We start from the raw sequence: 57326 nt of genomic DNA, 5'->3' as shown, positions 1-57326 counted from the left end.
CAGCGAACCAGCCGCCGTACTCCGCGTCGCGCAGCAGCGTGCGCAGCGCCGTGACGCCGTGGTCGACGAGGGCGGCGGCGTCCGGTTCGCCGTTGCGGTGGGCGAGCGCGGCCACGTGGGTCATCCGGCAGGTGATCCAGGTGTACAGCGGTTCGGCACGATCGGGTGTGCGGTCGTCGGTCAGCCACCAGAAGCCGCCCTCGGGCCGGAGGGCGCGGCGGGCGGTGTCGAGCAGGGTGCGGGACTGGTCGGCGAGGAACTCGTCCAGGTCGGGCAGGTCGGGTGACCCTGCCGGGACGGGGGCAGGTTCGGCTGCGGATCGGGGCACGTCGGTCATCTCAGCTGGTCACCGCCGGGTAGGGAAGGGACATACGGCCAGGATCGGCGGACGAACCGGGTCCGCGCCGGAAAACCGCAAACGGTACGCCGCGAACCGACCTGTCGGGTCGGGTACGCGAGGAGGAAAGCACCATCACCCTTCCTCCTCTTTTGTCCGTTGACATCGTTGTCACTGCTCAACCCTGCTCCGGCAGTCGCCGACTGTCAATTCCGCCTACGGTCCGGCCCGTCACACCGGTCCGGACGAACTCGTGACGGGCTGCCGCAGGATCGTGCGCTGCCGTTCGGGGGCGACTCTACGGAAGTCGCTCAGGTAGATCTCGTGGTGATCGCCGGCCATCTGCAACCCCTCGCCGGGGATGAACTCGTGGTGCATCCGGGCGAGCACATCCGCCTCGTCGTCGAAGGAACCCACGTGCAGCGTCTGCACGCACCGCCCCTCGGACAGCGTCTCCAGGCGTACGTCGGCGAGGCGCGCCGGCCGGCTCTTGACAGTGACCTGCTCGACGGCGGCGGTGAACATGGTCCTGTCGATCCAGTCCGGAACCATGAGCAGCAACGTCCAACTCCACAGCGACTTGTCCCGCGCCGCCGTGAAGGACGCCATGTCCTCGGCCCACCACAGGCCCTCCAGCGGAGGAACGACATAGTCGCGCCCCAGGCCAGTCTTGCTTGCGAACTTCAGCTTGTACGCCACCGGATAGAGCGCTTCGACAGCGGCTGTGAAGGCGGGCGACGTGTTGGGGTCGCCCTGCCCGTCGATCATGAGGTACCGCATGTCGGGCACGTCGACGATCCGGAACCGGCCCCGATTCGCCTGGTAGGTGTCGAGGGTCTTCTTGAAGTCGACCTTGCTCGTCATCGGGCACCCGTCACGACGGCCATGATACGAGCGTCGGTGGTCGCTCGCCTCGTCGCGGAGTTCGACGCTGACCGATAATCCAGCCATGCGGGTGACGATGGCAACCGATGCCGGCCACGCCGGGCGTACCAATGAGGATTTCGCCGGCGCCGTCGCGTCGGGCATGGTCCTTGTCGACGGCGCAGGTGGCATCACCGGTGTCGAGAAGGTCTGCCGCCACGGCGTGACCTGGTACGCCACCCGCCTGGGCGGCGCCCTCCTGGGCGGTCTGTCCGGGGACCGGAGCCTGCGCGACGTGCTGGCCGAGAGCATCGAGCGGGTCACCGACCAGCACCGTGACACGTGCGACGTCACCCACCCGATCAGTCCGTTCGCCGCCGTGGCCATGCTCCGGTTCTCCGACGGGCTCGTCGAACACCTGGTCCTCGGTGACGCCGTGGTGCTCGTCGGCCGGGCCGGGGCCGCGCCTTTCGTCGCCCACGATCCGCGCGAGGTGGTGATCGCCAGGTCCTTCGAGGCGCGTCTGAAGGGCGTTGCCGAGGGCAGCGACGAGTACCGGCGGCTGCTGCTGGAGTTGCGGGGCCGGCGAAACAGCCCTGGCGGCTTCTGGGTGGCGAAGGACGACCCGCACGTGGTGGACGAGGCGGTCTGCGGCAGTTGCCCAGCGGACGAGGTGACCACGGCTGCCCTGCTCAGCAACGGTGCGAGCCGCCTCGTGGACACCTTCGGGCGTACGGACTGGGCCGGGCTGCTGCACCTGCTCGAAACCGGCGGCCCCGACGAGGTCATCCGCCGGGTCCGGGAGATCGAGGCCCGCGACGGCGTCGCCACCGATGACGCGACGATCGTCTTCCGGAGCTGAACACTGATGACACGGAGCCGGGCCGGCACGCGGTCCAGGGGTTGCTGTCGTAGGGCAGCGATAGCCTGCCGACCATGACGAGCGCCGAGCTGGACGAGCTGATCGTCGCGGACGCCGACGGTTTGCGCGCCTGGTTGTCGGTAAACCACGCCACATCGCCCGGCGTCTGGCTCGCCCTTACCAGGAAGGGCGGCACCGTCACCACGCTGACCTGGCAGGATGCGGTCGACGAGGGCCTGTGCTTCGGCTGGATCGACGGGCAGGCACGCAAACGGGACGCCGAGACCTCCTGGATCCGGTTCACGCCGCGCCGCTCCCGCAGTTCCTGGTCGCAGATCAACGTCGCCCACGTGGCCCGGTTGGAGGCGCAGGGCCGGATGCAGCCCTCGGGCCGCGCCGCGGTGGAGGCCGCCAAGGCCGACGGGCGGTGGGCCGCCGCCTACGCACCACCGTCGAGGGCCGAGGTCCCGGCCGACCTGCTCGCCGCCATCGCCGCCAATCCCTCCGCCCAGGCCATGTTCGACGTGCTCACCAAGTCCAACAGGTTCGCTCTCATCCACCGGCTCAACGCCGTGAAACGGGCGGAGACCCGCGAGCGCAAGATCGTCGAGTTCGTCGCCATGCTGGCCCGCCACGAGACGTTCTACCCGCAGAAGGCAAAGCCTCCGACTACACCGTGACAGCCCCTCAGGTGGCGAGCTGGTCGCGGCTGCGGGTGAGGTACGCGTGTTCCGCGGGGTTGCTGGCAAGCCCGATGGCCCGGTCGTAGGCCGCCCGGGACTCGCCGCAGCGCCCGAGCCGCCGCAGCAGGTCGGCGCGGGCTGCGTGGAAGGCGTGGTAGCCGTCCAGGACCTCGGCGAGCCTGTCGATCTCGGCGAGCCCGGCGTCCGGTCCGTCCACTTCGGCCACCGCGACAGCCCGGTTGAGTCGCACGATCGGCGAGGGGTCGAGCAGCACCAGGCGACCGTAGAGGGCGACGATGGCCGACCAGTTGGTGTCCCGGGACGACGGCGCTTCCGTGTGGACCGCGCTGATCGCCGCTTGCAACTGGTAGCGCCCGGGTGGCTCGCCGCCGGCCGCCACCGTCCTGATCCGCTCGCGTACCAGGGCGGCGCCCTCGGCGATGAGGGCGCGGTCCCAGGCGGCGCGGTCCTGCGCGTCGAGGGTCACCAACTCCCCGGTACGGGACACCCGCGCGTGGCGCCGCGCGTCGGTGAACAGCATCAGGGCAAGCAGGCCGGCCACCTCACCGTCGTCCGGAAGCAGCGCCCGGAGCAGGCGACCAAGTCGGATCGCCTCGTCGGTGAGGTCGACGCGCACCGGGTCGTCCCCCTCGCTGGCGAGGTAGCCCTCGTTGAAGACGAGATAAACGACAGCGAGTACGCCGGGGAGCCGCTGACGGATGTCGTCGGCCGAGGGCACCAGGTAGGGAATGTTCGCCGCGCTGATCTTCGCCTTGGCGCGGGTGATGCGTCGCGCCATCGTCGTTTCCTGCACCAGGAAGGCGCGGGCGATCTCGGCGACGGTGAGACCACCGAGCAGGCGCAGGGTGAGCGCCACCCGGGCCTCCACCGCGAGCGCTGGATGGCAGCAGGTGAAGACCAGCCGGAGCCTGTCGTCCTCGACGGGGCCGGTCGGCTCGGGAGGGCTGTCGTCGTACATGATCTGGGCCGCCTGATGCTTGGCGTCGCGCTGCGCATCACGACGGAGCCGATCGATCGCCTTGCGGGCGGCGGTGGTGGCGAGCCACCCGCCGGGATTCGGGGGTACGCCCTCGCGCGGCCACCGCTCCGCAGCCCTCAGGAACGCCTCGGCGGTCGCTTCCTCGGCGACGTCAAGGTCGCCGAAGCGGCGCGCGAGGCCGGCAACCACCCGCGCCCATTCCTCGTGGTGGGCGCGGGTGATCGCCTGCTCGAACGCGGAACCGGTCACGAGCTCATTTCATCGCGAAGCCGCTCCGCCTGCCGTCCCGGGACCCCGGAACCGGTGCACTTCCTGCGGCCAGTCGAGCACGACAGCGAGTCGGCCCGCCCAGTACCGCGCCGCCTCGTCGTCGGGCACGTCCACGACGGCGAAGCCGCCGAGGTGCTCCTTGGTCTCGACGTACGGGCCGTCGGTGAAGACCGGCTTGCCGTCGACACTTTCGACGCTGCACACCGCAGTGGACCTGTCGAGGGCACCGTTGGAGAAGATCAGGACACCTTCGGCCAGCATCTCCGCCATCACGGCGTGGCTGGCAACTGACTTCGCGCGTATCTCCTCCGGCGTGTGCTCGGGCACCCACTCGTCGTTGAAGGTGATCAGGTACTCCGGCATGATCGTTTCCTCTCACTCCCCGGACGAGGGGCCTCTCCCCGACCTCTCGCCTGCGGCGGCCCGGTCGGCCGCCGCACACTGGTTCCACGAGCGGCTACGCCCTGATACGACACCATCCCGGAATCTCTTCGTCGATGCAGCCCACCGCACCGACCGGGCAATGGTCCAGGATGGCCGGATGGATCTGCCCAAGGGACTTGACTGGGTACGCCGATCACCCGCCGGTCGGGCCTGGCTTGCCACACTTCCGACCTGGCTGGCCGAGTGCGCCGAGCGGTGGTCACTACGGCTCGGAAACCCCTTCGAGTACGCCTACGCCTCCTTCGCGGTCCCCGCCGACCTGCCGGACGGCACTGCTGCCGTGCTGAAACTCCAGTACCCGGACGACGACAGCCGGCACGAAGCCGACGCACTTGCCCACTGGGACGGCGACGGTGCGATCCGGCTGCTCGCCCACGACCCGCAACGACGCGCCCTCCTTGTGGAGCGCTGCCGGCCCGGCACCGCCCTGCACCACCTACCGATGGACCAGGCGCTGGACGTGATGGTCGGCCTGCTCCCTCGGCTCTGGCTGCCGGCCGGCGAACCGTTCACCCCGCTGGCCGAGGAGGCCGCCGGCTGGATCGACCGGATGCCCCGCAACTGGGAACGGGCCGGCCGGCCGTACCAGCGGCGAATCCTCGACGCCGCCCTCGACCTGCTCGCCGGACTGGCGTCGAGCCAGGGCGAGCAGGTGCTCATCAATCAGGACCTGCACGCCGGCAACGTCCTCGCCGCCGACCGCGAACCGTGGCTGGTCATCGACCCGAAACCGCTCACCGGCGAACGGGAGTTCTCGGTGGTGCCGATGGTGCGCGGGCAGGAACTGGGCCATTCACCGACGGCCGTACGACACCGGCTCGACCGGCTCAGCGGCGAGTTGGGGCTGGACCGGGAACGGGTCCGCGGCTGGACGATCGGCCAGACGCTGGCGTGGAGCATCGCCGACGACATCGTCCTTCCGCAGCAGGTCGAGGTGGTGCGCTGGCTGCTCGACGAGGATTGACCCCCGCATGTCAGGCGGTCGAGCACCGGGCGCGCGGGTGCGGCGCGGCGCCAGACTCAGCTGGGCTGGCAGGTGCGGCACCAGTAGAGGTTGCGGCCGGCCAACTCGCCCCGACTGACCTCGGTGCCGCAGATGTGGCAGGGCGCTCCGGGGCGGCGGTAGACGTACACCTCGCCGCCGTGCCGGTCCACCCGCGCCGGCCGCCCCATCGCCTCCGGCAGGTGCGCGTCGCGCACGGTGTCGATCCTGCCGTGCTCGACCGCGAGCCGCATCAGCCCGACCAGGTCGGCCCACAGCGTGTCCCAGGCGGCGCGGGTCAGTTGCCGGCCCGGCATCGTCGGCGGCAGCCCGGCCCGGAACAGCGCCTCGGTCACGAAGATCAACCCCGTGCCGGCCACCACCGACTGGTCCAGCAGCAAGGCGGCCAGTGGCGTCGAGCTTCGGGAGATCCGGGCGTACGCCCGCTCGGGGTCGGCCTCCGCCCGCAGCGGATCCGGTCCGAGGCGGGTTCGCAGCGCGGCGACCTCGGGCGGGGTGAACAGTTCGCAGGCGGTAGGCCCACGCAGGTCCAGCCAGTGCCGGTCGCTGACCAGTCGCAGCCGTAGCTGACCGACCGGCTCCGGTGGCTCCCCCGACCCGTCGGTGAACTTTCCGTACAGCCCGAGGTGCACGTGCAGCGTCAACTCGCCGGCGTAGTGGTGCAGAAGATGCTTGCCGTACGCCTCGGTGCCCTCCAGGACGGTGCCGGAGAGCCGCGCCGCCCCCTCGGCGAAGCGGCCCTGCGGGCTGGCGGCGTGCAGCTTGTCCCCTGCGAACAGCTCGGCATGCCGGGCCGCCAGGCGATGAATGGTGTGTCCCTCTGGCACGGGTGCCAAGGATAGCCAGACCCCCAGGGGCGGAAGCCCGAGCCGCGTAGGCCCCGAGGCGCTGCCAGCGGTCAGGGGCGCGGCGTCGTCAGCCCCGGTTGCTCGCCCTGCAACCCGGCCAGGAAGGCAGCCCAGGCGGCCGGGGCGAAGGCGAGCGCCGGGCCGGTCGGGGCCTTGCTGTCCCGTACGCCGACGACACCGGGAAGGTTGTCGGTCACCTCGACGCAGTTGCCGCCGCTCCCCCCGCTGCGGGTGCTCTTGCGCCAGATGGCACCGGCAAGGTCAGTCATGATGCTCCTCGATGATCGAAGTGATCATTTTCTCTGATTCTGCCTCACTCGACGCGAGCGCTTCCAGGTCAGACCAGACGTGTTCGAAGGCAGCCACCTCGGTTGGCTTGTCGAGGTAGAGCGCCCCGGTGATGTTCTCCAGATAGACGGTGGTGGGCTCGCTCGACGCCCGCCCGAGCGCCTGCGCGAAGCCCAGCAGGACGAACGTGCCCGTCTCGCTTGCCAGCGGCGGACCGGCGGCGAGCGGCAGCACGCGCAGGCTCACGTTCGGCAGGGCTGCCACGTCGAGCAGGTGACGCAACTGCCCCACCATGGCCCGGCGATCGGGGATCGCTCGGCGGAGCACTGCTTCGCTCAGGACGACCCGCAGGGTAGGCGCGGCGGGAAGCCGACGAACGAGAATGCCCTGTCGTTGCAGCCGCACCTCCACCAGCTTTTCCCGGTCTTCCCCGCTCATGCTGGGGTTCTTCCGGCGGAACAGTTCGGTGGCGTACTCGCGGGTCTGCAGAAGCCCAGGAATTAGCTCCGCGTCGTATTGACGCAGCGCGGTCACGGATGATTCCAGACCGACGTACAGCGAGAACCACGACGGAACGACATCGCCGTACGAATGCCACCACCCCTTGGCGCGAGTTTCCTTCGCAAGCGCCGCGACGATCTCCTTCATATCTTCGGGTACGCGATAAAGGGCGCACATGGCACGCGCGTCCACCACGCGCACCGGAACCAGCCCTTTCTCGATGCGCCACACCTTCTGCCGCGAGCAGTCCAGCGCTGCCGCAGCGGCGTCAAGCGTCACGGAGGCGTCCTCACGAAGCTGGGTGAGCAGCCGCCCGAGCTGCCGCCGAGGCACCGTGGACCCGCTTGTTTCATCCGTCATGCAACATCGCCGCACCCTTCCTGCAACACCAGGTGTTGCGCCCCGCACCCAATTGTCTTCCATTCATCGTGCGTCAATACGGGCTCAGGCTAGAGCGGCCCGGAGTGTTGCACAAGGTGGCCAGCATGGAACACGCTGTCACACGCCGGAGCCTCCCGTGCAGCGTGAGCAGAAATAGCGTCGGCAATAGTCAACTGTCGCGACTCACCGCGTTTGCGGATTGGCCAGCGACGCCATTCCTTTGCGGAAGGACGACGCAGTGCGTGTGTCGTACAACGAATACCTGTTGGTCACCGCGCTGACCTTCGCCCGACGACATCGACCCGTCTGGAGTTGGGAACGCTGGCGCGAGGTGTGCCGCTGCGGCGCGGAGCTGCCCTGCCGAGCCCGCCATCGGATCCCGATCAGCCGTGGTCACTGGCCGACGTGACGGACGCGACGGGCAGGGCCGAGGAGCTGAAGCCCGGCAGCCTGCTGCTCATCGGCGAGGAGTGCTCGGTCCAGTTCGCCGGCGAGCGGGCGCTACGTCTGCGGTTGGTGAGTGTGGACGCTCGCCCGACGTACCCCGGCTGGGTCTGGTTGACCGGCTATGCCCTCGACGGCAACGGCTTGGCCGTCGACCGCCGAGAGGTGTACGTGCAGCTGTCCGGAGTGCGGGTGCTCAACGCGGACCCGTGATCTCGGATTCATGGAAATCGCGGTGTCCCGAGCGCGTGGATACCCCGCTTTCCAGGAACCCGAGTCGATCAACGGAAACCCCGCGGCAAAGGCGGCGCTGAGCTAGCGCCGAGCGCCGCGTACCCCGGTTTGGTGTCAGGAAACGCCCGTCGGGGTATTTCAGGGCGGTACCGCGTGGGTGCCACCCGATCCTGTCGGCCACCACGCATTCAACAGGAGGTGTGTAGTGGTCAAGATTCCTTCGCTGTCCCGCCGGTCCGAGCCGGCGCCGACGCAGGACGAGAACGTCGACGGTCGCGATACCCCGGTCGGCGATCGCGCGAACACTGTGATGACCGGGGGCCGGTCGAACGACGGCCCCGCCAGCCCGGTGGTCACGGACCGGGACGCCGACCAGACGACGTACCGCAGCGGCGCCGCGCCCACCGAGCAGGCCGGCACCGCGGAGCGGCCCTCCGAGCAGGCCGCCGAGCGGCGGGCCGCCGAGCGGGCCGCCGTGGCCCGGGCCGCCACTGCCCGGCCGATGGAGGGCGACGCCCGCTCCACCACCGCGCCGTCGGCGGAGCGCATCGAAGCCGCGGACACCGACACCCGCACGGCCGCCCGGTCGGCAGACACCGACACGCGCACGGCCGGCCTGCCGGCGGACACCGACACCAGGCCCGGCATCGCTCCGACCCGGGGGCGCACCGACGAGCGGGACACCGACCTCGACCCCACCGCCCGGCGGTCCGCCACGACGGACGGGGCGGTGACCGACCGTCCGGTCGACCCGACCCCGGACCGGGCTGACTCCGAGCCTGCTGTGGTACGCGGCCCGAAGCCCCGCGCCAGCTTCCTCGCCACCCTCGGCCTGATCGTCGCGGTCGCCGGTGCGCTGTTCGTGCTGACCGGCACCTTGGCGGGGTACGGCATCGGGCTCGGCGCGTTCGGCGCGGTGCTCTCGGTGCTCGGCCTGATGGCCACCCGCCGTCGGCACGTCGCGGGCAAGACCGACGCGCTCTTCGGCATTCTGATCGGGCTCTCCGCCGTGGTGATCGGCGTGCTGGCGATGACCGGTCAGTTCGTGTGGCCTACCACCGATGGCGACTGGGTGCAGCGCTTCCGGGAGTGGCTTGACTCACAGTTTGTCGATCGTTTCTAGGGGGCACTGTTCGGCTCGCCGGTGGTGCACCGGCAAGGCCGGCGGTTCGCCGGTAGCCCGAATCTTCGGTGGTTCACCGGCCGGGCAACACTCGTCGAGGGGCGGCGGTTCGCCGCCCCTCAAGTGTGTCCAGGGTCCGGCAGCGGCCGCGCGCCCAGCGACCAGGGACCAGGGACCAGCGACCTACGGCCAGCGGCCCGACACGCCAACCCTGTGGCCCGAAACTCGAATCGCGCTCACCGACCATCGCTACGCAACAAATCGCAGCCGAACCCCGCCTAGACGCAACGAATGTTCGGTCTGCGCAACTCTCGACGGTGGATCCTGTCGCTGACGCCGCATAGCGTTGAGCAACGGCGCCAGCCCGTGGGCCACGGTGGCCGGGGCGCGCCCGACCCGTGGGAGCAGGACCATGACGATGGACGCCACAAGCCAGCGCCTTTTGATGTGCCGGCCGACGTACTTCGCCGTCGACTACGCGATCAACCCCTGGATGGACCCGAGCGCACCTGTCGACACGGCTCTGGCCGTCCGGCAGTGGGAGCAGCTGCGCCAGATCTACAGCGACCTGGGCCACTCCGTCGAGGAGATCACCCCGGTGCCCGGCCTGCCCGACATGGTCTTCGCCGCCAACGGCGGCACCGTGATCGACGGCAAGGCGATGGCCGTGCAGTTCCGCGACCCGCAGCGCGCCGACGAGGCGCCCGCCTACCGGGCCTGGTTCGAGGCCGCCGGCTTCGAGGTGTCCGACCCCAAGCACGTCAACGAGGGCGAAGGCGACATCCTGCTGGCCGGTGACCACCTGCTGGCCGGTACCGGCTTCCGCACCGCGCACGCCGCGCACGCCCAGTTGCAGGAGGTCTTCGGCTACCCCGTGGTCACCCTGCAACTGGTCGACCCGCGCTTCTATCACCTGGACACCGCGCTGACAGTGCTCGACGAGCGGACGGTCGCGTACCTGCCCGAGGCGTTCTCCCCCGGCAGCCAGGCCGTGCTGCGGCGGCTCTTCCCCGACGCGGTGCACGCCACGATGGCCGACGCCGAGGTGCTGGGGCTCAACGCGGTCAGCGACGGCCGGCATGTGGTGCTGCCCGTCCAGGCCACCGACCTGGCCGCCGCACTGCGCGACCGGGGCTACGAAACCATCGGCGTCGACCTTTCCGAGCTGCGTAAGGCCGGCGGCGGACCGAAGTGCTGCACGCTGCGACTCCGTCAGGGAAAGGCAAGCAAGTGATCGTGGATGACATCCTGCGTACGCCGGGAGCGGTCCGGGACGCCGAGCGCTGGACAGCGCACAACTACCACCCGCTGCCGGTGGTGATCTCGTCAGCGGAGGGCGCCTGGCTCACCGACGTGGACGGCCGCCGCTACCTGGACTGCCTGGCCGGCTACTCGGCGCTCAACTTCGGCCACCGGCACCCGCAGCTGATCGCCGCCGCGCACGCCCAACTGGACCGGCTGACGCTGACCAGCCGCGCGTTCATCCACGACCAGTTCGCCGACTTCTGCCGTGAGCTGGCCGAACTGTGTGGCAAGGATCTGGTGCTGCCCATGAACACCGGCGCCGAGGCGGTGGAGACCGGCATCAAGGTCGCCCGCAAGTGGGGTTACCAGGTCAAGGGCGTGCCCGCCGGGCAAGCCAACATCGTGGTCGCCGAGGGCAACTTCCACGGCCGGACCACCACCATCGTCAGCTTTTCCACCGACGAGGACGCCCGCGCGGACTTCGGGCCGTACACCCCGGGGTTCACTGTCGTGCCCTACGGCGACCTGGCCGCCCTGACCGCCGCCATCGACGAGAACACGGTGGCCGTGCTGCTGGAGCCGATCCAGGGCGAGCAGGGTGTGGTGGTGCCGCCAGCCGGCTACCTGCCGGGCGTACGCCAGGTCTGCACCGAGCGGAACGTGCTCTTCATCGCCGACGAGATCCAGTCCGGCCTGGGGCGTACCGGCGCGACCTTCGCCTGTGACCACGAGGGCGTCGTGCCGGACATGTACCTGCTGGGCAAGGCGCTCGGCGGCGGCATCGTGCCGGTGTCGGCGGTGGCCGCGAACGCCGACGTGCTCGGTGTCCTCAAGCCCGGCCAGCACGGCTCCACCTTCGGCGGCAACCCCCTCGCGTGCGCGGTGGCGATCGAGGTGGTCCGGCTGCTGGCCACCGGCGAGTTCCAGCGCCGCTCGGCCGAGCTGGGCGAACGGCTGCGCGCCGGCCTGGAAGCCCTGGTCGGCAAGGGCCTGGTCGGCGTACGCGTGCGCGGCCTGTGGGCCGGTCTGGACATCGACCCGGCGCTGATGAGCGGCCGGGAGGCGTGCGAGCGGCTCGCCGAGCGCGGTGTGCTCGCCAAGGACACACACGGCTCCACCATCCGGCTCGCCCCGCCGCTGGTGATCACCGAGGAGGAGATCGACCTCGCGGTGGCCCAGCTCGCCACAGTGCTGGCCAGCTGACCGACCACGCTGAACGCACTACAGGGAAAGTGCTGCCTCGACACCATCCGAAGCAGCACTTTCCCTGTTCTTGTGCGGATCTTGGCGGGCCGCACCGCACCGGGCGGGGCAGGGCACGTCAGGGACGGGGCAGTCGCATCGCCATCGTCGGGGCCTCCGCCATCACCGACGTGGGGGTGAACGGGGCACCGGTGGGCAGTTCCTCGGCCCTACCGATCTGCACCCCCGGGTAGAGCTCGACCATGTCGGCCTCACCCAGCACCCTCGACTGCTGGGGGGCCAGCGGAATCCGGTCCGACTCGGCCATCGAGCCGGAGGGCCGGATGCCGGAGCCGTTGGTGCTGATGTCGGTCACGATGACCTCGCCGACCCGCAGCTCGAAATGGACGTGACCGCGGCTGATCCACCGCCGCGCCTCGTCGTTGAGCCACTGCCCGAGCATGATCCCGCCGTCCTGCTCGGGGGCACGCCCAGCCACCACAGGCTGGTCCTCGGTGAGCACGAACCGCCGCCGGACCAGGCCACCGACGCGCACCGCGAGCACCTCGCTGCGCGGCCGCGGGCCGCCGTCACCGAGCCGTACGCCGTGCCGGGGGCAGGTGGGCACACCGTTGCGCAGAGCGGGCGGTGGCTGCGCCGCCGGGCTGCGGTCCGCCCCACCGGTCAGGTCGGCGAACGCGCCGCCCCCACCGCCACCGCCGAACAGCGCGCAACCCGACTCCGAGCACCGCCACTGGCGGGCCAGCAGCTTCACGCCGGTCGGCGAGCGCTTGCCGGCAACGGGTGTGTGCCCGCCGCCGACGTGCGCGATGAACACCGGCCCACCAGCGCCGGGCACCGGGGCCACCACTCGACCGGGCTGCTCGACAAGCCAGGGGAACCGGCCACGCAGGCCGTCGAAGCGGACCCGGCTGAGCACCGGCAGCCCCAGCAGGTCGGCGACCTCGAGCATCCGGTCACCGGGGTTGTCGAGCACCTCGACGAGGCCGTCGTCGGCCCAGCGGCGGACGACCATCCGCTCGTTGGAGGTGAGGTCCGCGTCGGAGAGCAGAGCCCGGTGCACCACGGCGTACACCTGGACGCTGTCCTCCTCCAACTCGCGGGAGAGCGCGTCGATGACCATGCCGAGGCGCAGCAGGCTTGCCGGCCGACCGCCGTCGATGTCCTGGTAGCGGATCACCTCGGCCAGGTCGAGCACGGCACGGGCCAGCGACGGGTCCGTGCAGACCCGACCCTCGATGGCATCGAGCACCTTGCTGATCTCGAACCTCATGAGGCACTCCGCATGATCTCGTTCGAGTCATCTCGTACCGCGTGTGCGGTGAGCAGGTCTGCCATGCGCCGACCCTACCGGTGCCGGCCGCCGGCATCGACCAGCGGCCGGGACCACTCGAACCGCGCAGCGGCCGACCCGCTCAGCCGCGCAGCGGCCGGCCCACTCAGCCGCGCAGCGGCCGGCCCACCTCGTGCAGGTGACCGAGCGCCTGCCGGTACGACTCGATCAGCCCGGTCTCGGCGTACGAGATGCCCTGCTCCGCACAGTAGGCGCGGACGATCGGCTGTGCCCGGCGCAGGTTGGCCCGCGGCATGTTCGGGAACAGGTGGTGCTCGATCTGGTAGTTGAGCCCGCCCAGCGCGGTGTCCACCACGCGGCTGCCCCGTACGTTGCGCGAGGTCAGCACCTGCTTACGCAGGAAGTCCAGCTCGTCCTCGGCGGTCGGCATAGGCATGCCCTTGTGGTTCGGCGCGAACGCGCAGCCCATGTACAGGCCCCACAGCCCCTGGTGCACGACGGCGAAGAGCAGCGCCTTGCCCGGTGACATGACCGCCAACAGCAGTGCCACGTATCCGGCGGTGTGCGCGACGAGCAGGCCCGCCTCCACAGCGCGGTGCCGCATCGGCGTGGCGTACCGGCCGTCGGGGTTGCGGCCGACGATCGCCCGGATGCTCGCCACGTGCAGGTTCAGGCCCTCCAGCAGCAGCATCGGGAAGAAGAAGTACGCCTGCCGCCGCGCCATCCACCGGCCGACCCCGCGGGTCTGCATGGCCTGCTCAGGCGTCCACACCAGGGCGCCGGCGCCGACGTCCGGGTCCTCGTCCTCGTGGTTCGGGTTGGCGTGGTGCCGGTTGTGCTTGTCGACCCACCAGCCGTAGCTGAGCCCGACCGCCAGGTTGCCGGCCACCAGCCCCACCAACTCGCTGGGACCGCGCCGACGGAACATCTGCCGGTGCCCGGCGTCGTGACCGAGGAACGCGACCTGGGTGGTGGCCACCGCCAGCAGAGCCGCGAGTGGCAGCTGCCACCAGGAGTCGCCGACCAGGACGACGGCCACCCAGCCGGCCACGAAGGCACCGAGGGTGAGCACGATCCGGGCGACGTACGAGGCGGGACGCCGCTCCAGCAAGCCGGCCTGGCTGATCCGTCGGGACAACTGTGCGTAATCACTGCCTCGCCGTTGTACCGGCGGTTCCGCCACCGCTCCGAGCGACATCGTTGCTCCCTGTTCCCGGTTCACCCGCACCGGGTGGCCCGGGGTTCACTGTCGAGTCTCCGGCAATCAGTTGCGCTGAGTAACCCAGGCAACCCCCGGGTGGGGGGTAGGGCTCGCCCTACCCCCGCGCTCAGCCCAGCCGGCCCACCGCGTCGCGCAGCCGCGTCAGATCGCGACGCCGCCGCTCGTAGGTGGCGGCGAGCCCGATCAGCGCCAGCCCACCCACGCCCAGGTAGAGCCACCGGGGCAACAGGTCCCAACTACGGGCCACCTCGTGCAGCGCCACGACCGCCAGCACCGCGCCGCCGAGCACCACCGGAGCCTGCCAGCGACGGCTGGCACCGCCCAGCACCGTGCCCAGCGCCGCCGCACCGAGAAGCAGCCGCCGCCAGGGCTGCGGGTCCGGCCCCGCCAGCACCGACACCAGGCTCGGCAGCAGCGCCGCGGCCAGCCCCGGACCGAGCGCCAGCCAGCTCGTCAGGTCGGGCCGGGTGCGCAGGGCCAGCAGACCCGCGCCGAGGGCGAGCACCGCGGCAGGCACCGTGTACGCCTCCAGCACCGTCACCCCGCCGGACTCCAGCAGCACCCACACTCCGATCAACTCGCTCACTGCGGCGATGCCGCCGAAGGCCCACCGTCGGCCGGCCGGCTCGCCCCGGCGCAGCAGCCGCAGCGCAACTGCCACACCCCACAGCACACAGATGGTCGGGAAGTGCCGCGTCGACCCGACGGTCAGCAGCGCCGCCACCACAGCCACCGCCTGCGCGGAGGCGTCCAACACCCGACCGATCTGGGCGCGAGCGGCGGTCGCCGCTGGCCGCGGCCGTGCGGTCAGCGCACCGAGGGCCAGGACCAGCGCGGCCACCGCCAGCAACGGGTACGCCGCCGCGCGCAGCGGCTGCCCGCCAGCAAGCGGGGCGGTCACCGCAAGCGCACACGCGGCCCCGATCGCCGCGAGGCAACCGGTGACACGCACCCCGGTAGCCCGTGCCGCGACGGCGACGACCACAGACGCCACGAGCAGGACTCCCTCTGCGGCGAGCGTGCCCGCACGGTTGGCCACGAGCCCTGCCACCCCGACCGCGACAAGCACCGCCCCCACCGGTACGGCGATCGGCGCGAGCGCCGGCCGGGGTGCGGCCAGGGCGGCGTACACCAGAGCGACCACCCCGGTGAGCAGCATCGCGGCCGGCAGCACGGGCCAGGGTGCGCCCGCCGCCACGAGCAGCACCGGCAGCGCGGCCGCGGCGAACGGCAGCGCGGGCAGCCACGGCGGGCGCACCTCTCGACCGAGCAGTACGGCGACAAGTGCCACTGCCACAAGCGCCAGCCCGGCGGGGAACCGCTCCGGTTCGGCGACGACTGTCGGCACACCGGACCAGACCTTCCCCCACCCGTCGTACGGCGCCACGAGTGCGCTCAGCACCGTCGGCAGCGCCGCCAGCACGGCGACCCCGGCCAGCACCACACCCGCCGCGCTCAGCGCCCCCGGCAGACCGACCGCCGACGGCCCCCCGACCGCCGACGGCCCCGGGACCGCCGGCGGCCCCCCGATTGCCGACGGCCCCCCTGTCGCCGACACTCCCCCGATTGCCTGCGGCCCTCCGGTCGCCGACGGTGTCCCGGTCGCCGGCTGAGTGCCCGACGGCTCGCCGGCTACCGGCCGCTCTCCCGACCCGGCCGGCTCGGCACCTGTCGTCGACAGGTCCCACCGGGCGACGAACGCGACGCCAAGCGCCGCCAGCGCGGCGTACAGCGTCACGGGCTCGTCGCGTGCCACGACAAGTGGCGCGAGCCCGGATACGGCCGCCACGAGGATCGCGCCGCCAACCGCGTACCCGGTCAGGTTCTCCCGGTGGCGACGCACCGCGAGCACCCCGGCCAGCGCCAGCCCGGCGGTGGCCAGCGCGGCGCGGGCCTGCCACCAGGGCGGTGCGCCCGCCGCGAACAACGCCACCACGGCGATGCCGGGCAGCGCGACCTGCGCGACGGCCAGACCGACACCCGCGACCCACCGGTACGGCCCGACGGCCCGGCGCACCGCCAGCGCCACACCGAGCACCGCGACGGTGCCGAGCACCACCAGGAACCCGACGGGGGCGGCCAGTGCCACCAGCAGCGCGTGGGCGAGCAGGACAGCACCACCGAGAGCCCAGCTCAGCAGGATGGCCGGTCGGGTCGACGGGCGGACCAGCGCGGCGAGCAGCAGCGCGACCCCGCCCGCCAGGTCGACGGCGACCACGGCCGGCCACGCCGCTGTCCAGGCGATGGGTACGGCGAGCAGCACCGCCACCCCGCCGGCCGACGCGAGCACCCCCCACACGCTGCGAGGTAGCAGCAGCGCCGACGCGCCGAACGTCAACGCCACGGCGGGAGCGACCTGCCAGCCCCAGCCCAGGTCCGGTCCCAGACCGGCCCCATCCCACGGCGGCAGCGACCGGCCAGCGGTGGTGAACGCCAACGCGATGGTGATCACCAGCGCGACCTGCGCCGCACCCACCGCGACAAGGAGCGCCCCTACGCGCGGGCCGGTCCGCCAACCGGCCGGCAGCAGCCGCACCGCACCGGCCAGGCCGAGCGCCACCGTCGCCGCCGCGAGCAGCAGCAGCGAGGGCCACAGTTTGCCCACCGGGCTCACCAGTGCAGCCGCAAAAACCGGCACCAGCAGCGCCGCGGCCACGGTCCGCAGCGCCGGGCCACCGAAAAGCCAGGACGCTCCGAACGCGGTCAGCGCGACCAACAGCAGCGGCGCACCGGCCAGCAGCGGCGAGTCGAACGCCTCCCCGTACAGCAGCGGCACCAGGGCGCAGGCTGCGGCGCCCACCAGCGCGAGGATCTGGCCGGCGCCCGCGACGATCTGGCCAGCGAACCGGGCCGAGCCGGTCCCGTCACGCAGCGCGTACAGAACCGCCAGGTTCAGCAGCGCCACCCCGAGCAGGACAAGCGTCCAGCCTGTCGCACCGAAATCGGTCTCCACGGCGAGCAACGGCAGCACCGGTTGGGCGGCCACCAGGGCGGCGAACCACGGCCCGGTTAACCCGCTCAACCGGGCGTACCCCACAGCGATCGCCGCGCTGGCCCCCCCGACCAGCGCGGCGTACCGGGTGCCCGGCCAGTCGGTCACCCCGCCCAGGTTCACCGACCAGGCCGCGTACCCGTCGAGCAGTACCAGGAGCAACCCCACCGCGGCGAACGTCTCCGCAGTGCCCCGCAGCCCTCGACGGACCGCAAGCAGCGGAACGGCCAGGGTGAGTGCGGTGACCGCGGCGAGGATCAACGCCCGGCCAGCGACCCCCACCGACGCCCAGGCCACGGCCGTGAAGACCACCGCTGCCGTACCGAGCAGGAGTCCGCCCAGGACGAACAGCAGACCCTGCACAGTCCGGGTCGAGGTCTCCGCCGCGCGCGGCCCCGAACCCGTCGCGACCACCGGCGCCGGCGCGTAGGGGCGCCCCGGGGCGACGTACTGCCCCGGCGCGACCTGCGGCGCTTGAACCACATGCGGCCCTTGAACGACCTGCGGGGCCTGAACGACCTGCGGGGCCGGTCGCACCGCGCGGACCATCGCCGCCAGCTCGGCCCGCCGCCGCGAGGCCGCCGTCAGCTGCCCAGCCAACTCGGTGTACGTCCGGCGAGCCCGCTCCACCTCCGGCCCCAGCCGGGCGACCTCCCGCCCCAGTCGGACCACCTCGGCCGCAAGCGGGTCGGGTGGGCGGCGGCAGCCGGTGCACCCGACCTTCAGATCAGCCGAGGCACCGCAGGCGGGGCAGGGGTAGCGGGTATCGTCCACCCGGCCATCATCCAGGCAAGATCGAAGACTGCCCAGAGTGCGCGTACCTAGGTGAGCGTTTCCGGACTGATCAGTGGGCAGCCCTGGACGTTCATGTACCGCGGGGCGGCCTGGCGGCTGAAACCCCCGATGTCAGGGCCGTGTGTGCTCGTGCACCCACGTGGCGTAACCGGGGTGTCCGCTCTCCACTCTGGACACCAGGATCTCCGGCACCTCGTACGGGTGGCTGACGCGGATCTGGTCCACGAGTGCGGCGAGCCGGTCCGGCGCGGTCTTGAACTGCACGGACCACTCGGTGCTGGTGTCCACACCGGAACGCCACCAGTAGGTGCTGTCCACCTGACCGCCGACCTGGGCGCAGGCGGCGAGCCGTCCCGCGACGGCCGCGGCCGCCAGCACGTCGGCGACCGAACGCGCATCCACCACCGTCGTCACCACGCAGATATGGTCCACTAGCGCACCCTACGCGGCGCCGTCCCGATTGGCCGCGATCCAGGTGTCAATCTGCGCCCACCAGTCATAGAGCCAGTCGATGCGCTGCTGGCGGCCGGTGGGCACCTCCTCGGGCGGCACCGACCAGAACCGCATGACGATCCGCTTGTCCATGGGCAGTTCCCGCCACACGTCGGCGACGGTGAGCATCCGGTCCAGGCCGGTGTGGGCGACGAAGATGACCCCGGCGTCCGGGGCGGCGTCCAGCGCCGCGAGCATCCCTCCGGGCTGCGGGGCGAGCACGTGGCGCATCCGTTCGGCGCGCTGCGCCATCCGCTCCAGGCCGAGGGAGCGCAGCCGGGCGATGGCGCGCAGCCGCCGCTTCGGTGTGAAGTTGCCACCCTCCGGGAAGATCACGAAGGCGTCGTCGTCGTCGAGGCCGGCGGCCAGGTGCCCGACCTGGCGTACGGTCTCCTCGCCCCGCTCCGGCGTGGGCGCGATGAACCGGCTGGGCAGGCGGTTGAGCAGCACGTCGATCGCTGGATCCCACTGGAGGCTGTCCTTGAGCACGATCCGCGGCTCCCGGGCGAACCAGTTGACCAGAGCGTGGATCAGGATGAACGAGTCGCCCGGCCCGGCGTGCCGGCACAGCACCAGCTCGGGCCGGCCGGGCAGCGCGGTGTCGGGATCGGTGCCGACCACGTCGATGCTGAGCCGCAACGCCCAGCGGGCCTGCCAGAACAGCACCCGCAGGAACCAACCGGCAAGCACGTAGTGCGCGCGCTGGAAGGCCGGCGAGCGGGTGCGCCAGCCGCACCCGGAGACGACCCACAGGAGAAAGAGCGCGAGCAGCGCGGCGGCGTCCCAGACGAGGTAGACACAGCCGATCCAGAGCAGCCGCAGCGGGCGTAGCCGACCGGGGACCAGCGGGGACGCGGCAATGGCGAGCAGCGCCCAGACCGGCAGCGTGGTCACCACGGTTATAGCGAGCAGAACGACAGCGGGGGCGATCAACAACCGGCGCAGCCACCTGGGGGGCAGCGGCATCACCGCTCCACGTTGGCGGCGAGATACCGGCGTGACGCGGTGTAAGCCCGGCTGATCCGCCGCCCCACCGCCGCCATGTCCCGGTACGCCCACGGTGTGTCGTCACGTGGGTCGAGACCACCGGTCGGCAGGACGTGCACCTCGACCCCCTCGGGCAGCGCGGCCATCTCCCGGAAGAAACGGTGCCTGCGGGAGATCTCGAACGCGACCTGCGCGATCTCCCAGGGCCGCCGGGGCGGCGTCAGGTCCCGCTCGATCCGCCCCACCTGGAGGACGAAGATCTGGCTCGCGCCAACGGCCACCGCCTCGCCGATGGGGATGGAGTTGACGATGCCACCGTCCACGTAGTGCGCACCGTCGATCTCGGTGGGTGGGAGCAGACCTGGCACCGAGGCGGACGCCAGGACGGCCGGCACCACCGGGCCGGTGGTGAACCAGTGCTCGGCGGCCCGCTCGATGTGGGCGGCACAGCAGCGGAACGGCACCCGCAGGTCGGCGAATGTGGTGTCGGCGCCCAACTCGGACTCCAGCAGCCGGCGCAGCGGCCGGGGCGAGTGCAGGTGGGTGCGGGCGGCGAAGCGGCGCAGTTGCCTGGCGACCGAGTCGCCGTACACCTCGCTGGCCTCGGGGGACGCCCAGAGCCGGACCAGCCGGTCGGTCACCCCCTCCGACGGGTCGGCGGCGACCAGCGCGCCGTTTACCGCGCCGATCGAGGTGCCGAGGACGATGTCGGGTTGGATGCCGGCCCGGAACAGGGCACGCAGCATGCCCACCTCGACCGCGCCGAGGACTCCGCCGCCGCCGAGGACGAACGCCACTGGTCCCCCTGCCATGTCTCTCATCCTGGCACGGGCCCGCCGCCCACCGATGGGGCACCGTCGCACGGTGGTCGGCGCGGGGCGGGCTCCACCACCGACGGTTGGCGTGATCGGCGTTGACAGGCACGACACATTCGCGCAACCTGATACCGCTCCCACCCCCGAGGGCAGGTGCGATCCGTGAACGCAGCACTTCAGCCGGGCCGATTGCTGGCCCGCAGGTACCGGCTCATCGACCAGATCGGTGCCGGCGGCATGTCGGTCATCTGGCGCGCCCGGGACGAGGTGCTCGACCGGGTCGTGGCGCTCAAGGTGCTCGCGCCGTCACTGGCGGCGGACGCGCGGTTCCGGGACATGGTGCGGGAGGAAGCCCGGGCGGCCGCCCAGTTGGTGCACCCGCACGTGACCTCGGTGCACGACTACGGCGAGACTGTGGACCCGGACGGGTCGATCACCTCGTTCGTGGTGATGGAGCTGCTCAGCGGCGAGGAACTGAAGCTGCGGCTCACCGAAGGCCCGCTGCCGTGGCCCGAGGCGGTCCAGGCCGGCGCACAGGTCGCCGACGCGCTGGCCGCCGCACACCGGCTCGGCATCGTGCACCGGGACATCACACCGGCAAACGTCATGATGACCGGGATGGGCGTCAAGGTGCTCGACTTCGGCATCGCGACCCGCATCGGCGCGCCGGACGAGGACGAGGACGGCGGCACCTTCGGCACCCCGGCGTACGTGGCCCCGGAGCGGCTGGACGGCGCTCCCGCCCAGCCGGCCACCGACGTCTACTCGCTCGGCGTCCTGCTGCACGAGGCGCTCACCGGCCGGGTGCCGTACCCGGCGGACACCTGGGAGCAGCTCAGCGACGCGCTGGCCAGCGGCCCGCCACCAACGTTTGCCGAGTTGCCGGAGCTGCCCGAGCCGGTGGCCCGGATCTGCCTGCGTAGCCTCTCGCTGGACCCGGCCGACCGGCCGACGGCCCGGCAGGTGGCCACCGTGCTGCGCGGTCACCTGCTGCCTGCCGATCCACCGACAGCGACCATCCGGGTGCCCGCGCCCGCCCCGCCACCGCCCACCCCGGCCCTGCCGGCGACCGAACCGGCGTTCGGGCAGGTCGGGCAGGCGGCCCCTGCGACGTTCGGCCAAGCCGGGCCGGCGACCGAACCGACCGTCGGGCAGACGACCTGGCAGCCCGCGCAGACTGCGGTGATCGAGGCCGGGCCGACGGCCGGCGACGCGGCTTCGGCCGGCGAGCGGCCCCTGCGGTCACGCAGCCGCGTGGCGCTGCTGCTGGTCCTGGTGGTCGCTCTGGCACTTGTCGGCGCGGCCCTGCTGCCCGATCGACAGCCGGACCGTCAGGCCCAGCCCTCGACCGGCCCTGTGGCGCCCACGCCCACCGATCCGCCGATCGACCCGGCTACCGATCCGCCGGTCGCCGAGCCGTCACCGCCGAGCGTGTCACCGTCGGCGCCGCCGCCTACCGGGGCTCCCACGTCGACGCCGGGCACCCTCAGCCAGGCCGCCAACCGGGTCGAGGGTCTCATCGAGGCCGGGCTCAGCGACGGGGAGATCCGCGCCGACGTCGGCCTCGACCTGCGCAACGAGCTGCGCAACCTGACCGCCGCTGTCGGCTCCGGCCGTGACGAACTGGCCCCGCCGGTGGCCCGGCTGCGCGAGAAGGTCGCGGTCCGTCTCGGCGAGGGCGGGATCAGTCCGGCGTACGCGCAGCGGCTCGACGCCGCCATCGTCGAGCTGGGCGCGGCCCGGGTCTGATCCCCGCGCCCGCTCCAACGGGCCGCTTGCAGCGACCGGGCTGGTCAGCGGGCCGCGACCGGGGTCGTCTCGCGGACCTCGGGCCGGCCGAGGGCGAAGCGTCGGTAGATGTCCTCGTAGCCGTACGCCATCCGCTCGACCGAGAAGTTCTCCGCGACGTGCGCCACGCAGTCCGCCGGGTTCAACTCGACCGACGCCCGCAGCGCGGCGGGTAGTTCGTCCGGCCGCTGGCACACCAGCCCGGTCAGACCGGGCCGCACCAGCTCGGGCACCGCGCCGCGGTCGAGGGCCACCACCGGCGTACCGGTCGCCATGGCCTCCAGCATCACCATGCCGAACGGCTCGTCCCACTGGATCGGCATGATGAGACAGCGGGCGTCGACGAGCATCCGCAGTGTCTCGGCCCGGTTGGCGTTGAGCACCACAGTCACGTCCTCGTCGATGAGCGGCGCGACGACCTGCTCGTAGTAGCGACGCTCGGCCGGCTCGTTGCACTTGCCGGCCAGCAAGAGCGGTAGGCCGGCCTCCCGGCAGGCGCGGATGGCCACGTCCGGGCCCTTGTCCGGGCTGAACCGGGCCAGCCACAGCACCGGCCCGGGGCCGGGCTCGGTCTTTCGCGGAAAACCGCGCAGGTCCAGCGCGTTGTGCACGGTGCCGGCCCAGGGCAGCGTCGAGTTGAGCCGGCGTTGGGCGTGCGAGATGGCCACCAGCGCCACGCCCTCGTCGACGTCGCCGAGCACGTCGCCGTACTCCCCCACCGGGTTGCCGTGCACCGTCGCCACGGTAGGTACGGCGCGGCGGCCGGCCACCAGCGGGCCGATTGTCGTGTGGTCGTGGATCACGTCGAAATCGGCGGGGGTGATCATGCGTTTGAGCCGGGCCAGGTGGGCCAGCTCGGGCAGCGACTCGCCGAGCCGCTCGTACTGGACCTCGGCAACTGTGGAGACGAAGCCATTGGCGTCGGTGCCGTGCTGCTCACCGGCACCGAACAGGGTCACCGCGTGCCCGTGCGCGGCCAAGGCGTCCACAAGGCCGGCGACGACCTGTTCCAGGCCCCCGTAGCCGGGTGGCGGCACGGACAGCCACGGTGGAACCACCATCGCGATGCGCAACGACCGCTGCGGCGAGCGGCGGTCGGCAGGCGGGTGGTTCACGACCACGAGTCCTCCCCCGTTGATCCCCCGGTTCGGGTGTCACGCCACCACCGTGGGGTGCGCGTGGGCGGCGGTTTCCCCTTGGCGCCACCGGTAAACCGGACAAGACGGACGCTCACCCGCCCACCAGGAGTTGGTCGTGGACGACCCGCACTCCCGGCGCGGACCAGGCCACCCGCTCGACCTGGTCCCGCTCCCACCAGGAGCGGACCACCCCGGAGAGGACCAGCGTCTCGCCGTCCACGTCCACGTCCACGTCCACCGTCACCCGCTCGGCGCCGAGCGTCCGCGCCAGCGCCCGCTGGACGTCCTGGCGCAACCGCTCACCGTCCGTCGGCGTGGACGGTCGTACCTCGATGAGGTTCGTGATGCCGCGTACGCCGTCCAGACGGCGTACCTCACCCTCGGCGGCACGACGCTGCCACCCGAACTCGACCTCGCCGCGCAGCATCAGCCAACCGTTCGCCACTGTCACGTCGAGCCGTTCAGCGGGCACGAAGCTGTCCCACTCCAGCGCCCGCGAGGCCGCGAGGGCCAGGTCGGCGTCGGTACGCCCAGGGGTCCCCGGCAGGCGTACCTCGATGGTGTCGGCCACCGCCCGGACACCGCGTACGCGCCGCGCGCTGCGGACCGCGGCCCACCCCCGCGCGACGCCGTCCACGTATCCGCTCAGGGTCACGACGCCCTGGTCGACGGCCACGCCTATCTCGTTCGGCTGCAACTGCGGATCCCAGGCCAGCTCGGCCAGGACATCGCGCTGGATCCGCTCGTCGTCGCGGACAACCACCACCGCGCTCACGTCCCACCCCCGTACGGTCGCCGGTTCGCTTGCCGAACGTGCCGGGCCAACGGGTGACGGCGGTTCACCCGATCCGGGTGAACCGCCGCGCACCGCAGAAAAAAGCGGCGGGTGACGGAGCCAACCCCCTTGGCTCCGCCACCCGCCGCCGGAGGGAGGCAGGTTGGGTTTATCGGTTAGGACGTCTCGGCGAGCGTCACGGTTGCCGACTTCTCGGTGCCGTTCCGCTTGAACTGCACCTCGACCCGGTCTCCGACCTTGCCGGCCTGCACCGCGCCGACCAGGTCGTCGGAGTCGTTCACCGGCTTGTCGCCGAAGCGGGTGACGACGTCGCCGCGCTGGAGGCCGGCCTTCTCGGCCGGGCTGCCCGGGGTGACCGACGCGATGAGCGCGCCGCCGCCCTCGGCCTGGTTGACACCCACCCCGAGGGACGGGTGGCTGACCTTCTCGCCGCGCTGGAGCTTGCCCGCGACGTCCTTGGCCTTGTTGCTCGGGATGGCGAAGCCGACGCCGATGTTGCCGGTGCTCTGGCCGGAGGTGGCGATGGCGGTGTTGACGCCGATCACCTCGCCCCGGGTGTTGACGAGCGCGCCACCGGAGTTGCCGGGGTTGATCGGGGCGTCGGTCTGCAGCAGGCCGGAGATCGAGCTGGCCCCCTGGCTCTGCTGGTTCGGGTCCTGGGGCTGATTGTTGTCGCCGGCCCGGATGGTGCGGTCCCGGGCGCTGACGATGCCCGCGGTCACCGAGCCCTGCAACCCGAGCGGGCTTCCGAGGGCGAGCACCTGGTCGCCGACCTGCATGGCGTCACTGTCGCCGAAGGTGGCCGGCTTGAGGTCGCTCACGCCGCTGGCCTTCACCACGGCCAGGTCGGTCTTCGGGTCGGTGCCGACGATCTTCGCCTGGGCGTTCTTGCCGTCGGCGAAGACCACCTGCACCGAGTCGCCCGTGGCGGAGGCGACCACGTGGTTGTTGGTGAGCACGTATCCGTCGGCGCTGAGCACCACGCCGGAGCCCTCACCACTGTTGGTGGCGATGGAGACGACGCTGTCCTGAACGGCGGCGGCGATCTTCGGCAGGTCGGCGCTGTTGAGCACCGGGGCCGCCGTGTAGGTACGGGTGATGCCGTTGTCGCCGTCGAGGGCCAGCGCGAGCGCGCCGCCTGCCACACCGGAGCCGAGCATGAGGGCGAACACCGCGACACCGGCGCCTGCGAACTTGGCGATCCGGCTCGGCCGTGGCCCGGTGCCCGGCGGCGTTGCCTGCGGACCCCACGGAGGCATCGGCTGCCCGGGGTGCTGCTGGTGCTGGGCGTGCTGCTGGTAGGCCATGCCCGGCTGACCCCCGCCGGTCCAGCCGGACTGCTGACCCGCGTACCAGGGCGCACCCGGGTACTGCTGCGGATAGCCGGGTTGGCCGTGCGTGGGGTGCCCGGGGACCGGGTACGGCGCGGCGGAGGGGGTGCTCGTCGAGGGCTCGTAGCCGGTCGGCTGGCCGGCGTACCCGCTGGAGGGAGCCGGGGCGTCGGGAGCGGCGGTGGGGTGCGCGCCCTCGTCGGTCGAGACGACCTGGACGGGCGTGGTCGGGGAGTCGGTCTGCGCGCGTTCGTCGCGCGGCAACTCGGCGGTGGGGTGCGACGGCTCGGCGTCGGTGGGTGCCGGCCGCCGCTGCGGGTCGGACTCGAACTCGGTCATGGGACTACCTTCTCCCCAGGCACTGCGACCAACCTGGAATCGTCCTGGAAGTTGCCTGAAAGTCACTCGCCCACGCCCTCGACGTGTGGCACCTGCGGCAGCCGGACCCGGAAGGTGGCCCCGCCGCCCGGCGTCTCGACCACCTCGACCGAGCCGTGGTGGGCGGAGACCAGAGCCGCGACGATGGCCAGGCCGAGGCCGGTGCTGATGTTCCCGTCGGCCCGTCGGGTCCGCGCCGCGTCTGCCCGGTAGAACCGCTCGAAGACCCGCTCCGACTGTTCCTCGGTGAGACCGGGGCCGGTGTCGGCCACCTCCACCACGGCGAAGTTCCCTGGCTCGGCGCGCAGGCGCACGCTCACCTGGGCATCGGACGGGGTGTGGGTCAGCGCGTTTGTCACGAGATTGCCAATGACCTGGCGCAACCGCGCGTCGTCGCCGAACACGACGAGTGGGCCCGAATCGGGCGCGATCTCCAACTCGATACGCCGGTCCGGAGCGATCACCCGGGCCGCTTGCACCGCGTCGGAGGCGAGCACCGGCAGCTCCACCGGGGCCAGCGAGAGCGGCCGCTCCCGGTCCAGCCGGGCCAGCAGCAGCAGGTCCTCCACGAGCAGCCCCATCCGGGCCGCCTCGTCCTCGATGCGGCGCAGCAGGCCGGCGGTCTGCTCCGGTGCCCGCGCCGCGCCCTGCCGATACAGCTCGGCGAAGCCGCGGATGGTGGTCAGAGGGGTACGCAGCTCGTGCGAGGCGTCCGCGACGAACTGCCGCATCCGCTCCTCGGAGCGTCGCGCCCGCGCCTCGGACGCCTGGGCGGCGGCAGCGGCGTCGCGGGCGCTGCTCTCCGCCGAGCGGGCGGCGAACTCCGACGCGGCCCGGGCGGTGAACGCCGCCTCGATCTGGGTGAGCATCGCGTTCAGCGCTCGGGAGAGCCGTCCCAGTTCGGAGGTGGGTTGTTCGTGGCCCTCCTCCGGGTCGGGGACTCGGCGGGTCAGATCACCACCGGCGATGGCAGCGGCGGTCCGTTCGATCTCCACGAGCGGTTTGAGGCTGGTCCGGACGATCGCCGCGCCCACCGAGGCGAGCAGGAGCAGCACCGCGCCGCCTACCAGGAGGTCTATCCAGACCAGGCGCTTCACCGCCATGTCCACGTCGGTGAGGTGCTGGCCGATGGCCGCGAGCTGACCGTTCGGCAGCTCGGTGTAGAGCATCCGCCAGCGCACGTTGCTGGCCCGTGCCCGGACGGTGAAGGGTTCGCCTTCCAACTGCTCGAAGCCTGCGGCGTCGGCCGGCCACGGGGGCAGGTCGCCCATGCCGAAGCGTCTGTCGTCGAACTGGTAGCCGAGGACCCTGTCGCCGCTCGGGCTGGTCACCACCACCAGGTAGTCGGTCGGGATACCCAACCGGCTCTGCTGCGCCGCCACCACCGCGCTCTCGATGCTGCGCGCCGAGCCGGTGAGTTCGCTGTCGACCTGGCCCACCAGGTAGCTGCGTAGGAAGAACGTGGTGAGCGAGCTGATGACCAGCAGCGCACAGGCGACAAGGGCGAGCACCGCGGTGACCAGCTTCACCCGCAGCGGTACGGCCCGCAGTCGTCCCTTCGCCTGCTGGACCGCTTTCACGCCGCCGGCTTGCGCAGCACGTACCCCACGCCGCGGAGGGTGTGGATCAGCCGGGGTTGGGTGGTGTCGACCTTGCGCCGCAGGTAGGAGATGTAGGACTCGACGATGTTGTCGTCACCACGGAAGTCGTAGTTCCAGACGTGGTCGAGGATCTGCGCCTTGGACAGCACCCGGTTGGCGTTGAGCATCAGGTAGCGCAGCAGCTTGAACTCGGTCGGCGACAGCTGCACCCGCTGCCCGGCCCGGTGCACCTCGTGGGTCTCCTCGTCCAACTCCAGGTCGGCGAAGGTGAGCCGGGACGGCGCCTGTTCACCGGTCGTGGTGCGGCGCAGCACGGCGCGGATCCGGGCGGTCAACTCCTCCAGGCTGAACGGCTTGGTGACGTAGTCGTCGCCGCCCAGGGTGAGCCCACGGATCTTGTCGTCGGTGGCGTCCCGCGCGGTCAGAAAGACCACAGGGGTACGCGTACCGCCCTCGCGGAGCATCCGGATGACCTCGAAGCCGTCGAGATCCGGCAGCATCACGTCGAGCACCACCAGGTCGGGCCGGTGGTCCTTGGCGGCGTTGAGGGCCGCGCTGCCACTGGTCGCGGTGGCCACGTCGAAGCCCGCGAACCGCAGGCTCGCGGAGAGGAGTTCGAGGATGTTCGGGTCGTCCTCGACGACGAGAAGTCGCGCCTCGGTTTGGGTAGCGGGCATGTGCCCATCATCGGTGACCTCACTGCACCGACGCTGGACGCTTCCTGGAAAATCCCTGTGAGTCCGGTCGGCGCGGATGTCAGCTGCGAAGGCTCTGTCAGCGCAGCAGCCGGCGGAGCCCGTCCAGGGTGCCGTCGAGGAGCCGGGTCGCGGTGCGCAGCTGGGTGTCGCTGAACCGCCGGGCGCGCGCCAGACGGCCGACCTCGGCGGCGAACGCGGCCAACCGCTTATCGAACTCGTCGAGCAGGTCCGCGTCCGGTCCGTCGGACGACGCCGGCCGGGGCGGCGGGGCGGGCGGCTCCCACCGGGTACGCCGGGTGGCCCCGTTCACCTCCCGCTTGAGGTCGCGCGTCGCACCACTCGACTCACCGCGCTCCTGGCCGGCGAGGGTGGAGAGGTCCGCCACGGAGGCGGCGATGTCCGCTTCCAGGACGGCCAGCTCGTCCGCCCGCTGGCGCAGCTCGCCTCGACCGGCATCGGTGATGGAGTACGTCTTGCGCCCTCCGCCTGCTGTGTGGCTGACCAGGCCCTCGGCTTCGAGGCGCTGGAGCCGGGGATAGATGGTGCCGGCGCTGGGCGCGTACAGCCCGAGGAACCGCTCCTCCAGGAGACGGATCAGCTCGTAGCCGTGCTTAGGGCCGTCGTCGAGGAGTCTCAGCAGGTAGAGCCGGAGCCGACCGTGGCTGAACACGGCGGTCACGGCGGCTCCTTCCGGTCGGGCTCCACGGTCGGGCGCGGGCCACGATGCTCCCGGGCGTCGCGGAGGCCCAGAGTTTAACCATCCCAACGGCGAAGACCTGGTGGCACCACGTGGTCGGGCAGGAATCCGCACCGACCGACGGTCGCCCCCCCGGGGGACCAACCACCTCGGCCAGGGGCAGATCGGATGCCGCATACCGCCGGCCGCCGGCCGCGCCACTTGCCGCCGGCAACAGGTGTACGGCCGACTCGGCGGCCCGGGCCAGCAACCGCCGGTCGGCGTCACGGGCCGGGTGCAGCGCGGCGGCGATCGTCACAGTGACCACCAGGTCCCGCGCCGCCACCACCCGGGCCACCGAGCGCAGCAGGGTGTCCGCGCCGAGGAACGCGGCTGCCGTGGTGGCGGATCCGATGGCCTCGCACCGGTAGGCGAGTCGCAGCGGCACCACCGGGCTGCCCGAGTCGATGGCTGCCTGGAACATGGCCGGGCGGAACCCGCCCCCGGGGCGACACGTCACCGCGTCGTCGCCCGCGCACCAGGTCGTACCCTCGGGAAAGACCGCTACCGAGCGACCGGCGCGCAGCGTGTCGGCGAGCCGGCGCACGGTGGCCGGCAGCACCCGCGGCCGGGACCGGTCCACGAAGACCGTGCCGCCGGCGGCCGCGAGCAGACCGAGCACCGGCCAGTTACGGACCTCGCGCTTCGCCACCAGTCGGGCCGGCGCGACCGCCAGCACGGCCAGGATGTCCAGCCACGAGACGTGGTTGGCGACCAGCAGCGCGCGCCGCCGGGGCAACCGGCCCTTGATCACCAGTCGGACGCCGAAGGCCCGCGCGGTGGTCCGAGCCCAGCCACGCGCCAACGCCTGCCGCTCACACGCCGGCAACGCGGGCAGCACCGCCGCCACCCCCAGCCCGGCAAGCAGCATCCCGGTCGCCGCGGCCAGCCGGAGTACCCGGCGGGCCACCGGCACTGTCGGCACCTCGCCAGCCGCCGGCAGGCATTCCTCGCCGCAGCCGGAGGTCGGCCTCCACAGGTCGTGCGGTACGGCGGTCACCGCTGCGCCTCGCCGAGGAAGTGCCGCAGGTAGCGCGGGTTCATCCGGTCCAGCGAGAAGAGCACGTAGAAGTCCGCGCATCCGAAGTCCGGGTCGTACGACGGCTCGCCGCAGATCCACGCGCCCAGCCGCAGGTAGCCGCGCAACAGCGGCGGAACGGCGCTGGCACCGGCCGCTGAGCTGACAGCCGGCGTTGAGCTGACAGCCGCCGGCTCGGCGAACCACGGACGCAGCGGCCGGACCCGCAGCGGAGGCGGCGACAGGTGCCGGGCCTGTGCCTGGGCCCACACCTCGGCGACCGTCCGGCCGCCGTCGGCGATCGGGACGGAGGCGCAGCCACCGAGCCAGCGGGAGCCGCGCAGGTGCAGGTACCGGATGATCCCTGCCCACATCAGGTTGATCACCGCTCCGGAGCGGTGGTCCGGGTGCACGCAGGAGCGGCCCGCCTCGACCAGGTCGTCGCGCAGCGGGTCGAGCGCGGTGAGGTCGAACTCGTCCTCGGCGTACCGCCGGTTGGTGCGCCCGGGCGGTAGCAGCCGGTACGTACCGACCACCTCGCCGCTGCTCTCGTGGCGGACGATCAGGTGGTCACAGTGGGCGTCGAAGGCGTCCACGTCCAACCCGGCAGCACCGGGACGGAGGGTGGCGCCGAGTTCGGTGGCGAACACCTCGTGGCGCAGGCGTTGCGCGGCCGCGACCTGGGTGGGGTCGTCGGCGATCAGCAGGGTGTATCCGCTGGTCGTCAGGGGTGCGCCAGCGACATGCAGAACGGCCATGGGACCTGTGTAGGTGCCCCGGGTGCCATCGGCGGTGACCACCGGTGTCGATCGGATGAACGGCGGCCGGCCGATGGACCCGACCGGGATCGTGCGAGGCTGCCGGAGGGCCGGCGCCGGTGCCGGCCACACCCCCACGGAGGTCGACACATGCGCATCGAGTCCCGCTACAACGGCCCTCCCGGCTCGGGCAACGGTGGTTGGAGCGCGGGAGTGTTCGCCACCGCGGCTGGCGGCTCCGAGCCTGTCGAGGTGACGCTGCGTCGGCCGCCGCCGCTGGACACCACGCTGAGCCTGGTGGACGGCGCGGTCCTCGACCCGGCCGGCGAGATCGTCGCCGAGGTCCGCCCGGCCGGTGACGTGGACGCCGTCGTACCCCCTGTCGACTGGGCGACAGCGGTGGCCGCCTCGACCAGCTACCCCGGGCTGGTCGAGCATCCGTTTCCCGGCTGCTACGTGTGCGGCCCGGACCGGGCGGACGGCCTGCGGATCTTCCCCGGCCGGCTGCCCGACGACCGGACCGCCGCGCCGTTTCGTGCCCCCGAGCAGGTCAGCGCGGCCACGGTCTGGGCGGCGTTGGACTGCCCCGGCGGGTGGACCGTGCTCGCGGCGGGCCGCCCGTACCTGCTGGGCCGGATCGCGGCGGCGATCGTCGCCCACCTCGCGCCGGGTGACGAGTGCGTGGTGACCGGCGCGCTGATCGGTGTCGACGGTCGCAAGGCGATGGTGCACACCAGCCTGTACGGCCCGGACGGCGCGCTGCTCGGGGCCGCCCGGGCCACCTGGATCGCCCGCTGACCTGCGCCGTCGTCCGCACGGGGGACGCGCCTCCACCGCGCGACGGACCACGCCGTACGGACCGCGCCTGATTGACCTTGTTGCTCGGGGCAGTCACGCTGTGCCACGGCGTACCTCGACGCCACGCACGGGAGGAGAACGATGACTGACGGGCAGCGAAGCCCCACCAGCGACGGTCAGATCGTGGTGTCCGGTCTGACGAAGCAGTACAAGAGTGTGCGGGCGGTGAACAACCTGTCCTTCACCGTGGCACCGGGGCGGGTGACCGGCTTCCTCGGCCCGAACGGCGCCGGTAAGACCACCACGCTGCGCATGCTGCTGAACCTGGTCACGCCGACCAGCGGCACGGCCACCATCAGCGGCCATCGGTACGCCGACCTCACCGACCCGCTGCGGCACGTCGGCGCGGTGCTGGAGGCTTCCAGCGCGCACAAGGGCCGTACCGGCATCAACCACCTGCGGGTCATCTGCGCGGCGGCCGGGCTGCCCAAGCAGCGGGCCGACGAGGCGTTGGCCCTTGTCGGGTTGACGCCTGCGGCGAAGCGCAAGTTCAAGGGCTACTCGCTGGGTATGAAGCAGCGTCTCGGCATTGCCGCGGCGATGCTCGGCGACCCGCGGGTGCTGGTCCTTGACGAGCCGGCCAACGGGCTCGACCCGGAGGGCATCCGGTGGATGCGTGGGTTCCTCAAGAACCTCGCCCACGAGGGCCGCACGGTGCTGGTCTCCAGCCACCTGCTGTCCGAGATGCAGTTGCTCGCCGACGACGTGGTGATCATCGCGGCCGGGCAGCTGGTCCGGCAGGGGCCGGTCGACCAGGTTCTGGGGTCGATGACACAGGGCGCCCGCGTGCGGGTCCGCACCCCGCAGACCGAGGCGCTGACCGCCGCGCTCAAGGCCCAGTCGGCCACCGTCGACACCGACGAGCACGGCACCCTGCTGGTCGCCGGGGTGGACGCCCCGACGATCGGCCGGGCCGCCCTGGCCGCCGGCGTGGAGCTGCACGAACTGACAACCGAACGGCCCGACCTGGAACGGGTCTTCCTGGAGCTGACGGCCGGAAAGGCGGGCATCCGATGAACCTCGTCCGATCCGAGCTGCTCAAGATCCGTACGACGAACACGTGGTGGGTCTTCGCGCTCATCAGTCTGCCGCTCTGGGCGCTCACCCTGCTCATCAACTGGTTGCAGACCGACGTCCTGGCCAGCGAGGAGTTCGGCGAGGTGCCGGCCGACCAGGTCGACACGCTGACGGCCGCGGCAAGCCCGGACGCGCTCTCGTCGAACCTTTTCACCACCGGGCAGTTCTTCGGTCTGCTGATCGTGATGCTGCTGGGCATCATCGTGGTGACAAGCGAGTTCTTCCACCAGACGGTCACCACCACGTTCCTCACCAACCCGCACCGCACCGCGGTGATGACCGCCAAGCTCGTTGCGGCGAGCGTTCTGGCGCTGCTGTTCTGGCTTGTCACCACCGCGTTCAACCTGGTCGCCGGTTCGTTGGTCCTGAACTCGGTCGGGTTGGGCTCGCAACTGGGCAACGACGCGGCCTGGCGCGCGATCGGGTTGAACCTGCTCGCGTACCTGCTCTGGGCGGTGTTCGGCGTCGGCATCGGGGTGCTGATCCGCAGCCAGATCGGCGCCACGGTGACCGGCATCCTGCTGTACCTGGGTGGCTCGATCGGGGCCATCGTGGTGATCAGCATTCTGGCCGCCCGCTGGGGTGACTGGATCAACAACCTGCAACTGCTGGTGCCGTCGCTGGCCTCGTCGCTGATGGTCACCGGCGCGGACATCCCCGGCAACCCGCCGCGCTGGGCGGGTGCCGCAGTGCTCATCGGGTACGCGGTGGTCACCGGCCTGGTCGGCACGCTGTTGATGCGTCGACGCGACATCTCCTGAGCGACAGTTTCCGGGGTGGCGGCGGCACGGCCGCCACCCCGGGAACGCCGTACCGTGACGGCCTGTGGCGCCGCGCACGACCGGCATCCGTATTGGGTCGCTTTACCAGTTGGTGACCGGTCACGCAGCGCTTACTGAACTTCTGGCATCTTCTGTGAATCCGACCACGGTGCGGAGGCGGAAATGCCAGGGAGTTTCGTACGGCGTAGCCTGGGAGTCGTCCTGTCCGTGCCGTTCACTGGCCCGGCGAGGCACCCGCGTGACACACAACCCGCGTGAAAGAGGCGATTACCGGCCGTGTCGACCCAGCAGACTTCGCAGGAGAACCCACTGGCGGGTTTCGGCCCGAACGAGTGGATCGTCGAGGAGATGTACCAGCGATACCTCGCCGACCCCACGAGTGTCGATTCTGCCTGGCACGACTTTTTTGCCGACTACCGACCGGCGCCGGGCGCCGGGACACCGCGCGGGGGTGAGGCGTCGGGCAAACCGGCCGCCGCACCCGAGCCGGCCGGCCAGCCGGAGGCGGCAGCCACGGTGAGCCAGCCGAGCAGCGCCCAGCCGGCCACCGCCGCTAAGCCGACCGCCGCGAAGCCGGCGTCGGCCAAGCCCGCCGCGTCGGAGGCTGCTCCGGCCAAGGCCGCACCGGCCAAGACCGCGCCGGGCAAGGCCGCACCGGCGAAGCCTGCCGCGAAGGCCGCCAAGGCCGACACGTCAAGCGATGACGGTCCGCAGACCACGCCGCTGCGAGGTGTCGCCGCGAAGATCGTCCAGAACATGGACGCTTCCCTGAGCGTGCCCACCGCGACGAGCGTGCGCGCGGTCCCGGCCAAGCTGCTTGTCGACAACCGCATCGTGATCAACAACCACCTCGCCCGTGGGCGCGGCGGCAAGGTCAGCTTCACCCACCTGGTGGGCTACGCGATGGTCCGGGCGCTCGTCCAGCACCCGGAGATGAACAACTCGTTCGCCGAGGCCAACGGCAAGCCGGCAGTGGTCCGCCCGGCGCACGTCAACCTGGGCATCGCGATCGACCTGGCCAAGCCCGACGGCAGCCGCAACCTGGTGGTCCCCTCCATCAAGGGCTGCGAGCAGATGGACTTCCGGCAGTTCTGGCAGGCGTACGAGGACGTGGTCCGGCGGGCGCGGCGCAATGAGCTGACCATGGAGGACTACTCCGGCACCACGATCTCGCTGACCAACCCGGGCGGCATCGGCACCGTGCACTCGATGCCGCGGCTGATGCAGGGGCAGAGCGCGATCATCGGCGTCGGCGCGATGGAGTACCCGGCGCCGTACCAGGGCATGTCCGAGACCACCCTCGCCGAGCTGGCGGTCAGCAAGATCATCACGCTGACCAGCACGTACGACCACCGGGTCATCCAGGGCGCACAGTCCGGCGAGTTCCTCAAGGTCATGCACGAGCTGATCCTCGGTGAGCACGACTTCTACGACGAGATCTTCACCTCGCTGCGCATCCCGTACGAGCCGGTGCGGTGGATGCGCGACGTGGCGGTCAACTCCGAGGGCCAGATCAACAAGACGGCCCGGGTGCACGAGCTGATCCACGCGTACCGGGTGCGCGGTCACCTGATGGCCGACACCGACCCGCTGGAATTCACCATCCGCAAGCACCCCGACCTGGACGTCCTCCAGCACGGGCTGACCCTGTGGGACCTCGACCGCGAGTTCCCGGTCAACGGCTTCGCCGGCCGCAAGCGGATGAAGCTGCGCGAGATCCTGGGCGTGCTGCGCGACTCGTACTGCCGCCGGGTCGGCATCGAGTACATGCACATCCAGGACCCGGAGGAGCGGCGCTGGGTCCAGGAGCGGATCGAGCGCAAGTACGAGAAGCCGTCCGCCGACGAGCAGAAGCACGTCCTCAACCGGCTCAACGCCGCCGAGGCGTTCGAGACCTTCCTGCAGACCAAGTACGTCGGCCAGAAGCGCTTCTCGCTGGAGGGCGGCGAGTCGCTGATCCCGCTGCTGGGTGAGGTGCTGGAGTGCTCCGCCGAGAGCGGCCTGGACGAGGTCGTCATCGGCATGGCGCACCGGGGTCGGCTCAACGTGCTCGCCAACATCGTCGGCAAGCCGTACGAGAAGATCTTCTCGGAGTTCGAGGGTCACCTGGACCCGCGCTCGACGCAGGGCTCCGGCGACGTGAAGTACCACCTGGGCCAGAACGGCAAGTTCACCACGCCCGGCGGCGACCACTCGGTCAAGGTGTCGGTGGTGGCCAACCCGTCGCACCTGGAGGCCGTCGACCCGGTGCTTGAGGGCATCGTCCGGGCCAAGCAGGACCGGATAGACCTCAAGCTGGAGGGCTACACCGTGCTGCCGCTCGCGGTGCACGGCGACGCCGCGTTCGCCGGCCAGGGTGTGGTCGCCGAGACGCTCAACCTGTCGCAGTTGCGCGGCTACCGCACCGGCGGCACCGTGCACGTGGTGGTAAACAACCAGGTCGGCTTCACCACCGCCCCGGAATACAGCCGGTCGAGCCTCTACAGCACCGACGTGGCCCGGATGATCCAGGCGCCGATCTTCCACGTCAACGGCGACGACCCGGAGGCCGTGGTCCGGGTGGCCCGGCTGGCCTTCGAGTACCGGCAGACGTTCAACAAGGACGTCGTGATCGACATGGTCTGCTACCGGCGACGCGGGCACAACGAGGGCGACGACCCGTCGATGTCCAACCCCCAGATGTACAAGATCATTGACTCGAAGCGTTCGGTGCGCAAGCTCTACACCGAGGAGCTGATCGGTCGCGGCGACATCACCGTGGAGGACGCGGAGGAGCTGCTGCGCGACTACCAGGCGCAGCTGGAGAAGGTCTTCAAGGCCACCCGGGACGCCGCCGCGGCACCGCGCCAGCTCAACCGGCCGCGCCGCGAGGAGGAGCCGGAGCCGCAGGTCGACACGGCCACCGACGTCTCCGTGGTGAAGGCGGTCGGCGACGCGCACGTCAACCTGCCGGAGGGCTTTACGCCGCACAAGCGGATCCAGCAGCTGCTCGACCGGCGGGCCAAGATGTCCGTCGACGGCAACATCGACTGGGGCTTCGGCGAGATCATCGCGTTCGGCTCGCTGCTGCACGACGGGGTCACCGTCCGGCTCGCCGGGCAGGATTCGCGTCGCGGCACGTTCGTCCAGCGGCACGCCTCGGTGGTCGACTCCCGCACCGGCGACGACTACCTGCCGCTGATGTCGCTCACCGGCGACGGCGAGCGCTCCCGGTTCTTCGTGCACGACTCGCTGCTCAGCGAGTACGCGGCGATGGGCTTCGAGTACGGCTACTCGGTGGAGAACATCAACGCGCTTGTCGCCTGGGAGGCCCAGTTCGGTGACTTCGTCAACGGCGCCCAGTCGGTGATCGACGAGTTCATCTCCTCCGGCGAGGTCAAGTGGGGTCAGCGTTCCGCCGTGACCCTGCTGCTGCCGCACGGCCACGAGGGTCAGGGCCCGGACCACACCTCTGGTCGTCCGGAGCGTTTCCTTCAGATGTGCGCCGAGGACAACATGCGGGTGTCCATCCCGACGACTCCGGCGAACTACTTCCACCTGCTGCGTCGCCAGGCCCTGTCGCCGAAGCGCAAGCCGCTCGTGGTGTTCACGCCGAAGTCGCTGCTGCGGCACAAGCTCTGCGTCTCCTCCGTCGAGGACTTCACCACCGGCACCTTCCAGCCGGTGCTGCGCGACACCGGCGCCCCGGCGCCGGAGGCGGTCAAGCGGGTGCTGCTCTGCTCGGGCAAGGTCTACTACGACCTGTTCCAGGCCCGTCAGGAGCGCGGCGTCACCGACACCGCGATCATCCGGATCGAGCAGCTGTACCCGCTGCCGGTGGAGGAGATCCGGGCCGCTCTGGCGCAGTACCCGAACGCGGAGGACTTCGCCTGGGTGCAGGAGGAGCCGGCCAACCAGGGCGCCTGGTCGTTCGTCGCGCTCAACCTGCTGGAGCACCTCACCGACGTCCGGCTGCGGCGGATCTCCCGCCCGGCCGCGGCCGCTCCGGCGGTCGGCTCGGCCAAGACCCACGAGGTCGAGCAGGCGGCTCTGATCGAGGCGGCACTCCCCCGCCCGTGACCTGAACGCACCGCGAGAGCCGGGGCAGCGCCGTCACCACGGCCTGCCCCGGCTCTCGTCGGCCCACCGACCACCCGCCCGGCCGCACCGGGTCGAGAGCATGAGGATGTACGCGATGTACTTCACCGACCGTGGCATCGAGGAGCTCGTGGAGCGCCGGGGTGACGAGCAGGTGACCCTGGAGTGGCTGGGCGAGCGCCTTCGGGACTTCGTCGACCTCAACCCCGAGTTCGAGACGCCGATCGAGCGTTTCGCCACCTGGCTGGCGCGCCTGGACGACATCGACGAGGACTGACCGCCTGCCGGACTACGCGCCGACGATTAACTGGCCGAGCCGCCCCGGCGGTGGAGGTTACGGCGCCGGGCGCGCGTCGACGGGCGACGGGGGCCTGACCGGCGCGATGGGCGGCGGTTCCAGGCCGGTCCGTCGCAGTTTCTGCCAGCCCAGCCGGCCGCCGGTCAGCGCGGTGACCACCGACTGGATGATCACCAGGTACATCAGTTGGCGGTACGCGAACTGCTGAAGCGGCAGGACCCACAGCACGCCGAGCTTCTCCCGGTCCAGTCGGAACGCCACCATTGCGGTGACCAGCTGCATGCCGAGCATCGCCAGCCAGGCGATTGCTGTGGCCTTCCGGTCGAGGAAGAACAGGCCGTAGAGCGCCATCAGGTCGATCACCGGCGCGAGCAGCGGGAGAAGCACTCCGAAGAGGCTGACGAAGAACAGGCAGCGCCTGGTGAACCGGCCTGAGGCGCCCCGGTCGAGCACTGAGCGGCGGTGCTTCCACAACGCCTGCATGGTGCCGTAGCTCCACCTGTAGCGCTGTTTCCAGAGCTGGCCGATGCTCGTCGGCGCCTCGGTCCAGGCGCGGGCCGTCTCCTCATAGACGATCTTCCAGCCGGCGCGGCCGAGGGCGATGGTGATGTCGGTGTCCTCGGCCAGCGTGTCGTCGGTCAGCCCACCGGCGTAGCGCAGCGCCTCCCGCCGGAAACCGCCGATCGCACCGGGCACCGTCGGCATGCAGCGCAGCGTCTCGTAGAGCCGCCGGTCCAGGTTGAAGCCGATGACGTACTCGATGTGCTGCCACTTGGCGATCAGGCTGCGCCGGTTGCCGACCTTGACGTTGCCGGCCACCGCGCCCACCCGGGGGTCGGCGAACGGCTGCACCAGCCGACGGACGGAGTCGGGCTCGAAGATGGTGTCCCCGTCGACAAGCACGAGCAGGTCGTGCCGGGCCAGCGCGATGCCGGTGTTCAACGCGCTGGGCTTGCCGCCGTTGGGCTTGCGGACCACCCGGACGTTCGGCAGGCGGAGCGCCTCGACGATGTCCGCGGTCCCGTCGGTGGAGCCGTCGTCGACGACGATCACCTCGATCCCGCCGGGATGGTCGCCATTGGCGAGCGAGCGGACCGCCGCGGCGATCCCCTCCTTCTCGTTGTACGCGGGCACGATCACCGACACCGGCTCGGTGACCGGCGGCCCCCACGTCCAGTCCCTGGACCGACGGCGGCGGGCGTGCCGGCCGGAGAGCACGATCAGCACTGCGGTACGCCCCACCGTGAGCGCGCCGACGAGGACGAACAGGACGCCGAGCACGCCCAGCACGTCGTCGGCGCCGCGCACCGCCCAGACCAGCATCCGGCCGCGCCAGCGGTCCCCGGCGGTGGCTGCCACCCCGGCGTCCACCCGGTGGTCGACACCGGCGGCGGCGAAGGCGAGGTTCAGTCCCTCGGTGGCGGTGACGAAGCGGTATCCCCGTTCCTTCATCAGCGGGATGAACCGGTCCAGGGCGGCCACTGTCTGTGAGCGGTCGCCGCCGGCGTCGTGCCACAGCGTGACCGCACCCGACGTACCGTCCGGGGTCGCATTCTCGATGATCTTTTCTACGCCGGGTCGTGCCCAGTCCTTGCTGTCGGTGTCGTTGAGCACCGTCAGATAGCCCAGATCACCGGCGGACCTCACCACCGGCCAGTCCCGGTTGTCGATAGCGTTGGCGTGCGAGGAGTAGGGAAACCTGATCAGTGGGGTCCGCACGCCGGTGACGGCCGCCACGACGAGCTGCGTCTGCCCGTACTCCAGCTGTCGCCGCCAGGCCGGCAGCTCGGCGAGCTGGGGGTGGGTGAAGGTGTGCACGCCGACCTCGTGGCCACCCGCGACAAGGCTCCGGGCCGCGTCGGGGTGCCGGGAAACCTGCGAGCCCAGCACGAAGAACGTGCCCTTGACCTGGTGGGCGTCCAGGACGCGGAGCACCTCGGGGGTCCAGACCGGGTCGGGGCCGTCGTCGAAGGTGAGCGCGATCGTCCGCTCCGGCAGCCGGTAGGAGCGGACCTGCTCGCTGTTGGCGCTGATAATCGGTCCGCCGGTCACCACCGAGGTGGGGACGTCCCGCTGGCCGCTGCTGCTCTGGTGGTGGTCCGGCGTGAAGGAGGCGTTCGTGTACGCGTTGACGAAGAGCACGCTGCCCAGGACGGCAAGCAGCATGCCGAGCAGGATCCACCGCGGTTGCGGTACGGCCCGGCGGCGGTGGCGGGTCGGTGTGATCGTCGGTTCAGCCATCGGCGCGGGGACCGACGGCCTGCTCGGGCCGTTCGTCCGGCACCGACGGCGGGTTCTCGGTGGGTGCCGTCACAGTGGGTGCGGGGGCCTGCGGGGCGGTCGGTGCCGGCCTGGAGGGGGTCGGCCGGCCCGCCGGGTCGCGGGTCGGTGGGCGGGTGGCGGCCGGCGGGCGGGTGACACTCGGTGACCGGGTGGGTGCCAGCGAGGGGGGTAGCGCCGGGACTGCTGTGGGCGCCGTGGTGACCGTCGGCGTGCGGGGGGCAGCCGTCGACGGATCGGGAACGGCTGCGGTCGCCCCGGTCTGCGGTGCGGGCCGCTCGGACTGCTTGACCTCGTCGACGAACGGGAGCACCGTGTGCGGCTCCACCACGCCAGCGAAGCTGACACCCACCAGCGCGGTGTAGATCAGGCCGAGTAGCCCCGCGACGTACGCGAGCAGGCGCAGGCGGGAGAGGCGCCGACCGCTGGGGTCGACGAAGACCGGCGACTGCTTGCGTACAGCGGTCATCAACGCGGTGGGGTTGTCGGACCGCCCCATGATCATGGTCGGTGCGTCGAACAGGGACGGACGCACCTCGGTCGGCGCGTCGGTCAGGGCCGGCCGCCCGTCGAACAGGGCCGGGCGCACCTCCGTGGGCGCGTCGGACAGGGCTGGGCGCACCTCGGTCGGCGCGTCGAGGAGGGACGGCGCCACGGGCCGCCTGGACGTCCGGTGGGGTACGCGCGGGAGTCGGCGCGAGCCATCGACATCCATAACGCGTCCGGTACGCTTCGAGTCGGCGGCCGAACCGCAGCCTGCCTCGCCTGCGGGCATCGACCTCCCGATCGACGTATCGTCGCTGCTCACACGGTGGGCAGTCATGGCGCGAAGTCTAGGCGCGAATATCGCTCACCTTCATCTTCCGTCTCGCTGATGAGACATGGGCCGCACGCATGGGCCCCAGCAAAAGATCATGCAGCCGTATGACTACTCAGAGTAGTCGCCCATTCGGTCGATCGACCGCCAGGCCAGGTCTGATCGGGCCGGCCGACGTGACGAACCGGGGTCGTACCCCGCCGAGCAGCCGACCCACCCCCTCGAACCGGACCGCCCCCGCACCCGGCCCGGCAGACGGCGCATGTCGATCGCCTCGCCCGGTCGCCGGCACGGCCACATTCGCACCCCATATCCGGCTGGTGATGTCGCGGTCCAGGGCCACCGGACCCGCGCGCGGCAGACGGTGATCTTCTAGGGTGGGTGCGTGGCCCGCAGCGTCTATCTGACCAGCGTGGGGTCCGGCGGGGGCAAGTCGACCATCGCCCTCGGCCTCGCGGAACTCCTCTCCCGGCAGGTCGAGCGGATCGGCGCGTTCCGACCGCTTGTCTCCGGCAGCCGACCCGACCCGATCCTCGCGCTCCTGCACGACCGCTACCGGATCGAAGTGCCCGAGGACGAGCTGACCGGCACGACGTACGCCGAGGCGGCCGCGCTTGTCGCCGACGGCCGCCGCGAGGAGCTGATCTCGCGGATCGTCGAGCGGTACCGGGCTGTCGAACGGCGCTGCCCGGCGGTGGTCGTGGTGGGCAGCGACTTCGCCGACGGCGGGGACGGCGCCGGCCCCCGCGAGCTGGCCTTCAACGCCCGGCTCGCCACCGAGTTCGGCAGCGTGGTGGTGCCCGTCGTGGACGGCTTCGGCCAGCCGCCCGAGTCCATCGCGGCGACGGCGCGTGGGGCGTACCACGATCTGGTGGACCTGGGCGCGACGGTGCTCGCGGTCATTGCCAACCGGGTGTCCGAGCCGATGACGTTGCCAGAGCTGCCGGTTCCCGCGTACGCCATCCCGGAGGTGCCGACCGTGTCGGCGCCGACGGTGGCCGAGGTCGCGACGGCGCTCGACGCCACGCTGCTGGCTGGCGACGACGCCACACTCGGTCGGGACGTCCTCGACTACGTGGTCGGCGCGGCGCACGTGCCGATCCTGCTCGACCACCTGACCGAAGGGGCGCTTGTCATCACCCCCGGCGACCGCGCCGACCTGATCGTCGCGGCGAGTGCCGCGCACGTGGCCGGGCAGGTCTCGCTGGCAGGCGTGATCCTCACCCTCGGCGAGCAGCCCGACCCCCGGGCGATGCGCCTTGTCGAGCGGCTCAACACCGGGTTCGCCGTGCTGTCGGTGCCCAGCGACAGCTACGACACCGTCGAGGCGTCCAGCCGGATCGAGGCGCGGCCCAGCCCGGCCAACCCGCGCAAGGTGGAGGCCGCCCTCGGCGCGTTCGAGGGCAACGTGGACACCGCCGACCTGGCCCGCCGGCTGCGGGTCAGCCGGTCGGAGCGGGTCACCCCGCTGATGTTCGAGTACGACCTGATCGACCGCGCCCGGGCCAACCGCCGCCGGCTGGTGCTGCCGGAGGGGACCGAGGAGCGGATCCTGCGCGCCGCCGAGATCCTGCTCCGCCGGGGCGTGGCCGACCTCACCCTGCTCGGCCGTCCGGACGACATCGCCCGCCGCACCCGTGAGCTGGGCATCGACCTGACCGGCGCGGACGTCGTCGACCCGGTCAGCAGCCCCTGGCGGGACGAGTTCGCGGCCGAGTACGCGAAGCTGCGCGCCCACCGGGGGGTCACCGTCGAGCTGGCGTACGACGTGGTGGCGCAGGCCAACTACTTCGGCACCCTCATGGTGGCCACCGGGCACGCCGACGGAATGATCTCGGGGGCCACGCACACCACCGCCGCCACCATCCGGCCGGCGTTCGAGATCATCCGTACGGTCCCGGACGTCTCGGTGGCCTCCAGCGTCTTCTTCATGCTGCTCGCCGACCGGGTGCTCGTCTACGGCGACTGCGCCGTCAACCGCGACCCGGACGCCGCGCAGCTCGCCGACATCGCGATCTCGTCGGCCGACACCGCTGCCCGGTTCGGCATCGAGCCCCGGGTGGCGATGCTGTCGTACTCCACTGGCAGCTCGGGCGCGGGCGCGGACGTGGAGAAGGTCGCCACGGCCACCGAGCTGGTCCGGGAGCGCCGCCCCGACCTGCTGGTCGAGGGACCGATCCAGTACGACGCGGCGATCGACCCGGCGGTGGCCGCGACCAAGCTGCCCGGCAGCCCGGTGGCCGGCAAGGCCACTGTCTTCATCTTCCCGGACCTCAACACCGGCAACAACACCTACAAGGCGGTGCAGCGGTCCGCCGGGGCGGTCGCCGTCGGCCCGGTGATGCAGGGCCTGCGCCGGCCGGTGAACGACCTGTCCCGGGGCGCGACAGTGCCGGACATCGTCAACACGGCGGCGATCACCGCCATCCAGGCCGCCACCGAGGAGGGCTCGTGAGTCGGGTACTTGTGCTCAACTGTGGGTCGTCGTCGGTGAAGTGGCGGCACTACGACGGGGACCGGACCCTGGACAAGGGCACCGTCGAGCGGGTCGGCGAGCCCGGCGGCGGCCCCGCCGACCACGCCGGGGCCGTACGGCAGATCCTCGGCGATCTGGACCTGGACGGGCTCACCGCGGTCGGGCACCGGGTGGTGCACGGCGGGCGGAAGTTCAGCACCCCGGTCCTCATCGACGACGCGGTGCTGACCGCGATCCGCGACCTCGTGCCGCTCGCCCCGCTGCACAACCCGGCCAACCTGGCCGGCATCGAGGTGGCCCGGGCGGCGCTGCCGGACGTCGCGCAGGTCGCCGTCTTCGACACCGCGTTCCACCACACCCTGCCGGAGGCCGCCGCGACCTACGCGATCGACCTGGACACCGCGCAGCAGTACGGCATCCGCCGGTACGGCTTCCACGGCACCTCGCACGCGTACGTCTCCCGACGCACCGCCGAACTGCTGGACCGCCCGTACGACAAGCTCAACACCATCACCCTGCACCTGGGCAACGGCGCGAGCGCCTGCGCGGTGTCCAACGGCCGCAGCGTCGCCACCTCGATGGGGATGTCCCCGTTGGAGGGGCTGGTGATGGGCACCCGCAGCGGCGACCTGGACCCGACCGTGATCTTCCACCTGCGCCGTGAGGGCGGGATGTCGGTCGACGACATCGACGACCTGCTCAACCACCGCAGCGGCCTGCTCGGGCTCACCGGCGTCAACGACATGCGCGAGGTGCTGCAGCGCCGGGCGGCCGGGAATCGGGCCGCCGCGCTGGCCTTCGACGTGTACTGCCGGCGGATCACCGGGTACGTCGGCGCGTACTACGCGCTGCTCGGCCGGGTCGACGCGATCACGTTCACCGCGGGTGTGGGCGAGCACGCCGCGCCGGTGCGGGCCGCCGCACTGGCCGGGCTGGCCCGGCTGGGCATCGCCGTGGACTCTGACCGCAACGACGGCGACGGCGACCGGCTCATTTCGCCGGACGGCGCCGAGGTGAGCGTGTGCGTCATCCGCACCGACGAGGAACGGGAGATCGCCCAGCAGACCCGTGAGGTGGTCGACGGCGGCGGCTCGCAGCGCCAGCTAGGCGACGAGCCAGGCGACGACGGCCACCAGGAGCACGACGACCGCAGCCACACCGATGATCAGCGGGAGGCGGGACGGTGACTCCGTCGACCCGGCGGCCTCCGGCGTCTGGGTGAACGCGCGGAACGCCTCGGTGTTGCCGCTGGGGTCCGTGTAGTTCTCAGCCATGCCGGTGACAGTAGCGAAGACGGCGTCGGCGTACCGTCCCGCCCACTCCGTCGGCCCGTGTCGACCCGGCCGGCGGAGTCGACCCACCCGGGTGGCGGTGCAGCCGGGCCGGACGGCGGGCTCGCGGCGCACCCTCTGCCACCTACGGTGAAGCCATGGGGGCGGGGCGGCTGATCGCCGTACTTGTGGTGTCGGCTCTGTTGGCTGGCTGCGCGCCTGCCACCGCCGCGCCGGGCGGGTCCAGCATCCCGGCGCCGGCGCGTCGGGCGCCCGAGGGGTCGTACGCCGTCGGCGTGCGTACGTTCACCCTCGATGCGCGCTCGGCGCGTCCCCTGCCGGTGACCATCTGGTACCCGTCGTCGACCGGCAACGTGGCCCCCGGGCGGTTCCCGGTGGTGATCTACAGCCACGGTCTGTACAGCCGGCCCGAGTTGCACGCCGGGCTGACCACCCGGTGGGCGGCGGCCGGATTCGTGGTTGCCGCCCCCGCTTACCCGCACACCCGACAGGGAGCCGCCCGGTTCACCCGGGCCGATGTCCGCAACCAGCCCGCCGACGGCTGGCGGCTCATCCGGCACCTGAGCCGCCTCGACAGCGAGCCCACCGATCCGCTCGCCGGCCACCTGGACCTCGCGTCGATCGCCGCCGCCGGGCACTCCGCGGGCGGCTTCACCACGAGCGGCATGTTCGCCGAGGGCCACCCCGCCCGGCTGCGCTCCGGCATCGTGATCGCCGGCGGCGGACTGCCCGGCAGCTTCGCCGGGCCCGTCGCTCCGCTGCTCTTCGTGCACGGTACGGCTGACCAGGTGGTGCCGCTGACTGTCGGCCGGGCCGCGTACGCGCGCGTACCGGGGCCGGCCGCGTTCCTCAGCCTGCTCGGTCAGGGCCACGGCGAATACCTGACACCGGGCAACCCGGGGTTCGCGGCGGTCCTCGCCACCACAATCGACTTCCTCCGCTGGACCCTCTACGGCGACCGGGCAGCGGGAGCACGCCTGCCCGTCGGCGCCCGCACGCCCCTGACCCGCTACGAGTCCCGTCCGCCCCACTGACACCAACACCCCGGCTCGCGAACCGGTTACACGGCCACCTGGCCGGTCGATGTGGCGTCGTCCCCGCCCTGGCGTTCGGCGTTGCCATCCTGGTCGAGCAGGTCCTCGTACACGCCGATCTTGAAGGTGATCAGGTCGAGGCACTGGGCGAGCCGGCCCATCTGGCCGGTGACGCGCTCGTGGTGCTCGCGCAGGAGCGCGAGCCGCTCGCGCTCATTGCCGACGCCGTCGCGGACGAGGTCGGCGTACCGCCGGAGCGCGGGCAGCGGCATGCCCGAGGCGCGGAGAATGATGCAGACGGTCAGCCAGTCCACGTCGTCCTGGCTGTAGACGCGACGTCCGCCGGGGCCGCGGCGTATGGGGCTGACGAAGACGCCCTCCTGCTCGTAGAAGCGCAGTGCGTGCACGCTCAGACCGGTGCGCTCGGCGACCTGGCCGATGCTCAGAATCGCGGGGACGTCAGCCATGTCGTGCAGGGTAACGAGGGTTGACCTAGAGCCGACTCTAGCTCCTAGGGTGCCAGGTGATCATCAATGAATCGCCAGAGGAGCATCGCCATGCGCTACCGCACCCTCGGCGGCACCGGCATCGAGGTGAGCACCCACTGCCTCGGGACCATGATGTTCGGTGCCGTCGGCAACCCCGACCACGACGACTGCGTCCGCATCGTCCACACAGCCCTGGATGAGGGCATCAACTTCGTGGACACCGCCGACATGTACGGCCAGGGCGAGTCCGAGCAGATCGTCGGGAAGGCACTGCGAGGGCGGCGCGACGACGTCGTACTCGCCACCAAGGTGCACTTTCCGATGGGCGAGGGGCGCAACCGCGGTGGGAACTCGCGACGGTGGATCCTCACGGCGGTCGAGGAGAGCCTCCGGCGTCTGGACACCGACTGGATCGACCTCTACCAGATCCACCGCCCCGACCCCCGCACCGACATCGAGGAGACGCTCTCGGTGCTCACCGACCTCGTACGCCAGGGCAAGATCCGCGCCTTCGGCTGCTCGACGTTCCCGGCCGAGGAGATCGTCGAGGCGCACCACGTCTCCGAGCGTCGCGGCCTTGGCCGGCTGCGCACCGAGCAACCGCCGTACTCGATCCTGGCCCGGGGAGTCGAGGCCTCGCTCCTGCCGGTCTGCCAGCGCTACGGCATGGGGGTGCTGGTCTGGAGCCCTCTCGCCTTCGGGTTCCTCACCGGCAGATACCGCAAGGACCAACCCGTCGACCTGTCGACCGGGCGTGCCGTCCTGCGCCCGGCGCAGTTCGATCCCACGATCGCCGAGAACACCGCCAAGCTCGACATCGTCGAACATCTCGTCGACCTCGCCGCACAGGTCGGCTGCACGCTGCCGCAGCTCGCCATCGCCTTCACTGTGGCCCATCCCGCCGTCACCTCGGCGATCATCGGGCCACGGACCACCGGGCAACTGGAGGATCTGCTCAAGGGCGCCGCGCTCACCCTCGACGACGCCGTCCTCGATCGGATCGACGAGATCGTGCCGCCCGGAACCAACAGGTACAACCCCAACGCCGCCTTCCCACCGCCCGCACTTACCGACACCGCACGCCGACGGCGACCACTCGCCGAACGCGCCGCAGCGTGAGGTGGGTGGGTGACGGAGTCGGCACAGCGCGCCCAACCCGGTGACCCCGGCAGGGCACAATTGGCCTCATGTCTCGTCGCGTCACTGCCACACTGCTGGCCACCACTCTGCTCATGGCCGGTCTGGTCGGCTGCTCCTCGGACGCCCCGGAGACCGAGAGCGCGCCGGCGCCGGCCACGCCACCGCCCGCCGCCAGCGCCACACCGACACCGCAGGTCCCCGCCGGGACCGCGCCGGAGACCGCCTTCGCCGTCGGCGTACGCCAGCTGAAGCTGAACCGGGACGGCCGTGCGCTGCCGGTCACGCTCTGGTACCCGGCGGCCGGGAAGGCCGGCGGCGCGGCGAAGCGGTCCGCGACGGCCGCCCAGGGCCGTTTCCCTGTGGTGATGTTCAGTCACGGCCTCACGGGCCACCCGGACGACTACGCCCCACTGCTGACCCGGTGGGTGGCGGCCGGTTTCGTCGTGGCCGCTCCGATCTTTCCGCACACCTCGCGGGGCAGCGACGGCAAGCTCGTCGACGTGCTCAACCAGCCGGCCGACGTGTCGTACGCGCTGACCCAGGTTCTCAACCTGGACGCCAAGGCCGGCGACGGCCTGCGCGGCAGGCTCGCCACCGACCGGGTGGCGGCGGCCGGCCACTCGGCCGGCGGGGTGACCACCATCGGCCTCTTCACCGGCGCCCGGGACGAGCGGCTGGACGCCGGGGTCGTGTTCGCCGGTACGGCCGTCGGCGTGGGCACCGCCTTCGCGGGCGCCGCCGCCCCGCAGTTGTTCGTGCACGGCGAGTTGGACGAGGTCGTCGACTACGCGGCAGGCAAGGCCGTCTACGACAAGGTGCCCTGGCCGAAGGCGCTGCTGAGCCTGCCCAAGGGCGACCACGGTCGGGGGCTGCTCGGCAACGTCAAGACGCTGCGGGTCGTCTCGGACACGTCAATCGAGTTCCTCCGCTGGTCGCTGTACGGCGACGCCGCTGCCAAGGAACGCCTCTCCACAGGTGCCGAGCGCGGCGACCTGGCGACCTTCGACGACCACCTCTGAGCACTGCCGCCCCGCGTTGCGCCCGCGCCGGGCAGCGCACGGGACAGCAGCGCGTCAGGCCGTGTGGTCGATGACGATCTTGCCGAAGGCCTCTCCGGAGTGCAGGCGGGCGAAGGCGTCCTCGACCCTGCTGAACGGCACCACGCTGTCCACCACCGGGCGCACCTCGTTCTCGGCGCAGAACGCCAGCAGCTCGTACAGCTCACCGGGGGTGCCCATCGAGGTGCCCAGGATCTCCAGCTGCATGGCGAAGACGCGCCGGAGGTTGATCGACGGCTGGTGTCCGGCCGTCGCGCCGGACACCACGATCCGGGCCGTCGGCGCTGCCGACTTCAGCGAGTGGTCGAAGGTGGCAGCGCCGACCGTCTCGATCACCACGTCGACCCGCTCCGGGAGCCGGGCACCCGGTTCGAAGGCGGTCGCGCCGAGTGCGGTGATCCGCTCCCGCTTGCCGGCGTCGCGGCTGGTCGCGTACACCCGCTTGCCCATCGCGACGGCGAGCGCGACGGCCGCGGTGGCGACGCCACCGCCCGCGCCCTGGACCAGCACGCTGTCCGCGTCCGCGACACGGCCCTTGGTGGTGAGCATCCGCCACGCGGTCAGCCAGGCCGTGGGCAGGCACGCCGCATCGGTCGCCGCCAGGCCCTCGGGCAGCGGGATCAGATTCGACCGGGGTACGGCCACCCGCTCGGCGAGCGTCCCGGCGAAGTGCTCGGAGAGGATTGACACGCCGCGCGGGTCACCCGGGGTGACGACCACCGGGTAGACGACGACCTCGTTGCCTTCGGGGTCCACTGCGACCGCGTCGCAGCCGAGGATCATCGGTAGCTGGGCCTCGGTGAGCCCCACCCCGCGCAGCGACCAGAGGTCGTGGTGGTTGAGCGAGCTGGCCCGGACCTGCACCGTCACCCAGTCGTCCTCCGGGTGGGTCGGCTCGGGTCGCTCACCGACGGTGAGCGCGGCGAGGGGATCGGCGTCGTCGAGTCGGGAGGCAAAGGCGGCACGCATGATCGGCACGGTAACAAGCTGAGCGGCCGTTAAGAAGGGCCCTTCCCACGCCCGGTGCGTGAGAAAGACCCTTCTCCTCTGACGTGGGTCAGCAGCTCACCGGCGGGCGACGCCGTCACGACGGGCCGCCTCGGCGACGGCTTCGGCGACGGCCGGCGCGACACGCGGGTCCAGCGGCGACGGGACGATCGCGTCGGCGGTCAGCGACTCGGCCACCACGCCGGCGATGGCGTCGGCGGCGGCGACCTTCATCCCCTCGGTGATCCGGGTGGCCCGCGCGTCCAGCGCGCCGCGGAACACACCGGGGAAGGCAAGCACGTTGTTGATCTGGTTGGGGTAGTCGCTGCGCCCGGTCGCGACCACCGCGACGTGCCGGGCGGCCACGTCGGGGTGCACCTCCGGAGTCGGGTTGGCCAGCGCGAACACGATCCCGTCGGGTGCCATCCCGGCGACCGCGGCCTCCGGGATCTGGCCGCCGGAGACGCCTATCAACACGTCCGCGCCACGCAGCGCCTCGGTGATGTCGCCGTGCCGGCCAGCAGCGTTCGTGATCGCCGCCAGCTCGGCCTTGGTGCCGGTCAGCTCGGTGCGGTGCCGGCCGATGATCCCCTTGGAGTCGCAGACGACCACCTGGTCGGGGTTGACGCCACCGGCGATCAGCATCTTGGTCACGGCGACGCCGGCGGCGCCCGCGCCGCTCACCGCCACCCGCAGGTCGCCGAGCTTGCGGTCGAGCAGGCTGGCGGCGTTACGAAGCGCGGCGAGCACCACGATCGCGGTGCCGTGCTGGTCGTCGTGGAAGACCGGGATGTCAAGCGCCTCGTCCAGCCGCCGCTCCACCTCGAAGCAGCGCGGCGCGCTGATGTCCTCCAGGTTGATTCCGCCGAACGAGGGTGCCAGCGCCTTCACCACCGCGACGATCTCGTCCACGTCCTGGGTGTCCAGGCAGATCGGCACCGCGTCCACACCGGCGAACTGCTTGAACAGCACCGCCTTGCCCTCCATCACCGGCAGCGAGGCACGCGGGCCGATGTTGCCGAGCCCGAGCACCGCCGAACCGTCGGTGACCACTGCCACCGCGTGCGACACCCACGTGTAGTCGTCGGCCAGGTCGGGGTCAGCCGCGATCGCCTCACATACCCGGGCAACACCAGGGGTGTACGCGAGGGACAGGTCCTCGCGGCTGGTGAGTGGCACCGTCGAGGCGACGGCCATCTTGCCGCCCACGTGCAACTGGAAGACGGGATCAGCGGGGTCCACGGTGGACGAAGACATGGTGGTGACTCCAGGATCTGGCGAACAGATGGGGCGGCCGGGCCTCGCCGCGAGGTGGGCAGCGAGCGTGGCGCGCGGTGCGGGGGGTCACCCGGGCACTTTGCGAGCATAGTGTCGACACCGCCGCCCCGATGTGAGCAGGGTCATAAAGGGTGACGGGACACCCGTCCGGGACGCGGCCAGTAGCGGGCCACCACCCTCCCCCGCACGTCGGCCACCCCGTACGCCCGGGAGTCGTCGGTGACCAGGTCGTTGTCCCCGCGCAGCCACCAACCGCCGTCCTGCGGCCGGACCGCCCGCTTCACCACCAGCAGCTCGGGGCGCGTCCGGAACACCGCGACCACCACGTCACCGGGACGAACAGGGCGGCCTCCCGGCCGGACCAGCACCGCGTCACCGTGCCGCAGCGTCGGGGCCATGGAGGGCCCGGTCACCAGGACAGCGGTCAGCGGCCACCGCAGCCGGGGAGCTTCCGCTGGTTGATCGGCGCGCACTGGTTTCACCTCCAGCCCGCTCGGGGAGCAATCCCAGGAGTAATGTCGCCTTTGATCATCGCAAACCTGCCATGGAGGATCCCGATGCGACTTTCCCGCATCCTTGCGCCCCGCGTCACCGCGAGCGCTCACTGCGACCTGCCGTGCGGCGTCTACGACCCGGCTCAGGCTCGGATCGAGGCCGAGTCGGTCAAAATGATCTGCGAGAAGTACCAGGCGAACACCGACCCGGAGTTCCGCACCCGGGCGGTCATCATCAAGGAGCAGCGCGCCGAGCTGGTCAAGCACCACCTGTGGGTGCTGTGGACCGACTACTTCAAGGCGCCCCACTTCGAGAAGTACCCGAACCTGCACACCCTGTTCAACGAGGCCACCAAGCTCGCTGGCGCCGGTGGCGTCAAGGGCAGTCTGGACCCGGCCACCGCCGACCAGCTGCTCGCGAAGATCGACGAGATCTCGAAGATCTTCTGGGAGACCAAGAAGGCGTGACGTCTCCCGTCATTCCGACGATCCGGCCGGCACGTCCCGAGGACGTGCCGGCCGTCGTCGCTATGGTGCACGAGTTGGCGGAGTACGAACGCGCGCCCGACGAGTGCCACCTCACCACCGACCAGCTGACCTCGGCCCTGTTCGGCGCGGCCCCCGCCCTCTTCGGCCACGTCGCGGTGGACGAGCAGGACGTACCGGTCGGCTTCGCCCTGTGGTTCCTCAACTTCTCCACCTGGGCCGGGGTGCACGGCATCTACCTTGAGGACCTGTACGTCCGACCGGCCGCCCGGGGCACCGGCGCGGGCCGCCTGCTGCTCGCCACCCTTGCCGACATCTGCGTTCAGCGGGGCTACCGGCGGTTGGAATGGTGGATGATCGACTGGAACCCGGCGGCCGGCTTCTACGCCTCGATCGGCGCCGAACAGATGAGTGAGTGGGTCCCCTACCGACTCAGTGGTGACGCGCTGAACGACCTGGCCGCCCAAGTGCGAGCCGTCGCGGCGCGCCCGAACCATTGACCGGGTAGAGTCCCCGACCGGGGGGATGAGGCGTGACTCAACTGACCGGCCAGCCAGCGACCGACGACGACGTGGTGCACCTCACCGTGCCCGCCGACGGCGGTTACCTCGGCGTGCTCCGCACCGCCACCGCCGGCCTCGCGGCCCGGTTGCAGTTCGCGCTCGACGAGATCGAGGATCTGCGGATCGCTGTCGACGAGGCGTGCGCCATGCTGCTCGCCATCGCCACCCGGGATGCCGAGCTTGAGTGCCGGTTCTCGGTGACCGACGACGCCCTGACCGTCGAGGTGACGGTGCCGACAGTGCGAGGTGCCACGCTGCCCGGCGAGTCGTCGTTCGCCTGGAAGGTGCTCACCGCTCTCACCACCTCGGCGGCTGCCACGGCCGCCGACGGCCGGGCGACGATCTCGTTGCTCACCCGCCGCTCCAGCGCCCTCTGACCAGTTCGTCACGCGCGCGGTAGCCCGGGCCGCTGACTCGGCATTCCGCTCGCCCGGCGGTCGTCTCCGCCGGCGTTTGTCACTCGAAGCCGAGGGCTCGCGTTGTCGGAGGGCTCACCAGAAGCCAGGCGATGCCGAGACCGAGCGCCATGAGCGGCACGCCCAGCCAGCCCAGGCCGGCCTGGATCATGAACCATCCGATCGGCAGCAGCATCAACTGGAGCACGATCGCGGGGGCGCGTGCGCCGGCCCGGCGGCGCAGCAGCGCGCGGCCCAGCGCCCAGAGCGCGACAGCCCCGCCGATGGCGAACGCCGTCACCAACAACGCCGACGCGAGGTCGGTGGTGGTGGCGGTGATGTCGGCCCAGACCAGCCACGCGGCGATCAGCCCGACGGCGACCGCCTCCGCCCACAGCAGCCGAACCGCCCAGCGGAGTGTGACGGGAATCGGAGCCGAGTCGATGGTCACGCGCGCCACGATACCTGGGCTACCGGAAGGTACAGTGCCGCCCATGCGGGCCGTCCTGGTGGTCAATCCGAAGGCCACCACTACCAGCGAACGCAGCCGGGACGTGCTTGTCCGAGCGCTGCGCAGCGAAGTCGACCTCAGTGTGCGCTACACCCGCCGCCGCGGGCACGGCATGACGCTGGCGCGTGAGGCCGCCGCCGAGGGGGTCGGCCTCGTCGTCACCCTCGGTGGCGACGGCACGGTGAACGAGGTGGTGAACGGCCTCATGGCGGCCGAACCACCAGCGGGTCCGCCGGGTGCTTCGATGGCCGACCGGCTGCCCGCGCTGGCCACCGTTCCGGGCGGCTCGACAAACGTGTTCGCCCGCGCGTTGGGCCTGCCCCGGGAGTGGCCGGAGGCGACCAGCATGATCCTCGAAGGACTGCGCCTGGGCCGGCAGCGGACGGTCGGGCTGGGTCTCGCCGACGACCGCTACTTCACCTTCTGCGCCGGGTTCGGGCTGGACGCCGCCGTGATCCATCGGGTGGAGCAGGCTCGACGGCGGGGGCGCGTCTCCACGCCGGGGCTCTACCTTCGCTCGATCATGAACCAGTATTTCCTCGCCTCGGACCGGCGGCATCCGGCCATCAGCCTGGAGCGCCCCGGTGAGCCGGTGGAGGACGAGCTGGCGACAGTCATCATCCAGAACACGGCCCCGTGGACGTACCTGGGTGAGCGGGAAGTCAACCCGAACCCGGACGCGTCGTTCGACCTCGGGCTGGATGTACTGGCACTGCGTCAGCTCCGTGTGGCTAGCACAACACGGACAGTGACTCAATTCCTGTCCCGGAAGCCGGATCGCACCGGCCGACAGGTGTTACGACTGCATGACACTGCGGAGTTCACGCTGCTCTCCAGCCGTCCCCAGGCGTTCCAGCTGGACGGCGACTATCTTGGCGAGCGGGAGAAAGTCAGATTCACATCCATTCCCGCCGCACTGAGAGTAATCTACTAGGTCTCGGGTACTGCCCTAGGTCGACGCGGGCCACCGCAACCGCGACGGCGGCCACCGCCACACCGAGGGGCAGGTGCCGGAAATGTCAGCAATGTCACGCGGACTGTACTATATTGATCCACGACTGTGGCACGGCGGGTAACCAGGAAGGTGCTGGAACCCGGACAAATGTGTTGTGGGCTTGCTCACCGCACGGAGTTTTTCCGAGCGTCACCCTTGACATCACGAGTGTTCGTGAAAGTATTCACAAGCGAACTTGAGTTACCGGGACATTGCGCGGATACGCTCGGCAGGCCGAGCTGTTCCAGCAGGTCCCCGGACTAACTGCCTGCTCACGCATTGCCGAATGGCCAGACGCGAACAGTCACCATCGGCATTGCGTATGCATATAGGGAAAAGCACTACCAGCAATACATTGCCACCCATCCAGAATGAGGAGTGTTGCCGCCATGGACTGGCGTCACCATGCTGTCTGCCGCGACGAGGACCCGGAGCTGTTCTTCCCGATTGGGACGTCCGGACCGGCTCTCCTGCAGGTCGAGCAGGCCAAGGCCGTCTGCAGGCGCTGCTCCGTGACCGACCAGTGCCTGCAGTGGGCGCTCGAGTCGGGTCAGGACGCCGGCGTCTGGGGCGGGATGAGCGAAGAGGAACGGCGGGCCGTCAAGCGGCGCGGCGGCCTCCGGGTGCTGCGCGCTCACTCCGCCTGATTTCCCAACGACAAAAGCTGTACGCCCCAGCGGGTCCGCCCGATGGGGCGTACAGCTTTTTGACCCGTCAGACAGTTGGCGATAGGCCACTGTGTTCATCGACCCGTCGCAATACCAAACCGGCCAACTCCGGGGCGTCGGTCAACGGGGTGGCCACCGTCACCGCACCGGCCGCCAGAGCCGCCTTGGCCACCGCGTCGTAGAACAGGCCGGGCGCCAGGAAGTACGCGGCGACCGCCACCCGGCTGGCACCGGCCTCCCGCAGCCGCGACACCGCCGCATCTGTCGCCGGTGGAGCCGCCGAGGCGTACGACACACGGCAGGGCATCCCGAAATCCGCGCTGAGCGCGTCCGCCACCCGCCCCACCGAGCCACGCGCCCGCGCGTCCCTGGTGCCGGCGGCGGCCAGCACCAGCGCGTCGAAACGGCCCGGACCCACTTGACCGAGCCGACGGCGCAATCCGGCCAGCAGCAACGGATCCACAGCCCCGCCCGCGGGGCCGAGCACGTCGGTCACGCGGACCGCGAGGGTGGGCGCCGCCCGCGTCGCGGCGGCGACGGCCGCGGGGATGTCCACCCGGCGGTGGTACGCGGCGGTCAGCAGCAGCGGCACCACCACCGCGCGCCGGTGACCGGCCGCAGCCAGCCCTCGCAACACCTCGGTCGGACCGGGCTCGGTGTGGTCCAGCCAGCTCGACAGGACCTGAAGGCCGGGCCGGGCCGCCGACACCGCCCGGGCCAGCGCTCGGGTGGCCTCGGCGGCTCGTGGATCACGGCTGCCGTGGGCGACAAGCACCACGGGCGGCGCCCCGCCGGCCAGTGTCGCGCCGGTCGGGGTCGCCGAAACGGAGGTCAGACGTGCAGCCCGCACTCGGTCTTCTCGAACATGGCCCACCGGCCGGCCCGTGGGTCCTCACCGGCCTTGGTACGCCGGGTGCACGGCCAGCAGCCGATCGACCCGTACCCCTGCTTGAACAGCTCGTTGACCGGGACGTTGAAGCGGGCGATGTAGGAATCCACATCCGCCTGCGACCAGGCCGCGATCGGGTTGACCTTTACCTTTCCGCGCCGCGAGTCGAAGGTCACGACCGGAGTGTTGGCGCGCGTCGGCGACTCGTCCCGGCGCAGACCGGCGGCCCAGGCGTCGTACCCGGACAGGGCGCGCTCCAACGGCTCCACCTTGCGCAGCTGGCAGCAGTCGTCCGGTGACTTGTTGAACAGTCGCGGGCCGTACTGACCGTCCTGCTGGCCCACTGTGAGCCGGGGCCGGATCGACCTGACGTTCACCGGTAGCGTCCGGGCCACCTCGTCGCGCACCCGGAGCGTCTCCGGGAAATGCAGGCCGGTGTCGAGGAAGACCACGTCCACGCCCGGGGCGACCCGGGACACCAGGTGAGCCAGCACGGCGTCCGCCATCGAGCTGGTCACACAGAACCGGCCGCCGAAGGTCTGCGCCGCCCAGCGGGCGATCTCCAGCGCCGGGGCGCCCTCCAGATCCCGAGCGGCCTGCTCGGCGAGTGTGCGCAACTCCTCGGGGCTACGACGGGTCGGGTCGGCCGGCGTCGGCCCGCCGGGGCCGACAAGGCCCAGGCCGGCGGCGGAGACGAGGCTCATCGGGTCACTGCCCGCGACAGCAGGCCGGTGAACTTCACCGCGAAGACCCGGGTGCAGGCGTGGCACTCCCAGGCGCCGTGCCCCGACTCGTGCGGCCGCAGGTCTTCCTCGCCGCAGTACGGGCAGTACAGAGGTGCCGCTCGGTTCTCGCTGCTCACCGCAGTTCCTCCTCGTCGACTCTGATCACCCAGTTGGCGAAAGTCTCGCCAGTGCTCCGGCCAGCCAGGTAGCGGCGGGCCAGCCGTTCCACGTACTCCGGAAGCTCGTCGGCGGTGGTCTTCAGACCCCGCAGCTTGCGGCCGAACCCGGCGGTCTGCCCCTGCGCCATGCCCAGGCCGCCGCCCAGGTGCACCTGGAAGCCCTCCACCTGCCGGCCGTCCGGGCCGACCACCAGCTGGCCCTTGAGGCCGATGTCGGCCACCTGCGTACGCGCGCACGCGTTCGGGCAGCCGTTGATGTGGATCGAGATGTCGGCGTCGAAGTCGCGCAGCCGCTGCTCCAGCCGGGCCACCAGCTCCTCGCCGCGGGCCTTGGTCTCGACGATTGCCAACTTGCAGTACTCGATGCCGGTGCACGCCATGGTGCCGCGCCGCCAGGCCGACGGCCGCGCCTCCAGGCCGATCCCGCGCAGGGCGTCGACAAGCGACTCCGTCCGCTCCGACGGCACGTCGAGCACCAGCAGCTTCTGGTACGGGGTGAGCCGCACCCGGTCGCTGCCGTGCGCCTCGACGACGTCGGCCAGTTGGGCGAGCTGCCCGCCGGACACCCGCCCGACCACCGGGGCGGCACCCACGTAGTGCCGCCCGTCGGCCTGCTCGTGCACGCCCACGTGATCGACCGGCTTCGACGGCAGAACGGGCGCCGGACCGTCGAGCAGCGTGCGACCCAGGTATTCCTTCTCCAGCACCTCGCGGAAGCGCTCCACGCCCCAGTCGGCCACCAGGAACTTCAGCCGGGCCCGGTTACGCAGCCGGCGGTAGCCGTAGTCGCGGAAGATCCCCACCACCCCGGCCCACACGTCCGGCACCTCGGCCAGCGGCACCCAGACGCCGAGGCGCTGGGCGAGCATCGGATTTGTGGAGAGCCCGCCGCCGACCCAGACGTCGAAGC

The 57326-nt window shown here is 71.4% G+C and carries 54 protein-coding genes and 2 pseudogenes (2 of these 56 running past the window's edge); 23 read left to right on the top strand and 33 right to left on the bottom strand.

The window, feature by feature from the left end; translation table 11 throughout:
- Both F4558_RS00545 and F4558_RS00540 read right to left on the bottom strand, forming a co-directional pair.
- On the bottom strand, window positions 1–337 hold the 5' portion of the coding sequence (locus F4558_RS00545) for an AGE family epimerase/isomerase (RefSeq protein ID WP_167942892.1). It extends 929 nt beyond the left edge of the window; 337 of the gene's 1266 nt are visible here — the first part of the coding sequence; the start codon lies at window positions 335–337; its stop codon lies beyond the left edge, outside the window.
- A 231-nt stretch (window positions 338–568) separates the two neighbouring features.
- The gene (locus F4558_RS00540; RefSeq protein WP_053660183.1) at window positions 569–1201 is read right to left on the bottom strand and encodes a GyrI-like domain-containing protein; all 633 of its coding nucleotides are present in this window, start codon (window positions 1199–1201) and stop codon (window positions 569–571) included.
- Window positions 1202–1286: 85 nt separating this feature from the next.
- Here F4558_RS00540 and F4558_RS00535 point away from each other — a divergent pair, with 85 nt between their 5' ends.
- Complete coding sequence (locus F4558_RS00535; RefSeq protein ID WP_231640216.1) at window positions 1287–2063, top strand: hypothetical protein; 777 nt, start codon at window positions 1287–1289, stop codon at window positions 2061–2063.
- A 74-nt stretch (window positions 2064–2137) separates the two neighbouring features.
- A complete protein-coding gene (locus tag F4558_RS00530; protein ID WP_167942891.1) occupies window positions 2138–2743 on the top strand; it encodes a YdeI/OmpD-associated family protein in 606 nt (201 codons plus the stop codon).
- A 7-nt stretch (window positions 2744–2750) separates the two neighbouring features.
- On the opposite strand, the gene F4558_RS00525 is transcribed toward F4558_RS00530, so the two are convergent.
- Complete coding sequence (locus F4558_RS00525; RefSeq protein ID WP_167942890.1) at window positions 2751–3995, bottom strand: RNA polymerase sigma factor; 1245 nt, start codon at window positions 3993–3995, stop codon at window positions 2751–2753.
- A gap of 9 nt (window positions 3996–4004) precedes the next feature.
- Window positions 4005–4379 carry a YciI family protein gene (locus F4558_RS00520; RefSeq protein WP_053660190.1) on the bottom strand — a complete coding sequence of 125 codons (375 nt, stop codon included), beginning with the start codon at window positions 4377–4379 and terminating at the stop codon, window positions 4005–4007.
- Between the two features lie 178 nt (window positions 4380–4557).
- Between F4558_RS00520 and F4558_RS00515 the strand changes: the two genes are divergently transcribed.
- Entirely contained in the window at window positions 4558–5424 is an 867-nt protein-coding gene (locus tag F4558_RS00515; RefSeq protein WP_167942889.1) for an aminoglycoside phosphotransferase family protein, read from the top strand.
- Window positions 5425–5480: 56 nt separating this feature from the next.
- On the opposite strand, the gene F4558_RS00510 is transcribed toward F4558_RS00515, so the two are convergent.
- From F4558_RS00510 to F4558_RS00500, 3 genes are all read right to left on the bottom strand, one after another.
- Window positions 5481–6290, bottom strand: coding sequence for an Fpg/Nei family DNA glycosylase (locus F4558_RS00510; RefSeq protein WP_167942888.1), 810 nt, complete (start codon window positions 6288–6290; stop codon window positions 5481–5483).
- A gap of 71 nt (window positions 6291–6361) precedes the next feature.
- On the bottom strand, window positions 6362–6580 hold the full coding sequence (locus F4558_RS00505) for a DUF397 domain-containing protein (RefSeq protein ID WP_053660196.1): 219 nt from the start codon (window positions 6578–6580) through the stop codon (window positions 6362–6364).
- Complete coding sequence (locus tag F4558_RS00500) at window positions 6573–7460, bottom strand: helix-turn-helix domain-containing protein (protein WP_167942887.1); 888 nt, start codon at window positions 7458–7460, stop codon at window positions 6573–6575. The genes F4558_RS00505 and F4558_RS00500 overlap by 8 nt, the downstream gene beginning before the upstream one ends.
- A gap of 426 nt (window positions 7461–7886) precedes the next feature.
- Between F4558_RS00500 and F4558_RS00495 the strand changes: the two genes are divergently transcribed.
- From F4558_RS00495 to rocD, 4 genes are all read left to right on the top strand, one after another.
- Entirely contained in the window at window positions 7887–8138 is a 252-nt protein-coding gene (locus tag F4558_RS00495) for a hypothetical protein (protein WP_376767474.1), read from the top strand.
- Window positions 8139–8364: 226 nt separating this feature from the next.
- Window positions 8365–9282 (top strand): DMT family transporter, encoded by a 918-nt coding sequence (locus tag F4558_RS00490; RefSeq protein ID WP_312877258.1) that lies wholly within the window; start codon window positions 8365–8367, stop codon window positions 9280–9282.
- A 418-nt stretch (window positions 9283–9700) separates the two neighbouring features.
- On the top strand, window positions 9701–10516 hold the full coding sequence (ddaH, locus tag F4558_RS00485) for a dimethylargininase (RefSeq protein WP_197281655.1): 816 nt from the start codon (window positions 9701–9703) through the stop codon (window positions 10514–10516).
- Window positions 10516–11730 carry an ornithine--oxo-acid transaminase gene (rocD, locus tag F4558_RS00480; RefSeq protein ID WP_312877422.1) on the top strand — a complete coding sequence of 405 codons (1215 nt, stop codon included), beginning with the start codon at window positions 10516–10518 and terminating at the stop codon, window positions 11728–11730. The genes ddaH and rocD overlap by 1 nt, the downstream gene beginning before the upstream one ends.
- A gap of 118 nt (window positions 11731–11848) precedes the next feature.
- Here the strand turns inward: rocD and F4558_RS00475 are convergent, their stop codons facing one another.
- The 6 genes from F4558_RS00475 to F4558_RS00450 all read right to left on the bottom strand — a co-directional run bounded on the left by F4558_RS00475 (window position 11849) and on the right by F4558_RS00450 (window position 20324).
- Window positions 11849–13003, bottom strand: a complete 1155-nt coding sequence (locus F4558_RS00475) for an FHA domain-containing protein (RefSeq protein WP_053660208.1) — start codon at window positions 13001–13003, stop codon at window positions 11849–11851.
- A gap of 166 nt (window positions 13004–13169) precedes the next feature.
- Window positions 13170–14222, bottom strand: coding sequence for a fatty acid desaturase family protein (locus F4558_RS00470; RefSeq protein ID WP_167942885.1), 1053 nt, complete (start codon window positions 14220–14222; stop codon window positions 13170–13172).
- Window positions 14223–14352: 130 nt separating this feature from the next.
- Complete coding sequence (locus F4558_RS00465; protein WP_167942884.1) at window positions 14353–18012, bottom strand: SCO7613 C-terminal domain-containing membrane protein; 3660 nt, start codon at window positions 18010–18012, stop codon at window positions 14353–14355.
- Window positions 18013–18144: 132 nt separating this feature from the next.
- Entirely contained in the window at window positions 18145–18465 is a 321-nt protein-coding gene (cutA, locus tag F4558_RS00460; protein WP_053660216.1) for a divalent-cation tolerance protein CutA, read from the bottom strand.
- Between the two features lie 9 nt (window positions 18466–18474).
- On the bottom strand, window positions 18475–19491 hold the full coding sequence (locus F4558_RS00455; RefSeq protein WP_053660220.1) for a 1-acyl-sn-glycerol-3-phosphate acyltransferase: 1017 nt from the start codon (window positions 19489–19491) through the stop codon (window positions 18475–18477).
- Entirely contained in the window at window positions 19491–20324 is an 834-nt protein-coding gene (locus tag F4558_RS00450) for a patatin-like phospholipase family protein (RefSeq protein ID WP_053660222.1), read from the bottom strand. Before F4558_RS00450 ends, F4558_RS00455 begins: the two co-directional genes overlap by 1 nt.
- A gap of 165 nt (window positions 20325–20489) precedes the next feature.
- Between F4558_RS00450 and F4558_RS00445 the strand changes: the two genes are divergently transcribed.
- Window positions 20490–22076, top strand: a complete 1587-nt coding sequence (locus F4558_RS00445; RefSeq protein ID WP_167942883.1) for a serine/threonine-protein kinase — start codon at window positions 20490–20492, stop codon at window positions 22074–22076.
- Window positions 22077–22120: 44 nt separating this feature from the next.
- On the opposite strand, the gene F4558_RS00440 is transcribed toward F4558_RS00445, so the two are convergent.
- The 8 genes and pseudogenes from F4558_RS00440 to F4558_RS00405 all read right to left on the bottom strand — a co-directional run bounded on the left by F4558_RS00440 (window position 22121) and on the right by F4558_RS00405 (window position 30570).
- Complete coding sequence (locus tag F4558_RS00440) at window positions 22121–23176, bottom strand: glycosyltransferase family 4 protein (protein ID WP_053660585.1); 1056 nt, start codon at window positions 23174–23176, stop codon at window positions 22121–22123.
- A 169-nt stretch (window positions 23177–23345) separates the two neighbouring features.
- Window positions 23346–24029 carry a BON domain-containing protein gene (locus F4558_RS00435; RefSeq protein ID WP_312877257.1) on the bottom strand — a complete coding sequence of 228 codons (684 nt, stop codon included), beginning with the start codon at window positions 24027–24029 and terminating at the stop codon, window positions 23346–23348.
- A 176-nt stretch (window positions 24030–24205) separates the two neighbouring features.
- On the bottom strand, window positions 24206–25720 hold the full coding sequence (locus F4558_RS00430; protein WP_053660230.1) for a S1C family serine protease: 1515 nt from the start codon (window positions 25718–25720) through the stop codon (window positions 24206–24208).
- A 62-nt stretch (window positions 25721–25782) separates the two neighbouring features.
- Window positions 25783–27339, bottom strand: coding sequence for a HAMP domain-containing sensor histidine kinase (locus F4558_RS00425; RefSeq protein WP_167942882.1), 1557 nt, complete (start codon window positions 27337–27339; stop codon window positions 25783–25785).
- Window positions 27336–28037, bottom strand: a complete 702-nt coding sequence (locus tag F4558_RS00420; RefSeq protein ID WP_030336721.1) for a response regulator transcription factor — start codon at window positions 28035–28037, stop codon at window positions 27336–27338. The genes F4558_RS00425 and F4558_RS00420 overlap by 4 nt, the downstream gene beginning before the upstream one ends.
- A 97-nt stretch (window positions 28038–28134) precedes the next feature.
- The gene (locus tag F4558_RS00415; RefSeq protein WP_167942881.1) at window positions 28135–28737 is read right to left on the bottom strand and encodes a PadR family transcriptional regulator; all 603 of its coding nucleotides are present in this window, start codon (window positions 28735–28737) and stop codon (window positions 28135–28137) included.
- A gap of 223 nt (window positions 28738–28960) precedes the next feature.
- A pseudogene (locus tag F4558_RS00410) lies at window positions 28961–29794 on the bottom strand (lysophospholipid acyltransferase family protein); the annotation flags it as partial.
- On the bottom strand, window positions 29791–30570 hold the full coding sequence (locus tag F4558_RS00405) for a GNAT family N-acetyltransferase (protein ID WP_167942880.1): 780 nt from the start codon (window positions 30568–30570) through the stop codon (window positions 29791–29793). The gene F4558_RS00405 and the pseudogene F4558_RS00410, both read right to left, overlap by 4 nt.
- Before the next feature lie 150 nt (window positions 30571–30720).
- Between F4558_RS00405 and F4558_RS00400 the strand changes: the two genes are divergently transcribed.
- The 5 genes from F4558_RS00400 (at window position 30721) to F4558_RS00380 (ending at window position 37641) form a co-directional block, all read left to right on the top strand.
- On the top strand, window positions 30721–31368 hold the full coding sequence (locus F4558_RS00400; protein ID WP_167942879.1) for a hypothetical protein: 648 nt from the start codon (window positions 30721–30723) through the stop codon (window positions 31366–31368).
- A 141-nt stretch (window positions 31369–31509) separates the two neighbouring features.
- On the top strand, window positions 31510–32445 hold the full coding sequence (locus F4558_RS00395; protein ID WP_167942878.1) for an ABC transporter ATP-binding protein: 936 nt from the start codon (window positions 31510–31512) through the stop codon (window positions 32443–32445).
- On the top strand, window positions 32442–33266 hold the full coding sequence (locus F4558_RS00390; RefSeq protein ID WP_053660245.1) for a DUF2705 family protein: 825 nt from the start codon (window positions 32442–32444) through the stop codon (window positions 33264–33266). Before F4558_RS00395 ends, F4558_RS00390 begins: the two co-directional genes overlap by 4 nt.
- 297 nt (window positions 33267–33563) lie before the next feature.
- Window positions 33564–37346 carry a multifunctional oxoglutarate decarboxylase/oxoglutarate dehydrogenase thiamine pyrophosphate-binding subunit/dihydrolipoyllysine-residue succinyltransferase subunit gene (locus F4558_RS00385; RefSeq protein ID WP_053660247.1) on the top strand — a complete coding sequence of 1261 codons (3783 nt, stop codon included), beginning with the start codon at window positions 33564–33566 and terminating at the stop codon, window positions 37344–37346.
- A gap of 115 nt (window positions 37347–37461) precedes the next feature.
- The gene (locus tag F4558_RS00380) at window positions 37462–37641 is read left to right on the top strand and encodes a DUF6104 family protein (RefSeq protein ID WP_053660250.1); all 180 of its coding nucleotides are present in this window, start codon (window positions 37462–37464) and stop codon (window positions 37639–37641) included.
- A gap of 57 nt (window positions 37642–37698) precedes the next feature.
- Here the strand turns inward: F4558_RS00380 and F4558_RS00375 are convergent, their stop codons facing one another.
- Window positions 37699–39903, bottom strand: a complete 2205-nt coding sequence (locus F4558_RS00375) for a bifunctional polysaccharide deacetylase/glycosyltransferase family 2 protein (protein WP_167942877.1) — start codon at window positions 39901–39903, stop codon at window positions 37699–37701.
- Window positions 39896–40597, bottom strand: coding sequence for a hypothetical protein (locus F4558_RS00370; protein WP_053660254.1), 702 nt, complete (start codon window positions 40595–40597; stop codon window positions 39896–39898). The genes F4558_RS00375 and F4558_RS00370 overlap by 8 nt, the downstream gene beginning before the upstream one ends.
- A gap of 547 nt (window positions 40598–41144) precedes the next feature.
- On the opposite strand from F4558_RS00370, the gene pta reads away from it, so the two are divergent.
- Together pta and F4558_RS00360 are read left to right on the top strand one after the other, a co-directional pair.
- A complete protein-coding gene (gene pta / locus F4558_RS00365) occupies window positions 41145–43214 on the top strand; it encodes a phosphate acetyltransferase (RefSeq protein ID WP_053660256.1) in 2070 nt (689 codons plus the stop codon).
- A pseudogene (locus tag F4558_RS00360) lies at window positions 43211–44323 on the top strand (acetate kinase); the annotation flags it as partial. The gene pta and the pseudogene F4558_RS00360, both read left to right, overlap by 4 nt.
- 15 nt (window positions 44324–44338) lie before the next feature.
- Here the strand turns inward: F4558_RS00360 and F4558_RS00355 are convergent.
- A complete protein-coding gene (locus tag F4558_RS00355) occupies window positions 44339–44641 on the bottom strand; it encodes a hypothetical protein (protein ID WP_053660258.1) in 303 nt (100 codons plus the stop codon).
- 23 nt (window positions 44642–44664) lie between these two features.
- Here F4558_RS00355 and F4558_RS00350 point away from each other — a divergent pair, with 23 nt between their 5' ends.
- On the top strand, window positions 44665–45561 hold the full coding sequence (locus F4558_RS00350) for an alpha/beta hydrolase family protein (protein WP_053660261.1): 897 nt from the start codon (window positions 44665–44667) through the stop codon (window positions 45559–45561).
- Window positions 45562–45587: 26 nt separating this feature from the next.
- Here the strand turns inward: F4558_RS00350 and F4558_RS00345 are convergent, their stop codons facing one another.
- Window positions 45588–46028, bottom strand: coding sequence for a MerR family transcriptional regulator (locus F4558_RS00345; protein ID WP_053660263.1), 441 nt, complete (start codon window positions 46026–46028; stop codon window positions 45588–45590).
- Between the two features lie 90 nt (window positions 46029–46118).
- On the opposite strand from F4558_RS00345, the gene F4558_RS00340 reads away from it, so the two are divergent.
- Together F4558_RS00340 and F4558_RS00335 are read left to right on the top strand one after the other, a co-directional pair.
- Complete coding sequence (locus tag F4558_RS00340; protein WP_167947140.1) at window positions 46119–47168, top strand: aldo/keto reductase; 1050 nt, start codon at window positions 46119–46121, stop codon at window positions 47166–47168.
- 68 nt (window positions 47169–47236) lie between these two features.
- A complete protein-coding gene (locus F4558_RS00335) occupies window positions 47237–48208 on the top strand; it encodes an alpha/beta hydrolase family protein (protein ID WP_082377694.1) in 972 nt (323 codons plus the stop codon).
- A gap of 54 nt (window positions 48209–48262) precedes the next feature.
- On the opposite strand, the gene F4558_RS00330 is transcribed toward F4558_RS00335, so the two are convergent.
- From F4558_RS00330 to F4558_RS00320, 3 genes are all read right to left on the bottom strand, one after another.
- Window positions 48263–49225: a zinc-binding dehydrogenase gene (locus tag F4558_RS00330; protein ID WP_053660268.1), complete on the bottom strand. Its 963-nt coding sequence runs from the start codon at window positions 49223–49225 to the stop codon at window positions 48263–48265.
- An 87-nt stretch (window positions 49226–49312) separates the two neighbouring features.
- The gene (locus F4558_RS00325) at window positions 49313–50491 is read right to left on the bottom strand and encodes an NAD(P)-dependent malic enzyme (protein ID WP_167942876.1); all 1179 of its coding nucleotides are present in this window, start codon (window positions 50489–50491) and stop codon (window positions 49313–49315) included.
- Window positions 50492–50634: 143 nt separating this feature from the next.
- Window positions 50635–50985 (bottom strand): S24/S26 family peptidase, encoded by a 351-nt coding sequence (locus F4558_RS00320; RefSeq protein WP_053660272.1) that lies wholly within the window; start codon window positions 50983–50985, stop codon window positions 50635–50637.
- Between the two features lie 84 nt (window positions 50986–51069).
- Here F4558_RS00320 and sodN point away from each other — a divergent pair, with 84 nt between their 5' ends.
- The 3 genes from sodN to F4558_RS00305 are packed head-to-tail and all read left to right on the top strand — an operon-like array spanning window position 51070 to window position 52432.
- Window positions 51070–51474 carry a superoxide dismutase, Ni gene (sodN, locus tag F4558_RS00315; RefSeq protein ID WP_053660274.1) on the top strand — a complete coding sequence of 135 codons (405 nt, stop codon included), beginning with the start codon at window positions 51070–51072 and terminating at the stop codon, window positions 51472–51474.
- Window positions 51471–51992 carry a GNAT family N-acetyltransferase gene (locus F4558_RS00310; RefSeq protein ID WP_167942875.1) on the top strand — a complete coding sequence of 174 codons (522 nt, stop codon included), beginning with the start codon at window positions 51471–51473 and terminating at the stop codon, window positions 51990–51992. The genes sodN and F4558_RS00310 overlap by 4 nt, the downstream gene beginning before the upstream one ends.
- 32 nt (window positions 51993–52024) lie before the next feature.
- Complete coding sequence (locus F4558_RS00305; protein WP_053660278.1) at window positions 52025–52432, top strand: ATP-binding protein; 408 nt, start codon at window positions 52025–52027, stop codon at window positions 52430–52432.
- A 79-nt stretch (window positions 52433–52511) separates the two neighbouring features.
- Here the strand turns inward: F4558_RS00305 and F4558_RS00300 are convergent, their stop codons facing one another.
- Window positions 52512–52901 carry a hypothetical protein gene (locus F4558_RS00300; RefSeq protein ID WP_053660280.1) on the bottom strand — a complete coding sequence of 130 codons (390 nt, stop codon included), beginning with the start codon at window positions 52899–52901 and terminating at the stop codon, window positions 52512–52514.
- Between the two features lie 43 nt (window positions 52902–52944).
- Here F4558_RS00300 and F4558_RS00295 point away from each other — a divergent pair, with 43 nt between their 5' ends.
- Window positions 52945–53895: a diacylglycerol/lipid kinase family protein gene (locus F4558_RS00295; RefSeq protein WP_053660282.1), complete on the top strand. Its 951-nt coding sequence runs from the start codon at window positions 52945–52947 to the stop codon at window positions 53893–53895.
- Between the two features lie 449 nt (window positions 53896–54344).
- Window positions 54345–54602 (top strand): WhiB family transcriptional regulator, encoded by a 258-nt coding sequence (locus F4558_RS00290; RefSeq protein WP_007072794.1) that lies wholly within the window; start codon window positions 54345–54347, stop codon window positions 54600–54602.
- 67 nt (window positions 54603–54669) lie between these two features.
- Here F4558_RS00290 and F4558_RS00285 read toward each other — a convergent pair whose 3' ends face one another.
- The 4 genes in view from F4558_RS00285 to F4558_RS00270 are tightly spaced (at most 32 nt apart) and all read right to left on the bottom strand, a layout consistent with a single transcriptional unit that may run on beyond the window.
- Window positions 54670–55422 (bottom strand): sirohydrochlorin chelatase, encoded by a 753-nt coding sequence (locus F4558_RS00285; protein ID WP_053660592.1) that lies wholly within the window; start codon window positions 55420–55422, stop codon window positions 54670–54672.
- 32 nt (window positions 55423–55454) lie between these two features.
- Window positions 55455–56216 carry a phosphoadenylyl-sulfate reductase gene (locus F4558_RS00280; RefSeq protein WP_167942874.1) on the bottom strand — a complete coding sequence of 254 codons (762 nt, stop codon included), beginning with the start codon at window positions 56214–56216 and terminating at the stop codon, window positions 55455–55457.
- Window positions 56213–56374, bottom strand: a complete 162-nt coding sequence (locus F4558_RS00275) for a hypothetical protein (RefSeq protein ID WP_167942873.1) — start codon at window positions 56372–56374, stop codon at window positions 56213–56215. Before F4558_RS00275 ends, F4558_RS00280 begins: the two co-directional genes overlap by 4 nt.
- On the bottom strand, window positions 56371–57326 hold the 3' portion of the coding sequence (locus F4558_RS00270) for a nitrite/sulfite reductase (RefSeq protein ID WP_053660594.1). 757 nt of this gene lie beyond the right edge of the window; the window shows 956 of its 1713 coding nt (coding positions 758–1713); the start codon falls outside the window, past its right edge; it ends in the stop codon at window positions 56371–56373. Before F4558_RS00270 ends, F4558_RS00275 begins: the two co-directional genes overlap by 4 nt.

The organism is Micromonospora profundi (assembly GCF_011927785.1).
Classification (GTDB): Bacteria; Actinomycetota; Actinomycetes; order Mycobacteriales; family Micromonosporaceae; genus Micromonospora; species Micromonospora profundi.
The sequence above is the reverse complement of the archived record's forward strand: the minus strand, read 5'-3'. Positions and strand labels throughout refer to the sequence as shown.

Coding starts and splice junctions, on each gene's coding strand:
- F4558_RS00540 (WP_053660183.1), bottom strand. CDS start 1,201: ATGACGAGCAAGGTCGACTTCAAGAAGACCCTCGACACCTACCAGGCG.
- F4558_RS00535 (WP_231640216.1), top strand. CDS start 1,287: ATGCGGGTGACGATGGCAACCGATGCCGGCCACGCCGGGCGTACCAAT.
- F4558_RS00530 (WP_167942891.1), top strand. CDS start 2,138: ATGACGAGCGCCGAGCTGGACGAGCTGATCGTCGCGGACGCCGACGGT.
- F4558_RS00520 (WP_053660190.1), bottom strand. CDS start 4,379: ATGCCGGAGTACCTGATCACCTTCAACGACGAGTGGGTGCCCGAGCAC.
- F4558_RS00515 (WP_167942889.1), top strand. CDS start 4,558: ATGGATCTGCCCAAGGGACTTGACTGGGTACGCCGATCACCCGCCGGT.
- F4558_RS00505 (WP_053660196.1), bottom strand. CDS start 6,580: ATGACTGACCTTGCCGGTGCCATCTGGCGCAAGAGCACCCGCAGCGGG.
- F4558_RS00500 (WP_167942887.1), bottom strand. CDS start 7,460: ATGACGGATGAAACAAGCGGGTCCACGGTGCCTCGGCGGCAGCTCGGG.
- ddaH (WP_197281655.1), top strand. CDS start 9,701: ATGGACGCCACAAGCCAGCGCCTTTTGATGTGCCGGCCGACGTACTTC.
- F4558_RS00475 (WP_053660208.1), bottom strand. CDS start 13,003: ATGAGGTTCGAGATCAGCAAGGTGCTCGATGCCATCGAGGGTCGGGTC.
- F4558_RS00470 (WP_167942885.1), bottom strand. CDS start 14,222: ATGTCGCTCGGAGCGGTGGCGGAACCGCCGGTACAACGGCGAGGCAGT.
- F4558_RS00455 (WP_053660220.1), bottom strand. CDS start 19,491: ATGCCGCTGCCCCCCAGGTGGCTGCGCCGGTTGTTGATCGCCCCCGCT.
- F4558_RS00450 (WP_053660222.1), bottom strand. CDS start 20,324: ATGGCAGGGGGACCAGTGGCGTTCGTCCTCGGCGGCGGCGGAGTCCTC.
- F4558_RS00440 (WP_053660585.1), bottom strand. CDS start 23,176: ATGGTGGTTCCACCGTGGCTGTCCGTGCCGCCACCCGGCTACGGGGGC.
- F4558_RS00430 (WP_053660230.1), bottom strand. CDS start 25,720: ATGACCGAGTTCGAGTCCGACCCGCAGCGGCGGCCGGCACCCACCGAC.
- F4558_RS00420 (WP_030336721.1), bottom strand. CDS start 28,037: ATGCCCGCTACCCAAACCGAGGCGCGACTTCTCGTCGTCGAGGACGAC.
- F4558_RS00405 (WP_167942880.1), bottom strand. CDS start 30,570: ATGGCCGTTCTGCATGTCGCTGGCGCACCCCTGACGACCAGCGGATAC.
- F4558_RS00400 (WP_167942879.1), top strand. CDS start 30,721: ATGCGCATCGAGTCCCGCTACAACGGCCCTCCCGGCTCGGGCAACGGT.
- F4558_RS00395 (WP_167942878.1), top strand. CDS start 31,510: ATGACTGACGGGCAGCGAAGCCCCACCAGCGACGGTCAGATCGTGGTG.
- F4558_RS00390 (WP_053660245.1), top strand. CDS start 32,442: ATGAACCTCGTCCGATCCGAGCTGCTCAAGATCCGTACGACGAACACG.
- F4558_RS00380 (WP_053660250.1), top strand. CDS start 37,462: ATGTACTTCACCGACCGTGGCATCGAGGAGCTCGTGGAGCGCCGGGGT.
- F4558_RS00375 (WP_167942877.1), bottom strand. CDS start 39,903: ATGGCTGAACCGACGATCACACCGACCCGCCACCGCCGCCGGGCCGTA.
- F4558_RS00350 (WP_053660261.1), top strand. CDS start 44,665: ATGGGGGCGGGGCGGCTGATCGCCGTACTTGTGGTGTCGGCTCTGTTG.
- F4558_RS00345 (WP_053660263.1), bottom strand. CDS start 46,028: ATGGCTGACGTCCCCGCGATTCTGAGCATCGGCCAGGTCGCCGAGCGC.
- F4558_RS00340 (WP_167947140.1), top strand. CDS start 46,119: ATGCGCTACCGCACCCTCGGCGGCACCGGCATCGAGGTGAGCACCCAC.
- F4558_RS00335 (WP_082377694.1), top strand. CDS start 47,237: ATGTCTCGTCGCGTCACTGCCACACTGCTGGCCACCACTCTGCTCATG.
- F4558_RS00325 (WP_167942876.1), bottom strand. CDS start 50,491: ATGTCTTCGTCCACCGTGGACCCCGCTGATCCCGTCTTCCAGTTGCAC.
- sodN (WP_053660274.1), top strand. CDS start 51,070: ATGCGACTTTCCCGCATCCTTGCGCCCCGCGTCACCGCGAGCGCTCAC.
- F4558_RS00295 (WP_053660282.1), top strand. CDS start 52,945: ATGCGGGCCGTCCTGGTGGTCAATCCGAAGGCCACCACTACCAGCGAA.
- F4558_RS00290 (WP_007072794.1), top strand. CDS start 54,345: ATGGACTGGCGTCACCATGCTGTCTGCCGCGACGAGGACCCGGAGCTG.
- F4558_RS00280 (WP_167942874.1), bottom strand. CDS start 56,216: ATGAGCCTCGTCTCCGCCGCCGGCCTGGGCCTTGTCGGCCCCGGCGGG.